The 56,044-nt window shown below is 67.5% G+C and carries 50 protein-coding genes, 1 tRNA gene and 1 pseudogene (2 of these 52 only partly in view); 30 read left to right on the top strand and 22 right to left on the bottom strand.

The features are described 5' to 3' along the window. A protein-coding gene (dgoD, locus tag WT97_RS05510; protein WP_059504527.1) for a galactonate dehydratase crosses the window boundary here: on the bottom strand, positions 1-1,109 show its 5' portion. Its footprint begins 40 nt before the window's first position; the window shows 1,109 of its 1,149 coding nt (coding positions 1-1,109); it begins with the start codon at positions 1,107-1,109; its stop codon lies off the left edge, out of view. Between the two features lie 145 nt (positions 1,110-1,254). On the opposite strand from dgoD, the gene WT97_RS05515 reads away from it, so the two are divergent. Beyond that, on the top strand, positions 1,255-1,938 hold the full coding sequence (locus WT97_RS05515) for a FadR/GntR family transcriptional regulator (RefSeq protein ID WP_034208310.1): 684 nt from the start codon (positions 1,255-1,257) through the stop codon (positions 1,936-1,938). A gap of 28 nt (positions 1,939-1,966) precedes the next feature. Here WT97_RS05515 and WT97_RS05520 read toward each other — a convergent pair whose 3' ends face one another. Continuing rightward, positions 1,967-2,212: a DUF1272 domain-containing protein gene (locus WT97_RS05520; RefSeq protein WP_006483256.1), complete on the bottom strand. Its 246-nt coding sequence runs from the start codon at positions 2,210-2,212 to the stop codon at positions 1,967-1,969. Between the two features lie 148 nt (positions 2,213-2,360). On the opposite strand from WT97_RS05520, the gene WT97_RS05525 reads away from it, so the two are divergent. Further along, positions 2,361-2,708, top strand: a complete 348-nt coding sequence (locus WT97_RS05525) for a GFA family protein (RefSeq protein ID WP_060353103.1) — start codon at positions 2,361-2,363, stop codon at positions 2,706-2,708. A 39-nt stretch (positions 2,709-2,747) separates the two neighbouring features. Here WT97_RS05525 and WT97_RS05530 read toward each other — a convergent pair whose 3' ends face one another. Then, positions 2,748-5,855, bottom strand: a complete 3,108-nt coding sequence (locus WT97_RS05530) for a transglycosylase domain-containing protein (protein ID WP_059794033.1) — start codon at positions 5,853-5,855, stop codon at positions 2,748-2,750. Positions 5,856-6,100: 245 nt separating this feature from the next. Next, positions 6,101-6,988, bottom strand: coding sequence for a LysR family transcriptional regulator (locus tag WT97_RS05535; protein ID WP_059504535.1), 888 nt, complete (start codon positions 6,986-6,988; stop codon positions 6,101-6,103). Between the two features lie 325 nt (positions 6,989-7,313). On the opposite strand from WT97_RS05535, the pseudogene WT97_RS35090 reads away from it, so the two are divergent. Continuing rightward, positions 7,314-7,406, top strand: a pseudogene (locus WT97_RS35090) (PAAR domain-containing protein); the annotation flags it as partial. Positions 7,407-7,493: 87 nt separating this feature from the next. Here the strand turns inward: WT97_RS35090 and WT97_RS05540 are convergent. After that, positions 7,494-7,805 carry a cupin domain-containing protein gene (locus tag WT97_RS05540; RefSeq protein ID WP_060030403.1) on the bottom strand — a complete coding sequence of 104 codons (312 nt, stop codon included), beginning with the start codon at positions 7,803-7,805 and terminating at the stop codon, positions 7,494-7,496. A gap of 59 nt (positions 7,806-7,864) precedes the next feature. Further along, on the bottom strand, positions 7,865-8,548 hold the full coding sequence (locus WT97_RS05545; protein WP_060030384.1) for a DJ-1/PfpI family protein: 684 nt from the start codon (positions 8,546-8,548) through the stop codon (positions 7,865-7,867). Positions 8,549-8,665: 117 nt separating this feature from the next. Here WT97_RS05545 and WT97_RS05550 point away from each other — a divergent pair, with 117 nt between their 5' ends. Then, a complete protein-coding gene (locus WT97_RS05550; protein ID WP_060353104.1) occupies positions 8,666-9,640 on the top strand; it encodes a GlxA family transcriptional regulator in 975 nt (324 codons plus the stop codon). A 175-nt stretch (positions 9,641-9,815) separates the two neighbouring features. Continuing rightward, entirely contained in the window at positions 9,816-10,790 is a 975-nt protein-coding gene (locus WT97_RS05555) for a LysR family transcriptional regulator (RefSeq protein WP_060353105.1), read from the top strand. A 240-nt stretch (positions 10,791-11,030) separates the two neighbouring features. On the opposite strand, the gene WT97_RS05560 is transcribed toward WT97_RS05555, so the two are convergent. Beyond that, entirely contained in the window at positions 11,031-11,291 is a 261-nt protein-coding gene (locus WT97_RS05560; RefSeq protein ID WP_059794042.1) for a hypothetical protein, read from the bottom strand. 609 nt (positions 11,292-11,900) lie between these two features. Between WT97_RS05560 and WT97_RS05565 the strand changes: the two genes are divergently transcribed. Genes WT97_RS05565 through WT97_RS05575 form a run of 3 tightly spaced genes read left to right on the top strand, consistent with a single transcriptional unit; the run spans position 11,901 to position 16,758 of the window. Next, positions 11,901-13,160 carry an HlyD family secretion protein gene (locus tag WT97_RS05565; protein ID WP_060353106.1) on the top strand — a complete coding sequence of 420 codons (1,260 nt, stop codon included), beginning with the start codon at positions 11,901-11,903 and terminating at the stop codon, positions 13,158-13,160. An 11-nt stretch (positions 13,161-13,171) separates the two neighbouring features. Then, a complete protein-coding gene (locus WT97_RS05570) occupies positions 13,172-15,340 on the top strand; it encodes a peptidase domain-containing ABC transporter (RefSeq protein WP_060353107.1) in 2,169 nt (722 codons plus the stop codon). After that, positions 15,337-16,758 (top strand): TolC family protein, encoded by a 1,422-nt coding sequence (locus WT97_RS05575; RefSeq protein WP_060353108.1) that lies wholly within the window; start codon positions 15,337-15,339, stop codon positions 16,756-16,758. Before WT97_RS05570 ends, WT97_RS05575 begins: the two co-directional genes overlap by 4 nt. 473 nt (positions 16,759-17,231) lie before the next feature. On the opposite strand, the gene WT97_RS05580 is transcribed toward WT97_RS05575, so the two are convergent. From WT97_RS05580 to WT97_RS05595, 4 genes are all read right to left on the bottom strand, one after another. Beyond that, positions 17,232-17,308 (bottom strand) — tRNA-Met (locus tag WT97_RS05580). 159 nt (positions 17,309-17,467) lie between these two features. Then, on the bottom strand, positions 17,468-19,126 hold the full coding sequence (locus WT97_RS05585; protein WP_034208301.1) for an MFS transporter: 1,659 nt from the start codon (positions 19,124-19,126) through the stop codon (positions 17,468-17,470). Positions 19,127-19,353: 227 nt separating this feature from the next. Beyond that, positions 19,354-20,901 (bottom strand): sensor histidine kinase, encoded by a 1,548-nt coding sequence (locus WT97_RS05590; protein WP_059504550.1) that lies wholly within the window; start codon positions 20,899-20,901, stop codon positions 19,354-19,356. Positions 20,902-20,918: 17 nt separating this feature from the next. Continuing rightward, complete coding sequence (locus WT97_RS05595) at positions 20,919-21,647, bottom strand: response regulator transcription factor (RefSeq protein ID WP_006497347.1); 729 nt, start codon at positions 21,645-21,647, stop codon at positions 20,919-20,921. A gap of 188 nt (positions 21,648-21,835) precedes the next feature. Here WT97_RS05595 and recA point away from each other — a divergent pair, with 188 nt between their 5' ends. From recA to WT97_RS05645, 9 genes are all read left to right on the top strand, one after another. Further along, the gene (gene recA / locus WT97_RS05600) at positions 21,836-22,906 is read left to right on the top strand and encodes a recombinase RecA (protein WP_059504553.1); all 1,071 of its coding nucleotides are present in this window, start codon (positions 21,836-21,838) and stop codon (positions 22,904-22,906) included. Beyond that, complete coding sequence (recX, locus tag WT97_RS05605) at positions 22,906-23,769, top strand: recombination regulator RecX (RefSeq protein ID WP_060353109.1); 864 nt, start codon at positions 22,906-22,908, stop codon at positions 23,767-23,769. The genes recA and recX overlap by 1 nt, the downstream gene beginning before the upstream one ends. A gap of 145 nt (positions 23,770-23,914) precedes the next feature. After that, positions 23,915-24,523 (top strand): DUF2889 domain-containing protein, encoded by a 609-nt coding sequence (locus WT97_RS05610; RefSeq protein ID WP_059794053.1) that lies wholly within the window; start codon positions 23,915-23,917, stop codon positions 24,521-24,523. A 68-nt stretch (positions 24,524-24,591) separates the two neighbouring features. Further along, the gene (gene sucC, locus WT97_RS05615) at positions 24,592-25,758 is read left to right on the top strand and encodes an ADP-forming succinate--CoA ligase subunit beta (RefSeq protein ID WP_006477915.1); all 1,167 of its coding nucleotides are present in this window, start codon (positions 24,592-24,594) and stop codon (positions 25,756-25,758) included. A gap of 146 nt (positions 25,759-25,904) precedes the next feature. Then, the gene (sucD, locus tag WT97_RS05620) at positions 25,905-26,786 is read left to right on the top strand and encodes a succinate--CoA ligase subunit alpha (protein WP_006477916.1); all 882 of its coding nucleotides are present in this window, start codon (positions 25,905-25,907) and stop codon (positions 26,784-26,786) included. 157 nt (positions 26,787-26,943) lie between these two features. Then, positions 26,944-27,648 carry a TerC family protein gene (locus tag WT97_RS05625; RefSeq protein WP_034208295.1) on the top strand — a complete coding sequence of 235 codons (705 nt, stop codon included), beginning with the start codon at positions 26,944-26,946 and terminating at the stop codon, positions 27,646-27,648. A 102-nt stretch (positions 27,649-27,750) separates the two neighbouring features. After that, positions 27,751-28,347, top strand: coding sequence for a pilin (locus WT97_RS05630; protein WP_059504558.1), 597 nt, complete (start codon positions 27,751-27,753; stop codon positions 28,345-28,347). 156 nt (positions 28,348-28,503) lie between these two features. Then, the gene (locus WT97_RS05635; RefSeq protein WP_060353110.1) at positions 28,504-30,282 is read left to right on the top strand and encodes a Wzy polymerase domain-containing protein; all 1,779 of its coding nucleotides are present in this window, start codon (positions 28,504-28,506) and stop codon (positions 30,280-30,282) included. A gap of 461 nt (positions 30,283-30,743) precedes the next feature. Then, on the top strand, positions 30,744-31,094 hold the full coding sequence (locus tag WT97_RS05645) for a TonB family protein (RefSeq protein ID WP_059504564.1): 351 nt from the start codon (positions 30,744-30,746) through the stop codon (positions 31,092-31,094). Between the two features lie 506 nt (positions 31,095-31,600). Here the strand turns inward: WT97_RS05645 and moaC are convergent. After that, positions 31,601-32,089, bottom strand: coding sequence for a cyclic pyranopterin monophosphate synthase MoaC (gene moaC, locus WT97_RS05650; protein ID WP_060034034.1), 489 nt, complete (start codon positions 32,087-32,089; stop codon positions 31,601-31,603). A 267-nt stretch (positions 32,090-32,356) separates the two neighbouring features. Here moaC and WT97_RS05655 point away from each other — a divergent pair, with 267 nt between their 5' ends. Next, positions 32,357-34,048 (top strand): M48 family metalloprotease, encoded by a 1,692-nt coding sequence (locus tag WT97_RS05655; protein ID WP_060353112.1) that lies wholly within the window; start codon positions 32,357-32,359, stop codon positions 34,046-34,048. A gap of 49 nt (positions 34,049-34,097) precedes the next feature. On the opposite strand, the gene WT97_RS05660 is transcribed toward WT97_RS05655, so the two are convergent. The 6 genes from WT97_RS05660 to WT97_RS05685 form a co-directional block, all read right to left on the bottom strand. After that, positions 34,098-34,685: a DUF2946 family protein gene (locus WT97_RS05660; protein WP_060353113.1), complete on the bottom strand. Its 588-nt coding sequence runs from the start codon at positions 34,683-34,685 to the stop codon at positions 34,098-34,100. Beyond that, positions 34,678-35,715 carry a hydrolase gene (locus WT97_RS05665; RefSeq protein WP_059504572.1) on the bottom strand — a complete coding sequence of 346 codons (1,038 nt, stop codon included), beginning with the start codon at positions 35,713-35,715 and terminating at the stop codon, positions 34,678-34,680. Before WT97_RS05665 ends, WT97_RS05660 begins: the two co-directional genes overlap by 8 nt. 33 nt (positions 35,716-35,748) lie before the next feature. Continuing rightward, positions 35,749-36,195 carry a nuclear transport factor 2 family protein gene (locus WT97_RS05670; protein ID WP_006477934.1) on the bottom strand — a complete coding sequence of 149 codons (447 nt, stop codon included), beginning with the start codon at positions 36,193-36,195 and terminating at the stop codon, positions 35,749-35,751. Between the two features lie 115 nt (positions 36,196-36,310). Further along, complete coding sequence (gene waaF / locus WT97_RS05675; RefSeq protein WP_059794067.1) at positions 36,311-37,348, bottom strand: lipopolysaccharide heptosyltransferase II; 1,038 nt, start codon at positions 37,346-37,348, stop codon at positions 36,311-36,313. A gap of 139 nt (positions 37,349-37,487) precedes the next feature. After that, complete coding sequence (locus tag WT97_RS05680; protein ID WP_006482499.1) at positions 37,488-37,682, bottom strand: zinc-finger domain-containing protein; 195 nt, start codon at positions 37,680-37,682, stop codon at positions 37,488-37,490. Positions 37,683-37,732: 50 nt separating this feature from the next. Continuing rightward, a complete protein-coding gene (locus WT97_RS05685) occupies positions 37,733-38,656 on the bottom strand; it encodes a branched-chain amino acid transaminase (RefSeq protein WP_027785311.1) in 924 nt (307 codons plus the stop codon). Between the two features lie 208 nt (positions 38,657-38,864). On the opposite strand from WT97_RS05685, the gene WT97_RS05690 reads away from it, so the two are divergent. The 3 genes from WT97_RS05690 (at position 38,865) to WT97_RS05700 (ending at position 41,417) form a co-directional block, all read left to right on the top strand. Then, positions 38,865-39,620 carry an AzlC family ABC transporter permease gene (locus WT97_RS05690; RefSeq protein WP_059794071.1) on the top strand — a complete coding sequence of 252 codons (756 nt, stop codon included), beginning with the start codon at positions 38,865-38,867 and terminating at the stop codon, positions 39,618-39,620. Further along, complete coding sequence (locus tag WT97_RS05695; protein ID WP_059504578.1) at positions 39,617-39,940, top strand: AzlD domain-containing protein; 324 nt, start codon at positions 39,617-39,619, stop codon at positions 39,938-39,940. Before WT97_RS05690 ends, WT97_RS05695 begins: the two co-directional genes overlap by 4 nt. A gap of 280 nt (positions 39,941-40,220) precedes the next feature. Next, the gene (locus tag WT97_RS05700) at positions 40,221-41,417 is read left to right on the top strand and encodes a phosphoglycerate kinase (RefSeq protein WP_034208284.1); all 1,197 of its coding nucleotides are present in this window, start codon (positions 40,221-40,223) and stop codon (positions 41,415-41,417) included. Between the two features lie 157 nt (positions 41,418-41,574). Here WT97_RS05700 and WT97_RS34845 read toward each other — a convergent pair whose 3' ends face one another. Continuing rightward, a complete protein-coding gene (locus WT97_RS34845) occupies positions 41,575-41,703 on the bottom strand; it encodes a hypothetical protein (RefSeq protein WP_023476234.1) in 129 nt (42 codons plus the stop codon). On the opposite strand from WT97_RS34845, the gene pyk reads away from it, so the two are divergent. The 6 genes from pyk (at position 41,702) to WT97_RS05730 (ending at position 48,559) form a co-directional block, all read left to right on the top strand. Then, positions 41,702-43,138: a pyruvate kinase gene (gene pyk, locus WT97_RS05705; protein ID WP_060353119.1), complete on the top strand. Its 1,437-nt coding sequence runs from the start codon at positions 41,702-41,704 to the stop codon at positions 43,136-43,138. The genes WT97_RS34845 and pyk overlap by 2 nt on opposite strands. A gap of 318 nt (positions 43,139-43,456) precedes the next feature. After that, positions 43,457-44,521, top strand: coding sequence for a class II fructose-bisphosphate aldolase (fba, locus tag WT97_RS05710; RefSeq protein WP_006481730.1), 1,065 nt, complete (start codon positions 43,457-43,459; stop codon positions 44,519-44,521). Between the two features lie 233 nt (positions 44,522-44,754). After that, complete coding sequence (locus WT97_RS05715; protein ID WP_027785305.1) at positions 44,755-45,645, top strand: phosphoribosylaminoimidazolesuccinocarboxamide synthase; 891 nt, start codon at positions 44,755-44,757, stop codon at positions 45,643-45,645. Between the two features lie 65 nt (positions 45,646-45,710). Next, positions 45,711-46,232: a 5-(carboxyamino)imidazole ribonucleotide mutase gene (gene purE / locus WT97_RS05720; protein WP_060353114.1), complete on the top strand. Its 522-nt coding sequence runs from the start codon at positions 45,711-45,713 to the stop codon at positions 46,230-46,232. 90 nt (positions 46,233-46,322) lie between these two features. Continuing rightward, positions 46,323-47,519, top strand: a complete 1,197-nt coding sequence (locus WT97_RS05725) for a 5-(carboxyamino)imidazole ribonucleotide synthase (protein ID WP_059504582.1) — start codon at positions 46,323-46,325, stop codon at positions 47,517-47,519. An 11-nt stretch (positions 47,520-47,530) separates the two neighbouring features. After that, positions 47,531-48,559, top strand: a complete 1,029-nt coding sequence (locus WT97_RS05730; protein WP_059794076.1) for an L-threonylcarbamoyladenylate synthase — start codon at positions 47,531-47,533, stop codon at positions 48,557-48,559. An 82-nt stretch (positions 48,560-48,641) separates the two neighbouring features. On the opposite strand, the gene WT97_RS05735 is transcribed toward WT97_RS05730, so the two are convergent. The 3 genes from WT97_RS05735 to dacB all read right to left on the bottom strand — a co-directional run bounded on the left by WT97_RS05735 (position 48,642) and on the right by dacB (position 52,707). Continuing rightward, the gene (locus WT97_RS05735; RefSeq protein WP_060353115.1) at positions 48,642-49,787 is read right to left on the bottom strand and encodes an SGNH/GDSL hydrolase family protein; all 1,146 of its coding nucleotides are present in this window, start codon (positions 49,785-49,787) and stop codon (positions 48,642-48,644) included. Positions 49,788-49,883: 96 nt separating this feature from the next. Beyond that, entirely contained in the window at positions 49,884-50,798 is a 915-nt protein-coding gene (locus WT97_RS05740; RefSeq protein ID WP_059504586.1) for a sterol desaturase family protein, read from the bottom strand. 376 nt (positions 50,799-51,174) lie between these two features. Next, the gene (gene dacB, locus WT97_RS05745) at positions 51,175-52,707 is read right to left on the bottom strand and encodes a D-alanyl-D-alanine carboxypeptidase/D-alanyl-D-alanine-endopeptidase (RefSeq protein ID WP_059794079.1); all 1,533 of its coding nucleotides are present in this window, start codon (positions 52,705-52,707) and stop codon (positions 51,175-51,177) included. A 186-nt stretch (positions 52,708-52,893) separates the two neighbouring features. Here dacB and WT97_RS05750 point away from each other — a divergent pair, with 186 nt between their 5' ends. The 3 genes from WT97_RS05750 to WT97_RS05760 form a co-directional block, all read left to right on the top strand. Continuing rightward, positions 52,894-53,556: a response regulator gene (locus tag WT97_RS05750; protein WP_006481728.1), complete on the top strand. Its 663-nt coding sequence runs from the start codon at positions 52,894-52,896 to the stop codon at positions 53,554-53,556. Positions 53,557-53,559: 3 nt separating this feature from the next. Further along, on the top strand, positions 53,560-54,906 hold the full coding sequence (locus tag WT97_RS05755) for an ATP-binding protein (RefSeq protein WP_059504590.1): 1,347 nt from the start codon (positions 53,560-53,562) through the stop codon (positions 54,904-54,906). Between the two features lie 126 nt (positions 54,907-55,032). Continuing rightward, positions 55,033-56,044, top strand: the 5' portion of a protein-coding gene (locus WT97_RS05760; RefSeq protein WP_034208274.1) for a DegQ family serine endoprotease. Its footprint extends 473 nt past the window's final position; 1,012 of the gene's 1,485 nt are visible here — the first part of the coding sequence; it begins with the start codon at positions 55,033-55,035; its stop codon lies beyond the right edge, outside the window.

Below are 56,044 nucleotides of genomic sequence, written 5' to 3' on the forward strand. Positions count from 1 at the left end.
GGGTTGCGCCAGCGATGGCCCGTCTTCGCCATCTCGCGCACCTTTTCCTCGTTCACGTCGATGCCGAGCCCCGGGCCCTGCGGGATCGCGACGAAGCCGTCTTCGTAGCGGAACACTTCGGGATTGCGCAGGTAGTCGAGCAGGTCGTTGCCCTGGTTGTAGTGGATGCCGAGGCTCTGTTCCTGGATGAATGCGTTGTAGCTGACCGCGTCGAGCTGCAGGCACGCGGCGAGCGCGATGGGCCCGAGCGGGCAGTGCAGCGCGAGCGCGACGTCGTAGCTTTCCGCGAGCGTCGCGATCTTGCGGCATTCGGTGATGCCGCCCGCGTGCGATGCGTCCGGCTGGATGATGTCGACGTAGCCGCCCGCGAGGATGTGCTTGAAATCCCAGCGCGAGTACAGCCGTTCGCCGAGCGCGATCGGCGTATTGGTCTGGTTGACGATGTCGCGCAGCGCCTCGGCGTTCTCCGACAGCACCGGCTCCTCGATGAACATCAGCTTGTACGGGTCGAGCTCCTTCGCGAGCACCTTCGCCATCGGCTTGTGCACGCGGCCGTGGAAGTCGACGCCGATTCCCACGTGCGGGCCGACCGCATCGCGCACCGCCGCGACGTTCGCGATCACCTGCTCGACCTTGTCGTAGGTGTCGACGATCTGCAGTTCTTCGGAGCCGTTCATCTTCAAGGCCTTGAAGCCGCGCTCGACGACCGCGCGCGCATTGTTCGCGACGTCGCTCGGCCGGTCGCCGCCGATCCATGAATACACCTTGATGCGGTCGCGCACCTGGCCGCCCAGCAGCGCGTGCACCGGCACGCCGTGATGCTTGCCCTTGATGTCCCACAGCGCCTGGTCGACGCCGGCGATCGCGCTCATCATGATCGGCCCGCCGCGATAGAAGCCCGCGCGGTACATCACTTGCCAGTGATCCTCGATCAAGCGCGGGTCGCGGCCGACGAGGTAGTCGGCCAGTTCGTGCACGGCGGCCTCGACCGTGTGCGCGCGGCCTTCGACGACCGGCTCGCCCCAGCCGACGATGCCCTCGTCGGTTTCGATCTTGAGGAACAGCCAGCGGGGCGGGACGACGAAAGTTTCGAGGCGAGTGATTTTCATGAGGCGAGTCTCCATGATTGACCGGCGCGGCCGTGCGGACGCGGCGCGCGATCCGTGCTTTCGCGGTTATCCTAGCGTAGTCGAATAAAAAATAGTATTAATAGCATTAATGTGCAGATAGTGGGCACCCGCCCGACGGAGAACGATCATTCAACGCGACCTGCATGGACAGACGGCCTTCCGGCTCGCGACGGCGATCCTGCGCGGCGACTATCCGCCCGAATCGCTGCTGCCGAGGGAACCCGACCTAATGGAGATGTACGGCGTGAGCCGCACGGTGATGCGCGAGGCGTTGCGCACGCTGACGTCGAAGGGGTTGGTCGAATCGCGGCCGAAAGTCGGCACGCGCGTGCGGCCGCGCCGTGCGTGGAACCTGCTCGATGCCGATCTGCTCGACTGGTATGCGCGCGTCGCGCCGCCGCTCGCGTTCGCGCTGAAGCTGCAGGAGATGCGCGAGATGATCGAGCCATACGCGGCCGCGCTGGCCGCGCGCACGCATACGCCCGACGCGTTCGACGCGATCGAGGGCGCGGCGCGCGCGATGGCCGCCGCGCGCAACGTCGACGAATGGGTGCGCGCCGACCTGCGCTTTCACCTGAGCGTGCTGGAGGCCGGCGGCAACGAGCTGCTGGTGCCGCTCGGCGCGCTGATCGATCGCACGCTCGAGGCGCAACTGCAACTGAATGCGCGTCGGGCGGACGTGTACAACGCGTCGCTTGCCGAGCATACGGCCGTCAGCGACGCGATCCGCGTGCGCGACGAGGACGGCGCGCGCCGCGCGATGGCGACGCTGCTCGCGGTGACGCGAGCGCGCATCGAAGCGTCGTGACAGGAGCGGGGCGGCCGGTGCCGCGGCGTCAGGCGTTCGCGCAGCCGCCCGGCTTGTGGATGCGCTCCGTCGACGGCGGGTACTTCGCGAGCAGGCTCGCCGGTCGCCGCGGGCGCGCGACCAGGTCGCCGCCGCAGTTCGGGCAGCGGCCCTTCAGCACGTCGTCCGCGCAGGTCGCGCAAAACGTGCACTCGAATGTGCAGATGCGCGCTTCCGCCGAATCGGGCGGCAAGTCCTTGTCGCAGCATTCGCAGCCGGGGCGCAGTTCGAGCATGACGGTCTCCTGGGTCGGTGAGGGATGGGCGCCGCCCGGACATTGCGTGCGGCGCATGCGAGCGCTACTGTACGCGTTTGTATCGGCCCGGCCAACGGCGGCCCGCCCGGGCGCTGGCGACGCCCATGGGCCGCACCGGGAGACGACCATGCTTTATCGCGGAAGCTGTTACTGCGGCGACGTGACGTTCGACGCGGAAGGCGACCTGCAGGGCGTGATGGCGTGCAACTGCTCGATCTGCCAGCGCAAGGGTGCGCTGATGTGGTTCGTGCCGCGCGACCGCATGAAGCTGCTGACACCCGACGAGAATCTGGCGACCTACATGTTCAACAAGCACGTGATCCGGCATCGCTTCTGCAAGCGCTGCGGGATTCATGCGTTCGGCGAAGGCATCCACCCGGACGGCACCGCGATGGCCGCGATCAACGTGCGTTGCCTCGAGGGCGTCGACCTCGACGCGCTGCCCGTCACGCACTACGACGGCCGCTCGCGCTGAGCGGCGCGCTGGCGCGGGCACCGATGCGCCGCAATCGGATCAGGACGGTTGCACGGCGGCCGCGTTCGGCGCAGGCGTTTCCGCCTGCGGTGCGGGCCCGGCGGTGCGCGTGCCGGCGTCGGCCGGGCGTTCGATCAGCGGCGCGAGCGCCGGCGCCATCGACTTCAGCAGCTGCACGGCCATCGCGCTCGTGAAGTCGTAGCGCGCCGCATACGGCTCATGCGCGGTCGCCGTCAGCACCCCGAAGAACCGGTCGCCGATCGCGAACACGAAGGTGCCGCTGCGGTTGACCTTGCGCGACTCGATCAGCCGCGCGCCGCGCGCATAGACGTTGAAGCGCTGGTCGCCCGTCCCCGTCTTGCCGTACACGTCGAGCGTCTTGCCGTCCGGCAGCGTGAGCCCGCCCGCGAGGCGGCGCGCGGTGCCGTGGAGCACGACGTCGCGCAGCAGCGTGTGCGCGACGTTGACGATCTCCGGCGCCAGCATCGGCTGCGGCTGCGCGGCCGCGCGGACGAAGCGGGTTTCGTACGGCGTGCCTTTCGCGAAATCGAGCCGCGTGATCGTCTCGGTCGGCGCCTTCCGGCCGCCGTTCGCGATCAGGCCGATCAGTTTCGCGAGCGCGTCGGGCTGGTCGCCCGATGCGCCGATCGCGGCGGCATAGGACGGCGTCACTTCCGCGAACGGGTAGCCGAGCGCGCGCCACGACTTCGTGATTTCCGCATACGCGCGCAGCTCGACCATGCGACGGATGCGCCGGTCCTGCGTCGCGTGGTAGCGGGTCTTGTACAGCCACGAATACGTGTAGAAGCGCGCATCGCGGCTGTCGCGCTGAACGTCGGCGAGCGCTGCGCCCGGGTGCGCGCGCAGGTAGTTGAGCGTCCACAGGGCGAGCGGATGGACGCTCGCGATATAGCCGCGGTCGTTGAGGTTGAAGCGGTCGATCGCGTACTTCGCATAGAGCGCGGCGAGATCGTCGTCGGACAGCGTCGCGGCCGGCGTGCCTTTCAGTTGCGCGCGCATCTGCGCATCGAACCACGCGAGCGATTCGTTCGGCGCGACGCTGCGCAGCACCGTCGCGATCTTCGGCGGCGACTTGCGTACGTCGCGCAGCATCAGCGCGAGCGCGTCGTCGGGCGCCTTGCCCGCATAGCGCGTGTAGTAGCGCTTCACGTAGACCTGGCTCTCGCCGTCGACGAATTGCTGGAGGTAATGCTGGCGCTGCGCGGGATCGCCCAGCCACGACGACGAAGGGCCGGCCGCCTGCAGCGTTTCGTAGTGGACGATGTCGCGCATCAGCCGCACGAACACGAGGTTCACCGAGTGCTCGAACGCCGCGTGCAGCGTCATGATGCGGCCGTTGTCCGACTTCTCGAAGTTGGAGAACACCTGCGCGCCGCCGCCCGTGTAGAACACGTCCGGGCTCGCCGAATACTTGCGTTCGACGGCTGCATCGAGCATTGCCTGCAGCGAGCGGTCGCGCGTATGCGACAGGTAGTCGAGCGCCCAGCGCGACAGCCCGTCGATCGGATCGGGCTTCACGCGCGCCAGCTCCGCGTTCGACAGGTTCGCATAGCGCGCATGCAGGTCGGAGACGATCTGCAGGTACGTGATCAGCGTGCGCAGCTTCGCGGTCGAGCCGAGGTTGATGCGGCCGCCGCGATTCACGTCGAACGGCTGGTTCACGCTGTCGGTCTGCACGCGCAGCAGGTTCGCGCCGTTGCGGTGTTCGTACAGCGTGAAGCTGTACGTGAGATGCGACGGATCGTCCTTCGGCGCGAGCATCTCGAAACCGTACAGGCCGGCGGCCTGCGCGCCGTCGCGCGTCGACGCCTGCGCGAGCCGCTGCGCGACCGCCTGCTGCACGCCGTTGTCGAGGGTGCTGGTGGCCTGCAGGTCGAGCTGGTCGAGCTGGTACAGATCGCTGATGCCGAGCGCGGACAGCAGCGACGCGCGCGCGGACGTCACGGCCTTGCGCGACACGAACGACTGCACGCGCGCGGCGGCCGGCGGTGCGCTGCGTTCGATCTGCGCGGCGAGCGCGGCGTCGCGCAGCGCGGGCGAGATCACGCCGCCGTTCGACAGCAGCCGCAGGTAGCTGTCGGTCAGCTTCTGCAGCGCCGGATAGCCGCGGTTGAGGAAGTACGACGGCGCGCGCTGCGCGATCAGCAGCGACAACACCTCGCGGAACGTCTTGCCCTGCTGGTCGACGTTGTCGCCGGTCGTTGGCGCGGACAGCACGCGGTTCACGTCGTTGAAGTCGCGGCCGTACCACGCGGCCAGACCGTCGCCGATGCCGGTGATTTCGCCCACGTGCGGCCGCGCGGCGAGCGGCACCGAGTTCAGGTAGCGCACGACGATCGTGCGGCGCGCGAGCATCGTCTGCGGGCCGTTCAGGTAGGCGCGCACCGACGCGGACGCGATCTGCCGCAGCTTCTCGGGCGGCGTCGCGGTGCGGCCCTCGGGCGAATGGCGGAACTTCTCGATCTGCGTCGCGAGCGTGCTGCCGCCCGGGCGTGCCTGGTGGCGGTTGACGACGTGCAGCGCCTGGTCGGCGAGCGCGCGGCCGAAGCGCCCCCAGTCGATCGCGGGGTTGCGGTTCGGTTCGTTTGCATCGAGCAGGTAGCGATCCTCGATGAACAGCAGCGAATCGGCGATCACGCGCGGCACCGTGTCGAAGTCGGCATAGACGCGCTGCGGAAACACGGTCGCGAACAGCGGCGAGCCGGTCGAATCGAACAGCATCAGGCCTGTCTGGTCTTTCTCTTCGTAAGGGAGAAACAGCCCGCGCTGGCCGAGCGACAGCATCCGCTGCGAATCGCGCGCCTGTTCGCTAACGACGAAGCCGCGTGCAAGCAGTCGCTGCTGGAACGCGGGAATCATCGCGTAGCCGAAGCGCCGGTCGTACGGGCCGTCGGCGGGGAAGCGGATGTGGTCGCTCGGCCCCGCTTCGACCGTGTAGCCGACGTCGCGGGTGAGCTCGGACAGGTAGTGCGCCTGCAGCCGGGACGTTTCGATCTCGGTCTGCACGAGCCGCGCGACGATCGCCACCGCGATCAGCAATGCGGCGAGCAAAGACCACTTGACCCACGTCCAGACCGATGCCGGACCGGTCACGCGCGGCAGGATACGATTCAGCGGCCGATTCATGGCGGCGTCTCCCTGAGGGCGCGGTTATCCGGCCGCACCCCATTAAGGATTAGTGTAGTCCTCCGCGGCGGGCTGCCAAGGGCGGTCGACTACCGAGATGCGCCGGCGCAACAGGCGTGCCCATGCCGGCCGGGCGATGGGCCGGCGGCCGTCGAACGCCTGCCGGCGGGCCGCCCCGGCGATGCGAGGGCCGGGCGGGCGGCGGCGGGTCGGTGTGAAAAATGGTGCGCGATTTCGTCGTTCATTCAACTGACGAAATGGTCGATCAGGTGATCGACGAAAAGCCGGGCCTTGCGCGGAAAGTGCCGGCGGCTCGGGTACGCGACATTCATCTCGAGGGCCTCGAGCAGATAGCCTGGCAGCAGCGCGAGCAGCCGGCCATCGTCGAGATCCCGCTCGACGAGGAAGTCGGGCAGCACGGCGATGCCCATGCCCGACAGCGCCCAGTTCCGGATCAGGCCGGCGTTGTTCGACGACGCGGACTTGTTCGGACGCACGGTGATGCGCGTCTGGTCGTGATCGAACGACAGGTATTCGCCCGCGAAATCGGCATGGAATGCGAGGCACGCGTGCGACGCGAGATCGTGCGGATGGCCCGGCGCGCCATGCCGGTCGACATAGAGCGGCGCGGCGCAGACGATCCGTTCGATGCGCGTGAGCGGGCGCTTCACGAGGGTGTTGTTGCTGATGTGCTGGGACAGCAGCAGCCCGATGTCGAAGCCCTCGGACACGAGGTCGACGTGGCGGTCCACGATCGTGACTTCCGGCACGATGGCCGGATGCAACGTCTTGAATGCATCGATCGCGGGCGCGAGCACGTGCATGCCGAACATGACCGGCGCGGCGATTTTCAGCGATCCGATCGGTTCGTGATGCATCGATGCGATCGTATCCTCGACCCGGTCGATTTCGTCGATCACGTGACGTATCTGCGCCAGATAGAGATGGCCTGCGTCGGTCAACGACAGGCTGCGGGTCGTGCGATTCAGCAGGCGTGCGCCGAGCCGGTCCTCGATGCCCATGACGAGCCGGGTGGCCGACGAATTGGAGATGTTCAGTTCCGTGGCCGCGCGCGCAAAACTGCGCAGTTCGGCGACCTTGACAAATAACCGCATCGGCAGGAGTTCGTCCATTTTTTTATCGATAAAGAGAAAGCGGTGATTGAATTCTATCTATCGATTTGGTGATTTGAACGACTCGTTTGGGCGATTGATTATTATGAAATCACCTGTTTATCCGGTGTGCGAGCAGCGTGAGAATAAAGGGTTCCGGCGTGAATCGGCGATCGAATCAACGATTCGATTCGATCGCTATTAAAACTTTTGGATGGTTTTGTATTTAGTAATTGTACGAAAATATAGGCTGATTTTTTATTTAAAGCATCAGGCATTCTCGATGTAACGCGATGTCGAGCCGGACGCGTCCCTGTCGCCACGGCAGATTCGCCCGATCGTGCCGACCGTGACGGGCAAGGTCGTCGCGCTCGAACACGACCTGTGTCGGCGCCGATGCACGCCGCGGCCGAAACTGATCGCGTCGCAGCCCACCTAGACCATTTCGCCGTGAAACCCGCCAAGTGGATGCAGCCGCGCGGACGCGGTCGCCATCCGCGCGGCATCGATGCGCGCGCGCCTGCCGTCAGACGCTGCCTTCGGTCTCGATCACGAGGATGCGCGCGGCGCCGAGCGGATGCGCGACGTGCTCGGTGCCGGCCGTCGCGTGGAAGACGTCGCCCGTTTCGAGCACCGTCGCGTGCTCGACGCCTGCGTCGCGATAGCGCATCTCGACGCGGCCATCGAGCACCGCGAACACCTCCTCGCCGTCGTTCACATGCCAGCGATAGGGCTGGTCGGTCCAGTGCAGCCGCACCGTGATGCCGTTCAGATTCGCGATGTCGAGGGCGCCCCACGCGCGGTCCGCCGTGAATGCGGCGCTCCGGATGATGTTCATCGATGTGTTCTCCTGCACGCGTGTGCGCCGCTTTCCGGTGATTTTTCCGACATCCGCATTCAGCGCGACGTGGCGCGCAGCGCCTGCTCGACGATCTGCTTGCGCTTCGCGAAGCCGGCCGCCGAACGCTCGGTGACGCGCTCCACGACCGCGGCCGGCGCGGTGTCGGGCGAGCCGGCGTCGAACGGCGGCGCGGGCGCGTATTCGAGCTGCAACTGGATCGCCTGCGCTTCTTCGTCGCCGACCAGCTCCGCGGCGATCGTCAGCGCGAAATCGATGCCGGCTGTCACGCCGCCGCCCGTGACCAGGTTGCCGTCGCGCACGACGCGCTCGCGCACGGGGATCGCACCCAGCGGTTCGAGCAGCGCGTGGAACCGCCAGTGCGTCGTCGCGCGCCGCCCGCGCAGCAGCCCGGCCGCGCCGAGCAGCAGCGAACCCGTGCAGACCGACGTCACGTAGCGCGCGGTGGCCGCGCGCCGTTGCACGAACGCGATCGTTTCGGCATCGAGCAGCAGTTCGTTGATGCCGATCCCGCCGGGGATGCAGATCACGTCGAGCGGCGGGCAGTCGTCGAACGTACAGGTCGGCGCGAGCGCGAGGCCGCTGCTCGACGCGACCGCGTCGCGCGACTTCCACACCAGATGGACGGCCGCGTCCGGCAGCGACGCGAGCACGTCGTGCGGGCCGGTGAGGTCGAGTTGCTGGACGCCGGGAAAGACGAGAAGGCCGATATGCAGGGTCATGCGAAGGCTCCGGGAGGGACGGGAACGTGTGCCGTTCGGCACGGGATGGACAGATCGATTCTAGGCGCGTAGTGTTTGGCGAAATTGCCATATCACCCACGTTTTCAGCCAATCGTCATGCCTGCCGCCACCCCGCGTTCGATCCTGATCCTCGCGTTTCCCCGTGCACAACTGCTCGACGTGACGGGGCCGCTGCAGGTGTTCGCGTCGGTCAACGAGCTCGCGCTGGAGCGTGGGCAGCCGGCGCCGTATGCGCCGCGCGTGGTGGCAGTCGAAGCGGGGCCCGTCGAGACGTCGTCGGGCCTCGTCGTGATGGCCGAGTCGCTGCGCGCGGCCGCGAGCCATCCGGATACGCTGATCGTCGCCGGCGGCAAGGGCGTGCATGCGGCGTCGAAGGATACGCGGGTGGTGCGGTGGGTGCGGCAGCAGGCCGGACGCGCGCGGCGCGTGGCCTCGGTCTGCACCGGCGCGTTCCTGCTCGCCGAGGCCGGCCTGCTCGACGGGCGGCGCGCGGTCACGCATTGGGCGCGCTGCGACGAATTCGCGGCGCGCTACCCGAACGTGCGCGTCGAGCCGGACCCGATCTTCATCCGCGAAGGCGCGCTGTGGACGTCGGCCGGCGTGACGGCCGGCATCGATCTCGCGCTCGCGCTGGTCGAGGAGGATCTCGGGCGGGCGACCGCGCTCGACGTCGCGCGCGAACTCGTCGTGTTCCTGAAGCGTCCGGGCGGGCAGGCGCAGTTCAGCACGATGCTGTCGATGCAGCGCACCGCCGATCGGTTCGGCGAGCTGCACGCATGGATGGCCGAGCACCTGACGGCCGACCTGTCGGTGCCCGCGCTCGCCGAACGCGTGAGCATGAGCGAGCGCAGCTTCGTGCGCCACTATCGCGCGGAGACCGGCCGCACGCCTGCGCGCGCGGTCGAGCAGATCCGCGTCGAAGCCGCGCAACGCCTGCTCGGCGAAACGGCGTGGCCCGTCAAGCGGATTGCCGGGCGTTGCGGCTTCGGTTCCGAGGAGACGCTGCGGCGCAGTTTCGTGCGGGTGCTGGGCGTGTCGCCGCAGGCGTATCGCGAGCGGTTCGTGCGGTAACGTACTGCGGATGACCGAGGCCGGCGCGGTGGCGCCCGGAACTGAACGGAAACCGGTCTGTTTCCAATCCGAAGCGTCGAAACTATTCAGGATGCGAGAACAATGGGCGGGGGCTTGTGCCGCGCCCGCCGCGCGCTCTATTCTGTTCCGTTGGCGATTCGAAGGGGGAAGCAGCATGGACCGCATCCAGGCAATGGAAGTTTTTACCCGCGTGGTCGACGCGAACAGCTTCACGCGGGCGGCCGACACGCTTGCGATGCCGCGTGCGTCGGTGACGACCATCATCCAGAATCTCGAGGCGCTGCTCGGCGTGCGCCTGATGCACCGGACGACGCGCCGGCTGTCGCTGACGCCGGAGGGCGCCGCGTACTACGAGCATTGCATGAAGATCATCGCGGAGATCGCCGAGGCCGACGCGAGTTTCCAGGCCGGCAACCGCAAGCCGAGCGGCATGCTGCGCGTCCACATGCCCAGTTCGCTCGGGCGCCGCATCGTGCTGCCGTCGCTGTCGATCTTCCGGCAGCGCTATCCGGACATCACGCTCGAACTGGGCCTGTCCGATCGCTACGTCGATCCGGTCGAGGAAGGCATCGACTGCATGATCCGGGTCGGGCCGCTCGAGGATTCGTCGATGGTCGCGCGGCGCATCGGGATGCTGAAGCGTGTGACGTGCGCGTCGCCCGATTACCTCGCCCGTCACGGCGAGCCGAACGAGATCGCCGATCTCGTCGACCATCATGCGGTGAATTTTCGTTCGAGCCACGGCGCGCGGGCGATTCCGTGGGTGTTCATGATCGACGGCAAACCATTCGAGGTGCGGATGAACAGCAGCGTCACGGTCAACGATTCGGATGCCTACGTGACATGCGGGCTCGAAGGCTTCGGGATGATCCAGCCGACGCTGTTCATGGTGCTGCAGAACCTGCTCGACGGCTCGCTGGTGGAGGTGCTGCCGGACTGCAATCCGAAGCCGAAACCGATCTCGATCGTGTATCCGCACAACCGGCATCTGTCGCAGAAGGTGCGCGTGTTCGCCGACTGGATCGCGGAGGTGTTCGAGTCGACGCCGGCGCTGGAGGGTGGGGAGAATTGGCGGGGGCGGGTGGGGGCGCAGGCGGCGCGGGGGCCGCGCAGTTCGGTGGCGGCGTAGTGGGTGTAAATGGGCGACGCCTTTCCGAGCAGGCGAGGCGGCTTGCGAAAAGGGGCGCGCGCGAGGGAGCGCCGGGCGTGAGGCGCACAGGTAGTACACGCCGGGGCGGGCGCCGGTAAGGCGGAGGGATTTGTGCATGGTCCGGATCGGGGGACGCCGACCGGGACGGAAATCGGGCTAGCCTCGCAGGAAACGAAATCGGACAGCGCGAACGCTGTCCGACCGACTTACACCGTGTAGTTACACACCCGGCGCGAAGAACCCGTCGACTGCGCCGACAACCCCACCCACGGCTCCGCCTGCCAGATAGCCCAAAACAGCGGCCGTCAGCGAGGTTGCCGGGGCGCCGAGGCCGGCGGTTCCATACTCGCCGGCAATCCAGCCGCCCAGCGTGGCGGTGGTCAGCGCGCCCGATTGCGCACCGTTGACCAGCCCCAGGACGGCGCCGACGAGGCCCGCACCCGATACGGCATTCACTTCCTGCATGTTGAGTTCTTGCATGATTAGTATTCCTTTATTGTCGCATGCTTACCAGATGCCCCTTCTGGCAGGGTTATCGGCCCGGACCGTCGCGGTCGCCGGCCAATCTCGCGTGTCGCAGCGCGTTGCGCAATCGAGTGCTATCGCGCTGAGCAATATAAAGAATCCGGATCGCCGGTTGTGACACGAATCGATTCTATATACGGAAAGTTACTGTCGATTGGCGTTATAGAATTTTATATATCTTTCTTTTTTGAATTAAAGTTATAAATTGCTGAATGAGTTGACTGGATTGGTGGGTATGTCGAAAACTTTCAAAATCCGAGCCGCTTGATGGGCGGTTGCTGCAATATGAAACTGGTTTGCGGCATGGAATTCAATGATTTCAAGCATGCTGTCCATGCCGTCTGGCTGGGGGTGGGTTGTGAAAAGATACGGATCTTATGTATCGCGAGTGATTGAATGGGTTATCTATAAAAAGAATTTGGAGTCGGTTGTGAAATCGGTTTCGCATATTGGTCTGGGAATTTTTACTCATTGGATGGCTGGCATTTCAGGTAAATAATGCTCGTTTAAATATTTCAACTTCTCGTTGGCTAACGATTCCCAGTCGGAAAGCTCGATTGCCTTATGACGATAGATAATCTTTTCCGTCCGGAGGCGCGGGCAGCGCAACGCACATCGATGCTCGGCGAAATCGTGCTGGTGCGTCCTGTGTCGTTCACGTTCCTGGCGGCCGCGGCTGTCTGCATGGCGCTTGGCGTCATGCTGCTGTTTGCGTTCGGCAGTTATACGCGCCGAACGACGGTCGACGGCGTGATCGTGCCCGACGCGGGTCTCGTCAAGGTGTATGCACAGCAGCCGGGTATCGTGCTGCGCAAGGCCGTGCTCGAAGGGCAGCACGTGACGCGCGGGATGGTGCTGTATACGGTTTCCACCGACCTGCAGAGTGCCTTCGGAGGCCGGACCCAGGCCGCGCTGATTGACCAGGCGCGGCGGCGCAAGTCGTCGCTGCTGCAGGAGATCGACAAGACGCGGCTGTTGCAGCAGGACGAGCGCGACACGCTGCGGGCCAAGCTCGCGAGCCTGCGTGCCGAACTTTCGCGCATCGACGATCAGCTCGCCGAGCAACGCTCACGCGCATCCATTGCCGCGGACGGCGTCGCGCGCTATCGACGCCTGCTCACGCAGGACTACATCTCGACCGACCAGTTCCAGCAGCGCGAAGCCGATCTGCTCGATCAGCGATCGAAGCTGCTGGGCCTGCAGCGCGACCGAGCGAATGTGTCGCAGGCGCTCGATGAGACCGCAAACGAGCTCAATGGCCTGCCACTCAAGCAGCAGAACCGGCTGTCGCAGATCGATCGCAGCGTGATCGACGTCGAGCAGGCGTTGATCGAGAGCGAGGCGAAGCGCGAAATCGTCGTCACCGCACCGGAGACCGGCGTGGCGACGGCCGTGATCGCCGAGCCGGGGCAGATGATCGACGCCGCGCATCCGGTCGCGAGCATCGTGCCGGACGGGGCGCACTGGCAGGCGAATCTTTTCGTGCCCAGCGCGGCGGTCGGTTTCGCGCACGTCGGCGATGCCGTGCTGGTGCGCTATCAGGCTTATCCGTACCAGAAGTTCGGCCAGTATCGCGCACGCGTGACGTCGATCGCGCGCACAGCGCTGTCGACGGCCGAACTGTCGACGAGCGGCGCGCCCGCGGCCCGCGAAGGCTCGTTCTACCGTATCACCGCCGCGCTGGCATCCGAGCACGTGACGGCCTACGGAAAGCCGCAGCCGTTGCAGGCCGGCATGGCGCTGAAGGCCGACATCCTGCAGGAGCGCCGCCGCCTGTACGAATGGGTGCTCGAACCGCTGTACAGCCTCACCGGAAAATTCTGAACGTATCGATCATGTCCTTCCTCGACCGTCTCTCGTTCGGCGTTGGCGGCAAGCTGCCGATGATCCTGCAGACCGAAGCGACCGAATGCGGGCTCGCCTGTCTCGCAATGATCGCCGGTTACCACGGCCATCACGTGGACCTTGCGACGCTGCGCGGCCGCTTTCCGGTGTCACTCAAAGGCACCGGCCTCGCCCGTGTCATCGAGATTGCACATCGGCTCGATTTCGGCACGCGCGCACTCAAGCTCGACCTCGACCAGCTGGGCCAGTTGCGGATGCCTTGCATCCTGCACTGGAATTTCAATCACTTCGTCGTGTTGATGGAGGTGAGCGGCAGGGGCGCGGTGATTCACGATCCAGCACAGGGTATCCGTAAGGTACCGCTCGACGTGCTGTCGCGCGCGTTCACCGGCGTCGCGCTGGAGCTGTGGCCGACGAGCGGTTTCGAGACGCGCGACGCGGCACCCGCGGTCAAGCTGCGCGCGCTGCTTGGCCCCGTGTCCGGGCTGTCTCGCTCGCTCGGCCAGGTGCTGGTGCTCGCGCTCGCGCTCGAAGTGTTCGCGCTGGTGCAGCCCTTCTTCCTGCAGTGGGTGATCGACGAGGTGATCGTCGGCGCCGACCGCGATCTCCTTACCGTCCTCGCACTCGGTTTCGGCCTGTTGCTGCTGATGCAGCAGGCGACGAGCGCGATTCGTGCGTGGGCGCTGATGTATTTCGGCACGATGCTGAACGTGCAGTGGCGCGCGAACGTGTTTACGCATCTGCTGAGCCTGCCCGTGCGCTACTTCGAACGGCGGCACCTCGGCGACGTCGTGTCGCGCTTCGGCTCGATCGACACGATCCAGCAGACGCTGACCACGTCGTTTCTCACCGCGGTGATCGACGGCCTGATGACGATCGTCACGCTCGCGATGATGTTCGTGTACAGCCGCGTGCTCGGCTGTGTCGCACTCGCGGCGATGATCCTGTACGCGCTGCTGCGCTGGCTCTGGTACCGGCCGCTGCGCCGCGCGACCGAGGAGCAGATCGTGCGAGCCGCGAAGCAGCAGAGCCACTTCCTCGAGACCGTGCGCGGCGTGAAGACGATCAAGCTGTTCGGCCGGCAGCACGAGCGCCGTGCGAGCTGGCTGTCGCTGTTGGTCGAGCAGGTCAATGCGGGGTTGCACGCGCAGAAGCTGCAGTTGCTCTACCAGCAGCTCAACGGGCTGCTGTTCGGCATCGAGGGGCTGCTGATCATCTGGCTCGGCGCCAGGATGGTAATGGAAGGTCAGTTCACGGTTGGCGTACTGATGGCGTTCAACGCATACAAAGGGCAGTTCGATGGCCGCGTCGGCAGCCTGATCGACAAGTACTTCGAGGTCAAGATGCTGCAACTGCAGGGCGAGCGACTCGCCGACATCGTGTTCGCGAAGCCGGAACCCGATGCGAGCATGCGCCATGTGCCGGGCGAAGCGGACGATCTCGCGGCGAGCATCGAGTTCGACGCGATCGCCTTTCGCTATGCGGACGACGAGCCGACGGTGCTCGACGGCGTTTCGTTCGCGATCGCACCCGGCGAATCGGTCGCGGTCGCCGGGCCGTCCGGCTGCGGCAAGACGACGCTCGTCAACGTGTTGCTCGGCGTGCTGCAGCCGACCGCAGGCTGCGTGCGGATCGGCGGCGTCGACGTCGGCCTGCTCGGGCTCGAGCGGCTGCGCGCGCTAGTCGGTACCGTTCTGCAGGACGACGTGCTGTTCGCGGGATCGATCGCCGAGAACATCGGCTTCTTCGATCCGGATGCCGACCCGCAGTGGATCGTCGAGTGCGCTCGGCTCGCGGCCGTGCATGCGGACATAGTCGCGATGCCGATGGGCTACAACACGCTGGTCGGCGACATGGGCACCGTGCTGTCCGGCGGCCAGAAGCAGCGCGTGCTACTCGCGCGTGCGCTCTACAAACGGCCAAAGATCCTCGTGCTCGACGAGGCGACGAGCCATCTCGACCTGCACCGCGAACAGCAGGTCAACGCGGCTATCGGCGCGCTGCAGATGACGCGCGTGATCATCGCGCACCGACCGGAGACGATCGCGTCCGCCGGGCGCGTCGTCATGCTGAACGGCGGACGGATCGTGCTCGACCGGCCGACGGTGCCGCTCGCGTCGAACCCGTCCCCGACCGCCGCGGAGGAGGCCGGCCGATGAAACGCCTGCTTTTGCTGGCCGCGATTGCGTGGGCAGCCGTCGCCGACGCGCAGATGCTCGATGTGTTTCGCACACGCGAGAACGTATCGGCCGGGCCCGCGACGCCGCTGCTGGTTGACGCGTCGTGCAGCCCGATACCGGACGACCGTCCACTCGAGCTCGACGATGCGATCCTGCAGGCGATCTGTACGCATCCGCAGGCACGTCAGGCATGGGCGAACGCGCGTGCGCAGGCGGCCGCCGTCGGCATCGCCGAAGCGGCGTACCTGCCGACGCTGAACGGGACGGCCGGTGTCCAGCGCGATACGCTGTCGACGACCTACGACTACAGCGCGCTCGGTCTCGGTTCGCAGAGCCAGTCGCAGAAATCGACCAGCAAGTACGGCACGCTCAACCTGAGCTGGGTATTGCTCGATTTCGGCAAGCGAGGCGCTGCGCTGCGGCGGGCGCGCGCATTGCTCGCGGCGGCCAACGACGCGCAAAGCGACGCATTGCAGACGGTATTTTTCAATGCCGCACAAGCGTACTACGCGGTGCAGAGCGCGCGAGCATCCGTCGATGCGGCGAAGCAGGCGGAACGCATCGCGAGCGACAGCCTTGCGGCGGCCACGGCGAAACACGACGGCGGCGCCGGCACGCTGAGCGACCAGTTGCAGGCGCAGACACTGTATCGCCGAGCGGTGCTCGATCGTGTCGGCGCCGAAGGTGATGCACAGGTGGCGGCAGGCGCGCTCGCAGTCGCGATGGGACGCAATGCGAACACGCCGTTTCGGATCGCCGCGACGAAGTCCATTCAGAAGGTGGCGGACGTCGAAGACGTCGATCGCCTGATCGCGGAAGCAATGGATCGCAATCCGAAGCTTCTGGAAGCTCGCGCGCGACTGGACTCGGCGCGCGCGAACGTCGACGCCGCCCGCGCGCAGGGCCGGCCGACGGTGTCGCTGACCGGCAGTCTGACGCAAAACAATCCGTCGTACCAACAGCAACCCGAATCGTTTCCGATTTCGCGTAGCCACGGCAGCTCGATCGGCATCCAGGTGACGATTCCGTTGTTCGAGGGCTTTGCGTCCGGCTATCGTGTCGCTCGGGCCGAGGCTCAGGCCGACGGGCAGGAGGCGGAGCTGCGCAATGCCGAGCTGCAGGTGTCGCTCGACGTGTGGAAGAGCTATCAGGAATTGCGAGCCGATACCACGAATCTGACCACGTCCGGTGCGCTGCTGGACGACGCGCAGCGCTCGCTCGACGTGGCGAGCGGGCGTTACAAGGAAGGCGTCGGCAGCTTCACCGAGTTGCTGAATGCGCAGACGGCGCTTGTCGATGCGCGCAAGCAGCGTGTGCTTGCCGTGGCGAAATGGCGAACGGCGCGCCTCAGGCTCGCGGCCGGCCTGGGAAAGTTGGGGATGTCGACCGAGCAATAGGACAAATCCTGTTCCAGCTAGAGTCAGGCGAGGCAGGCCTTATACGATCCGCGAGGCGCAATGCATTCCGGAGCGGGCGATCGAGGGGCAGCGGAGCGCGTGGTCGTCGGGGTGATCGATGGGTTGGCAGGCACGGCTATAAGACCAGGCAGAAGAAATCGAAGACCTATGCCGCCACCTCCGCCAAGGTCGTTACGGGCGCCGTTGCGGTCGGTCCAGAGCGAACGGCATCGCAAGATTGGGCGTGCGAAGCGAGAGCTGCCGCGTTGTGGGCGCTAGAAAAAGGAACCGTTGTTGCGAACTTCGATAGGCCGGCTGCAGCAGGCCAGTCAGATTCCGGATAACCCGTGTGCGGAGCCGCGAGGTTAGGATTGGCGATGCTGGTGTTGCCGTCGCATGCTGTTTGCGGAGCGCGGGTGGGTTTTGCGGAGCAAAGAAAAAGGGCCCAGCTTGCGCTGGGCCCTTTCTGCATTTGGTGGCGAATCAGGGATTCGAACCCCGGACCTGCGGATTATGATTCCGTCGCTCTAACCGACTGAGCTAATTCGCCGAAGACTTGAATTATGTCGATCGGCCGGCCGGCTGTCAATACCTTTTTCCGTCTTTCCCGAAAAAAGTTGCCGGCCACCCGTGCCGGCCTTCATCGCGGGCGGGAGGCGTCCACCGGAAGGAGCCCCTCCGCCGGCCGTCTCCCGCTTCGCGCCCGACATCAATCCTGCGCGTAGATGTCCGAGTCCTTCGTCTCCTTGACGAACAACAGGCCGATCACGAAGGTAGCCAGCGCGATCACGATCGGATACCAGAGTCCCGAATAGATGTTGCCCTTCGCCGCGACGATCGCGAACGCGGTCGCGGGCAGGAAGCCGCCGAACCAGCCGTTGCCGATGTGATAGGGCAGCGACATCGACGTGTAGCGGATCCGCGTCGGGAACATCTCGACCAGCATCGCGGCGATCGGGCCGTAGACCATCGTCACGTAGATCACGAGGATCGTCAGGATCACGATCGTCATCGGCCAGTTCAGTTGCGCCGGGTCGGCCTTCGCCGGGTAGCCGGCCCCCTTCAGCGTCGCCGCGAGCGTCTTGTCGAACGCCGCGCCCTGCGCCTTCGCGTCGGCCGCCTTGCCGTCGTAGGTCTGGATCACCGTGTCGCCGACCTTGATCTCGGCCGGCGTTCCGGCCGGCGCCGCGACGTTCTCGTAGTTCAGGCCGGCCTTCGCGAGCGCGCTCTTCGCGATGTCGCACGAGCTGGTGAACTTCGACGTGCCGACCGGGTTGAACTGGAACGAACAGGTGGCCGGATCGGCGACGACCGTGATCGGCGCCTTCTGCGTCGCGAGTTCGAGCTGCGGATTCGCGTAGTGCGTGAGCGCCTTGAACAGCGGGAAGTAGGTCAGCGCCGCGATCAGGCAGCCCGCGAGGATGATCGGCTTGCGGCCGATCTTGTCCGACAGCGAACCGAAGAACAGGAAGAACGGCGTGCCGATCAGGAGCGCGATCGCGATCAGGATGTTCGCGCTGGCGCCGTCGACCTTCAGCGTCTGCGTGAGGAAGAACAGCGCGTAGAACTGGCCCGTGTACCACACGACGGCCTGGCCGGCCGTCAGGCCGACGAGCGCGAGGATCACGATCTTCAGGTTCTTCCACTGGCCGAACGCTTCGGTCAGCGGCGCCTTCGACGTCTTGCCTTCCGCCTTGATGCGCAGGAACACCGGCGATTCGTTCAGTTGCAGCCGAATCCACACCGACACCGCGAGCAGCAGGATCGACGCGACGAACGGCACGCGCCAGCCCCAGTTGCCGAACGCCTCCTCGCCGACGAACGTGCGCACGCCGAGGATCACGAGCAGCGACAGGAACAGGCCGAGCGTGGCCGTCGTCTGGATCCATGCGGTGTAGAAGCCGCGCCGGTTGGCCGGCGCGTGCTCGGCGACGTAGGTCGCCGCGCCGCCGTACTCGCCGCCGAGCGCGAGGCCCTGCAGCAGCCGCATCGCGATGAAGATCACGGGGGCGGCGATGCCGATCGACGCGTAGCCGGGCAGGAAGCCGACCACGAACGTCGAGACGCCCATGATCACGATCGTCACGAGGAACGTGTGCTTGCGGCCGACGAGGTCGCCGAGCCGGCCGAACACGATCGCGCCGAACGGTCGCACCGCGAAGCCGGCGGCGAAGCCGAGCAGCGTGAAGATGAACGCGGCGGTCGGATTGACGCCGGAGAAGAAGCTCTTGCTGATGTAGGCCGCGAGCGAGCCGGCCAGGTAAAAGTCGTACCACTCGAACACGGTGCCGAGCGACGACGCGAAGATCACCTTCTTCTCTTCGCCCGTCATCGGCGAGTGCGAAATTTGCCCGCCTAACGTTGCCATGAATCGTCTCCAAGTCCCTTGATATAGATGTGCGGCCGCCTTGGGAGGAGCGGGCCTGTCGACGATTATTGGCACGGAAACTTACGGCGCACTGACTCGCGCGTACAAAACGACTGCGCGTTAACCCGTGTCGAATCGGCCGCTTCGCGGGCCGATCGTGGTGCGAACGGCCGGTAAATCGCCGGTTTCGACGTGTTTGCGCCGAGCCGCGGCGGCGCGCGTCAGGGTTAATCCGGGGCGGGGGCGGCGAGCGGCAGGCTGATGCGCACGAGCGTGCCGGCGAGGCGCGGCGCGTGCTGGTAGACGTGATCGTCGAGCGTCAGCGTGCCGCCGTGCTGCGTGGCGATCTCGCGCACGATCGCGAGCCCGAGGCCGCTGCCGTCGCCTTCGCGGCCGAGGATCCGGTAGAAGCGCTCGACGACGCGCTCGCGCTCGCCGGCCGGGATGCCGGGGCCGGTATCTTCGACTTCGAGATGCACGAGCCGCGCGGCGGGCTCGGCCCGCACGCGCACGGTGATGCGGCCGCCTTCCGGCGTATAGCGGATCGCGTTGTCGACCAGGTTGCCGAGCATCTCGCGCAGCATCACCGGGTTGCCGTCGACATCGAGCGGCGCGTCGTCGTCCGGGCCTTCGTACCCGAGATCCATGCGTTTCGCGAGCGCGGCCTGTACCCAGTCGCGCACCGTGCGCCGCGCGAGCGCGGCGATCTCGACCGGCTCGAACGTGAGCCCGCTCGCGCGGTTCTCGGCACGCGCGAGCGCCAGCAGTTGCGTGACGAGCCGCGCGGCCTGCTCGGAGCTCGTCGCGATCTGCTCGAGCGAGCGCTGCACGTCGGGCGGCACCGGGTGGCGTAGCGCGAACTCGGCCTGCGTGCGCAGGCCCGCGAGCGGCGTCTTCATCTGGTGCGCGGCGTCGGCGATGAAGCGTTTCTGCAGCGCCATGTTCTGTTCGAGGCGCGCGAGCAGGTCGTTGAACGACGTGACGAGCGGTTCGATCTCGGGCGGCGCGCGCTGCGCCTCGACGGGCGACAGGTCGTCGGGCCGCCGCGCGCGAATGTGCGCCTGCAGCGCGTTGAGCGGCGCGAGCCCGCGCGACAGCCCGAACCAGACGAGCAGGATCGCGAGCGGCAGGATCACGAATTGCGGCAGGATCACGCCCTTGATGATGTCGTTTGCGAGCGCGTTGCGCTTGTCGAGCGTCTCGCCGACCTGCACGAGCACGGGCTGCGCACCGCTCGCCTGCGGCAGCGCGACCGTCGTATACGCGACGCGCACGTCGTTACCGCGCAGCAGGTCGTCGCGGAACACGACGACGCCCGGCGGCGGGCGGTCCTCGTCGCGCGGCAGCGGCATGTCGGCCTCGCCCGCGACCAGCTCGCCGCGCGTGCCGAGCACCTGGAAGTAGACGCTGTCGATGTTGTCCGCGCGCAGGAAGTCGCGCGTTTGCTCCGGCAGCGTCAGCTCGGCGACGCCGTTGACCGGATGGATCTGCCGCGCAAGCACGTACGCGTTGGTCTCGAGCGCGCGGTCGAACGGGCTGTTCGCGATCGTCTTCGCGACGAGATAGGTGACGGCGATGCTCATCGGCCACAGCAGCAGCAGCGGCGCGAGCATCCAGTCGAGGATTTCGCCGAACAGCGAGCGCGGGCGCGGCGTTTCGGGCGATTCGGTTTCGTCGGGCGGCGCGAACGGGTTCTCGTAGCGCGCGTCGCGCGCCTCGTCGGCAGCCGACGACGGCGAGCCGGTCGGGTGGCGGGAATGGGCCGGCGTGGCCATCGCGGCGCCGCGCGGTGTCAGCGCAGCGGCGTGCCGGCCGCCGCGGGCTGGGGCGCCGCCGTGTCGGCCGGCGTCGCGGGCGCGACCTTCTCGAGGCAATAGCCGAGGCCGCGCACGGTCGAGATCCGCACGCCGCTCGGTTCGATCTTCTTGCGCAGCCGGTGCACGTAGACTTCGATCGCGTTGTTGCTGACTTCCTCGCCCCATTCGCACAGGTGATCGACGAGCTGTTCCTTCGACACGAGGCGGCCGATCCGCTGCAGCAGCACCTCGAGCAGGCCGAGTTCGCGCGCGGAGAGATCGAGCACGTGATCGTTCGCGTACGCGATGCGGCCGACCTGGTCGAACGCGAGCGAGCCATGGCGCACGACGGTCGGGCCGCCGCCGGCGCCGCGCCGGGTCAGCGCGCGCACGCGAGCCTCGAGCTCGTTGAGCGCGAACGGCTTGGCCATGTAGTCGTCGGCGCCGAGGTCGAGCCCCTTCACGCGTTCGTCGACGCTGTCGGCGGCGGTCAGGATCAGCACGGGCAGATTGGAATTGCGCGCGCGCAGGCGCTTGAGCACGTCGAGCCCGGACATTTTCGGCAGCCCGAGATCGAGGATCAGCAGGTCGAAAGTCTGCATCGACAGTGCGGTGTCGGCGTCGACGCCGCTCTTCACGTGATCGACGGCATAGCCCGATTGGCGGAGTGACCGGGTGAGGCCGTCCGCGAGTATGCTGTCGTCTTCGGCGATGAGGATTCGCATGTTGCTGACCGATGGCCGGCGGGCGTGCATGCCGGCGCGGCTGTCTCCGAAATTATCCGTGTACAACGCAGCCTGCATTGCGGGCTTGCATAAAACACTGTTTTTTTATACAGTGTCTGCATTCGTGGGCAGCGCTTGAAGCGGGCGCGCCTCTGACAGACGCTGCTCATCATAGCAAAGGACGATTCATGGAAGATAGCAAGAAGGGCTCCGGGATGACCGCCGAGAAGAGCAAGGCGCTGGCGGCCGCACTCGCACAGATCGAGAAGCAGTTCGGCAAAGGGTCGATCATGCGGATGGGCGACGGCGAAGCGGCCGAGGACATCCAGGTCGTCTCCACGGGCTCGCTGGGTCTCGATATCGCGCTCGGCGTCGGCGGCCTGCCGCGCGGCCGGGTGGTCGAGATTTACGGTCCGGAATCGTCCGGTAAAACCACGCTCACGCTGCAGGTCATCGCCGAGCTGCAGAAGCTGGGCGGCACGGCCGCCTTCATCGACGCCGAGCACGCGCTCGATGTCCAGTACGCGTCCAAGCTCGGCGTCAATGTGCCGGAACTGCTGATCTCGCAGCCGGATACCGGCGAGCAGGCGCTGGAAATCACCGACGCGCTGGTGCGCTCGGGTTCGATCGACATGATCGTCATCGACTCGGTCGCGGCGCTCGTGCCGAAGGCCGAAATCGAAGGCGAGATGGGCGATTCGCTGCCGGGTCTGCAGGCGCGCCTGATGTCGCAGGCGCTGCGCAAGCTCACCGGCACGATCAAGCGCACGAACTGCCTCGTGATCTTCATCAACCAGATCCGGATGAAGATCGGCGTGATGTTCGGCAACCCCGAAACCACGACGGGCGGCAACGCGCTCAAGTTTTATGCGTCGGTGCGCCTCGACATCCGCCGGATCGGCTCGATCAAGAAGAACGACGAGGTAATCGGCAACGAAACCCGCGTGAAGGTCGTCAAGAACAAGGTGTCGCCGCCGTTCCGCGAGGCGATCTTCGACATCCTGTATGGCGAGGGCATTTCACGTCAGGGCGAGATCATCGATCTCGGCGTGCAGGCGAAGATCGTCGACAAGGCCGGCGCCTGGTACAGCTACAACGGCGAGAAGATCGGCCAGGGCAAGGACAACGCGCGTGAATTCCTGCGCGAAAATCCGGAAATCGCGCGCGAGATCGAGAACCGCATCCGCGAATCGCTCGGTGTCGTCAGCATGCCCGATGGCGTAGGCAACGAAGCCGAGGCGTTGGACGAAGAAGAGTAATGGTTGCGCGCCGAGGTCAGACTGGCGAGCCGGAGGAGCGCGACACGCCCGAAAGGGCGGGACGCTCCGGCCGGCGAACCAGATCCTCGGGCGCCGACCGGCGCGACGCAGGCGGCAACGCCGCGAACCGCACCGCGACGAGGGCATCCGACGATGCCCTCGTTTCGTTTGAGATTGCCGTACCGGACGATCCGTTCGACGACGACGAGTCGTTCGATGCACACGATCGCTCGCGCCGTCGCGTGTCCGGTGTCCGTTTCCCGGGCGATCGCACAGCCGATTCGCCCGCGGCAGAAGATGTCTATACGCGCAGCAGCCAGCATCCGCGCCGTACACGCCGTGCAGCCGGTGCGTCGTCGGGCGCTGCTTCAAGCGACGCGCCGGGCGCCGGCGAGCGCAAGTCGTCGAAGCCGCCGCGCTCGTTGAAGGGGCGCGCGCTCGGCTATCTGTCGAGGCGCGAATACAGCCGCGCGGAGCTCGCGCGCAAGCTCGCCCCCTACGTCGGCGAGGACGAAGCCGTCGAGCCGGTGCTCGATGCGCTGGAAAAGGAAGGCTGGCTGTCCGACGCGCGCTTCGCCGAGAGCCTCGTACATCGTCGCGCGTCGCGCGTCGGCGTCGCGCGCATCGTCAGCGAGCTGAAGCGACATGCGGTCGGCGACGGTCTCGTCGAAGAGGTGCATGCCCAATTGCGCGAGACCGAATTGACGCGCGCGCAGGCCGTCTGGCGCAAGAAATTCGGTGCACTGCCGCAAACGCCCGCGGAGCGCGCGAAGCAGGCGCGTTTCCTTGCCGCGCGCGGCTTCTCGAGTGCGACCATCGTGAAGTTGCTGAAAGTCGGCGACGATTTCCCGATCGACGACTGACGCGCCCGGTCGCGCGCGTGGCGCGCGATTTTGCTGCATTGCAACCGCTTCCGGCAGGCGGGAATACCCGCCGTCGCGACAAACTGTCTCAAATACCCGATATGCTAAAATCCACGGGTTTTCCTCTTCGGCCTCAACCTCCAGCATGCCGCTATCCGAGCCCGTGCCCCGTCAGTTGCGACATCGACGCGCAATCCGAGCGGAAGCCTACGAGCGCGGCGACGGCTTGTGGGACATCGAAGCCTGCCTGACCGACCACAAGCCGCGCGATGTCGCGCTTGCGTCGGGCATCCGGCCCCAGGGCCTGCCGATCCACGAACTCTGGCTGCGCGTGACCATCGATCGTGACCTCAATGTCGTCGACGCCGAAGCGTCTTCGGAATGGGTGCCCTATCCCGGTCACTGTCAATCCGCCCCCCCTGCCTATCGGGCCCTCATCGGGCTCAATCTCTTCCGCAATTTCCGCCGCAACGCGAACCGGCTACTCGCCGGCGTCGCAGGCTGTTCCCATCTCACCGAACTGTGCGCCGTGCTGCCGACGGCCGCGATCCAGGCGTTCGCCGGTGACGTGTGGAACGTGCGCGAGGAGGGCGGCGAAGGGCCGGCCCATGACGGCGTGCACGCCGAACCGCCGTTCCAGCTCGGCCGCTGCCGAGCGCTGCGATTCGACGGCGAGGTCGTGCGGCAGTACTACCCGCGCTGGTATGGCCCGATTCAGCCGGATCTGCCCGGTGAAGGCAGCACGAAGGAATGAACGGAAATCATTCGAAGAAGCGTCTCAAGCGACATTTCATCCAACTCTCAGACTGAAGGGAATCACGCATGAAGATTCACGAGTACCAGGGTAAGGAAATCCTGCGGAAATTCGGCGTCGCGGTACCGCGCGGCAAGCCGGCGTTCTCGGTTGACGAGGCCGTCAAGGTGGCGGAAGAGCTCGGCGGCCCGGTTTGGGTCGTGAAGGCTCAGATTCACGCGGGTGGCCGCGGCAAGGGCGGCGGCGTGAAGGTGGCGAAGTCGATCGAACAGGTGCGCGAATACGCGAACCAGATCCTCGGCATGCAGCTCGTCACGCATCAGACGGGCCCGGAAGGCCAGAAGGTCAACCGCCTGATGATCGAGGAAGGCGCCGACATCAAGCAGGAACTGTACGTCAGCCTCGTCGTCGACCGCATCTCGCAAAAGATCGTGCTGATGGGTTCGAGCGAAGGCGGCATGGACATCGAGGAAGTCGCCGAAAAGCATCCGGAACTGATCCACAAGGTCATCGTCGAGCCGTCGACGGGCCTGCTGGACGCCCAGGCCGACGATCTCGCCGCGAAGATCGGCGTGCCGGCCGCTTCGATCCCGCAAGCGCGCGCGATCCTGCAAGGCCTGTACAAGGCATTCTGGGAAACCGACGCATCGCTGGCTGAAATCAACCCGCTGAACGTCTCCGGCGACGGCAAGGTCACCGCACTCGACGCCAAGTTCAACTTCGACTCGAACGCGCTGTTCCGCCACCCGGAAATCGTCGCGTACCGCGATCTGGACGAAGAAGATCCGGCTGAAATCGAAGCGTCGAAGTTCGACCTCGCGTACATCTCGCTCGACGGCAACATCGGCTGCCTCGTGAACGGCGCAGGCCTCGCGATGGCGACGATGGACACCATCAAGCTGTTCGGCGGCGAGCCGGCGAACTTCCTGGACGTCGGCGGTGGCGCGACCACCGAGAAGGTCACCGAAGCGTTCAAGCTGATGCTGAAGAACCCGGACCTGAAGGCGATCCTCGTGAACATCTTCGGCGGCATCATGCGCTGCGACGTGATCGCGGAAGGCGTGATCGCCGGTTCGAAGGCCGTGAACCTGAACGTGCCGCTCGTCGTGCGCATGAAGGGCACGAACGAAGACCTCGGCAAGAAGATGCTGGCCGATTCGGGCCTGCCGATCATCTCGGCCGACAGCATGGAAGAGGCTGCGCAGAAGGTCGTCGCGGCTGCCGCAGGCAAGTAAAGAAGCGCCCCCAGACCTGGCGCTATGCGCCAGGCCCCCGGGGGGTCAAGAAAACTTGGGGCGGCCCGGCGTTTTCTTGGCGCGCTAATGAACACGTATGGCGGCGCGGTTTGCACGCGACGCCGATCGAACAGAGGTCAAAATACATGTCGATTCTGATCAACAAGGACACGAAGGTCATCACGCAGGGCATTACCGGCAAAACCGGTCAGTTCCATACGCGCGCCTGCCGTGAATACGCAAACGGCCGCGAAGCATTCGTCGCGGGCGTGAACCCGAAGAAGGCCGGCGAAGATTTCGAAGGCATTCCGATCTACGCGAGCGTCAAGGAAGCGAAGGCGGAAACCGGCGCGACCGTGTCGGTCATCTACGTTCCGCCGGCAGGCGCAGCCGCTGCGATCTGGGAAGCGGTCGAGGCCGATCTGGATCTCGCGATCTGCATCACGGAAGGCATTCCCGTGCGTGACATGATCGAAGTGAAGGACCGCATGCGTCGCGAAGGCCGCAAGACGCTGCTGCTCGGGCCGAACTGCCCGGGCACGATCACGCCGGACGAACTGAAGATCGGCATCATGCCGGGTCACATCCACCGCAAGGGCCGCATCGGCGTCGTGTCGCGTTCGGGCACGCTGACGTATGAAGCGGTCGCCCAACTGACGGCACTCGGCCTTGGCCAGTCGTCGGCAGTCGGTATCGGCGGCGACCCGATCAACGGTCTGAAGCACATCGACGTGATGAAGATGTTCAACGACGATCCGGATACGGATGCGGTCGTGATGATCGGCGAAATCGGCGGTCCGGACGAAGCCAACGCCGCCGAATGGATCAAGGACAACATGAAGAAGCCGGTCGTCGGCTTCATCGCCGGCGTCACGGCGCCTCCGGGCAAGCGCATGGGCCACGCCGGCGCGCTGATCTCGGGCGGTGCGGATACGGCCGAAGCGAAGCTGGAAATCATGGAAGCGTGCGGCATCACCGTCACGCGCAACCCGTCGGAAATGGGCCGTCTGCTGAAGAAGGCGCTGTAATTGTTTCCACTGGGCTCGTCCTGTAAAAAACGCCGGCTTTGCCGGCGTTTTTTGTTATGCTCGCGCAATGAATTCGTAAGCACCGGGCATGCGTCCTGCATGTGCCGGCGATGAACCGGGTCGCCCGCGAGGCGGCCGCCGTCCTTTCCTCACCGCCATGCTCGAATTCCTGACCTCGCTGCACTGGGGCGCCATTCTCCAGATCGTCATCATCGATATCCTGCTCGGCGGCGACAACGCGGTCGTGATCGCGCTTGCGTGCCGCAACCTGCCGGCGAACCAGCGGCTGCGCGGGGTCGTCTGGGGCACCGCGGGGGCGATCCTGCTGCGTGTCGCGCTGATCACGTTCGCGGTCGCGCTGCTCGACGTGCCGTTCCTGAAGCTCGGCGGCGGGCTGCTGCTGCTGTGGATCGGCATCAAGCTGATGGCGCCGGCCGCCGACGCGCACGACGACATCAAGCCGGCCGACCGGCTGTGGGACGCCGTCAAGACGATCGTGATCGCCGATGCGGTCATGAGCCTCGACAACGTGATCGCGATCGCCGGAGCCGCCGAGCAGGCCGATCCGTCGCACCGGATCGCGCTCGTGATATTCGGGCTCGTCGTCAGCGTGCCGATCATCGTATGGGGCAGCACGCTGGTGCTGAAGCTGCTCGATCGTTTCCCGGTCGTGGTGGCGTTCGGCGCCGGGCTGCTCGGCTGGATCGCGGGCGGGCTGATCGTGAACGACCCGGTCGGCGACCGCTGGCCGGTGCTCGATACGCCGTCGGTGGTATACGGCGCGAGCATTGCCGGCGCGCTATTCGTCGTCGCGATCGGTTACGCGCTCCGGAAACGCCGCAGCGTGCCGCACGCGCATTGACGACTGACTGGCCATCCGGCCGACTGCCGGCCTCGCGGCCCGCTGGCTACGATCGAGACGCCTGCCTGTATCGGCAGGCGTTTTTCGTTTCCGGAGCCTGTCATGTTCGAAGCCTTTTCCGTTTCCCTGTTCCGTCGCGTTGCCGCCGATCTCCGGCGCGCGAGTCGGCCGTCGCCGCGCTGGCGGCCGGCCGGCTTCACGCTGATCGAACTGATGATCGTGCTGGCGATCGTCGGCGTCGTCGCGGCCTATGCGATTCCCGCGTACCAGGATTACCTCGCGCGGTCGCGCGTCGGCGAGGGGCTGGCGCTCGCGTCGTCCGCGCGGCTCGCGGTCGCCGACAATGCCGCGAGCGGCGCGAGCCTCGACGGCGGCTATAGCCCGCCTGCCGCGACCCGCAACGTCGAATCCGTCACGATCGACGGCGCGACCGGCCAGATCACGGTCGCGTTCACCGCGCGCGTCGCCGCGGCCGGCGCGAATACGCTGGTGCTCGTGCCGTCTGCGCCGGACAAGGCCGATGCGCCCACCGCGCGCGTGCCGCTCAAAAAGGGGGCGATACAGGCGGGCGCGATTGCATGGGAATGCTTCGCCGCCGGCAAGGACGCGTCGTCGCTGCCGGCGCCGGGAGCGGGGCCGTTGCCTGGCGCCGCCGCGACGCTGCCCGCGAAATATGCACCGGCGGAGTGCCGCGCGTAAGGCTGGCGCAGAAGGAGGGCGGCCGCGCGTGCGGCCCGCCGTCCGCCGATTCGGCCGGCGCGGGCTGCGGCGCCGCGCCGGCTCGCGCAGCGACAGCCCCGCACAGAGCAGGGAAAGTTTTGTATAGTGCGCCGGTTGCTGACATCCGGTTCGCTCATGCCTTCTACTTTTTCCCGTTCGTTGTCGCTCGTTGCGCTGGCTGTCGCCCTGATCGTGCCGTACGCGATCACGAATCACACGTATCCGATCCCGACCTTCTATTCCGAGTTTTCCGCGCTGGTGCTGTATCTGCTGGTGGGCATATCCGTCGTGCTGCTTGCGCGCACCGGCCGGCCGGCCCAGCCGTTTGCCGCGCCGGCTGCGTTCGCCGCGCCGCTCGGCTTCGCGGCGGTGTTGATCGCGCAGGTCGCGCTGATCCCGCTCAAGGTGCCGTCGATGAACTGGCTGGCGGTCGGTTATCTCGCGGCCGCGCTGGTTGCAATGCAGGCCGGCTACGCGCTTGCGCGCGACGGCATGGCGGAAACCGTGTCGCGGATGATGGCCGGTGCGCTGCTCGTCGGCGGCGTGTTCGCGGTCGGTACCCAGATCGTGCAGTTGTTCCACCTCGAGTCGGCCGTTTCGCCGTTCGTCGTGGTGTACAACATCGCGGTCGACCGCCGCCCGTACGGCAACATGGCGCAGGCGAATCACCTGGCCAGCTACATCGCCTTTGCGCTCGCGGGCGCGCTGTATCTGGTGCAGACTCGCCGGCTCGCGGTGTGGGCGTGGCTCGCGCTGTCGCTCGTGCTGTCGGTCGGTCTCGCGCTGACGGTGTCGCGCGGGCCGTGGCTGCAGGTCGCAGTGATGGTCGTCGCAGGCTTCTGGATGGCGTGGGTCGAATCGCGCCGCACGTCGGGCAATGCGCGTGCGTGGCTGATACCGGTCGTGCTCGCCGTCGCGCTCGTCGCGGTGAACGTCGCGGTGCGCTGGGCCAACGTGCACTACCACCTGAATCTCGCGGAGTCGGCAGCCGACCGGATGCGCGATGCCGGGCAGATCGCGCCGCGCCTCGCGTTGTGGAAGTACGGGCTCGCGATGTTCCGCGAGCATCCGCTGCTCGGGGTCGGTTGGGGCGAATTCCCGTCGCACCAGTTTGCGCTCGTGCGCACGCTCGGCGGCGTCGAGATCGCGAACAATTCGCACGACATCTTCATCGACCTGCTCGCGAAGTCCGGTCTCGTCGGGCTCGGCGTGCTCGCCGTCGCGCTCGTCACGTGGTTCGTGCGCGCGGTGCGGGCGCCGCAGTCGAGCATGCGCGTGTTCGGTTTCGCGCTGATCGGCATCCTGCTGATGCATGCGCTCGTCGAATATCCGCAGCAATACATGTTCTTCCTGCTGCCGGCGATGTTCGTGATCGGGCTGCTCGAGGTGAAGCCGCTACGCATCCTGCCGGGGCGGGCGGCATTCGGGCTGTTCGCGGTGCTGTCGTTCGGCGGCGTGCTGGCGGCGGTGCCGGTGCTGCGCGACTACCAGCACGCGGAAGTGCTCTATTACGGCAGCAGCCCGGCAGCACAGTACCGCGATGCGCCGTCGCTGTTGTTCGGCGCGTGGGGCGATTACGGTGCGGCGACGCTGCTCCCGATTTCGCCGGACGATTTGCCGGCCAAGCTCGCCGCGCACGAGCGCGCGATCGCGCTGCTCCCGGGCGAGACGGTGCTGCGCCGTTACGCGGTACTGCAGGCGCTGGCCGGCCGCGAAGCCGACGCTCTCGATACCGTCGCGCGGCTGCATGTGTTCGCGAAGGAATTGAAGGACTGGCCGCAGCAACTGGCCTCGTTGTACAAGCTGTGCGACCAGGAGCCGGCGCTGAAAGCGTTCAGGGCGGCTGTCGTCGCGAAGTACGGGGAAGCGCCGGCCGACGAGGGCGACGAATCGGACGACGACGATTCGGATTGACGCACGTCGTGCATGTCGCACACGCCGGAACGGGAAATGCCGGCGTCCGTTGCGTCGCGCCGAAGGCGGCTGACGTCGGCGCAACACGACGCGGCGCGTAGCGTGCCGCTCCGGTCGGCCATCGATTACGTCGCGGATCGCACGGATTCCGGTCGAATGGGCGGCGATTCGCGTCAACCATTGTCAAATCGCCGCCGCTGGCCGGGCGGCGCGTGCACAATGCGCGAAAGCGCCGGCGTGCGCGCCGGCGCGGGGCGTAGCCGGCGCGAACACGGAAAACTTCCCGGCTATTCGGGCATTTCGCCGGGCAGGATCGCGGTCGAGCGTCGCTCGGCCGTGCGGCCGTAACGGGGCGCCGGTCCGATGGCCGCGGCGCAGTGCGACACACGCGATGCGGGCGGGGAAGGCTTCCGTCGCGCGGCGCGTGTGCCTAGAACAGTGCTGAAGAACGATATTCGACCATGGCCATTCGCTCGACCTACCTGATCCTGCCCGCCGTCGCGATGCTGTTTTCCGGCTGCGCGATGCTGTCGTCGTCGCAGGAAAGCAAGCTGACCTGCCACATTCCGCGTGCCGTCTATCCGGATACCGCGAAGCCGCTCACGCGTCCGGCGACCGTGCTGGTGCGTGCGTTGATGACGACGTCCGGCGAAGCGCAGAACGTCACCGTGACGACGAGCAGCCGCAATGCGGCGGCCGATCGCGCGGCCGTCGAAGCGATGACGCACGCCACGTGCGTGCAGACTGGCGCGACGGCGAATCCTTTCTTGCTGACCCAACCGTTCGTGTTCGAACCGCAGCGCGGGCAGTGACGCGGGAGCGGCGGCCGGCGCCGTTGCCGCGTCACCTTCGACCGTCCGTCGAGGGCCGATCGCCGACGATGGGCTTCGACTATCGCTGACCGGTACGTTCTGAAGCCGACGGCGCCACGCTTCGCGATCGAGGATTGACGAAACGGCCTTCCGATACGTGACCGCCGGGCGAAAGCCATTTCCTCGAGCCTGCGGACAAGGCGGAGACTTCAGCCGATCTATTGCCCGCCGATCCGGTCGATCGATGTTTCGGTCGGTGTCGAGCCAATTGCGACGACGGCTATCCGGGCCTTGTCGCTGCATATATCAAAGACAATGAAATGCGGCGGCCTTCCGCACGTCAGGCAAGAAAGAATCCGCATATCGCGGCCGCGACCCTGGAAGCAATCGCCGCTTGCTACGAGGAACGCTTTCGGCGGTTTATGGATGTTCCGAAATACCGAGTCGTCGATGTCAGGCGCCAGGGCCGGGTCGGCGCATGTCGAACGACGGGAAGAGCCTATGAATCAGTCGCTTACGTCTTCCGCCTTCCAGTCCCCCGACTTCCCGCCGCGCTTCTCGCGCACGCTCACGTCCGTGATCACCATCCCGCGATCCACCGCCTTGCACATGTCGTAGACGGTCAGCAGCCCGACCTGGACGGCCGTCAGCGCTTCCATTTCGACGCCGGTCCGGCCGAACGTCTCGACCTGCGCGATGCAGTGGACACCCGGCAGCGCGTCGTCGAGTTCGAAGTCGACGGCCACGCGCGTCAGCGCGAGCGGGTGGCACAGCGGAATGAGATCGGCCGTGCGCTTCGCGCCCTGGATCGCCGCGATACGCGCGACGCCGAGCACGTCGCCCTTCTTGGCCTTGCCGTCGCGAATCAGCGCGAACGTGGCCGGCAGCATCCGGATCGTGCCGCGCGCGATCGCGATGCGTTGCGTTTCCTGCTTGCCGCCGACGTCGACCATGTGGGCGTGGCCGGCAGCGTCGAAATGGGTGAGTCCTGACATGGCTTCCTCTAGTGGAACGGCGTGCGCGCGCACGTGCCTCGATCCTGCTTCGCGATCGGCTGGCCGCCGGATTCCATACCGGCGCGACGAACCGATCCAACCTCTCAACGGGCGCCTATCATAGCAGCGGCGTTCGCGTTGCCGCAGGCGCAGATGACGCACGCGCGGCACGGGACAGTCGTCGCGGCGCCGGTACAATGACCCGAATATTCAGACCAAACGCCGCTGCGCGCCGGGTGCGCGGGACGGCGTCGTTTTCATCCTGCCATGCGTGTCAAACAGTTGCTTGCCGTATCGCTGTCGGCGGCGCTCGTGCTGCCGCCGGGCGGCCATGCGCAGAGCGCATCCGCGCCACCGCTCGAGCCGGCCGGCGGCGCGACGTCGATTTCCACCGTGCCGTCCGGCATCGCGACCGGCGTGTTCGGCACGTACGGCGGCGCGGAGAGCCGGTTTTCGGGCGCGGGCGGTGCGTCGGCGCCGGTCGCGAGCCTGCGCGCGCCGCTGCGTGCGCTGGATCTGCCCGATCTCGGCGACGGCTCCGGCGGTTCGCTGACGCCGCGAGCCGAGCGCCGGCTCGGCGAGCGCGTGATGCGCGAAGTGCGGCGCGATCCCGACTATCTCGACGACTGGCTCGTGCGCGACTACCTGAATGCGATGGCGGCGCGGCTCGCGGCCGCGGCGGCGGCGCGCTACATCGGCGGCTACATGCCGGACTTCGATCTGTTCCCGGTGCGCGATCCGCAGATCAACGCGTTCTCGATGCCGGGCGGCTTCATCGGGATCAACAGCGGGCTGGTGGTGACGACGCAGACGGAGTCGGAGCTCGCATCGGTGGTCGGCCACGAGATGGGCCACGTGCTGCAGCGGCACATCGCACGGATGATCGGCGCGAGCGAGAAGACCGGCTACACGGCGCTCGCGACGATGCTGCTCGGCGTGCTGGCCGGCGTGCTCGCGCGCAGCGGCGATCTCGGCAGCGCGATCGCGATGGGCGGGCAGGCGTATGCGGTCGACAACCAGTTGCGCTTCTCGCGGTCGGCCGAGCGCGAGGCCGACCGCGTCGGCTTCCAGTTGCTTGCCGGGGCCGGCTACGACCCGTACGGGATGCCGGGCTTCTTCGAGCGGCTCGATCGCGCATCGATGGGCGATGCGGGCGTGCCGGCCTATGCGCGCACGCACCCGTTGACCGGCGAGCGGATTGCCGACATGGAGGACCGTGCGCGTCGCGCACCGTACCGGCAGCCTCGCCAGTCGGCCGAATATGGGTTCGTGCGCGCGCGGCTGCGCGTCCTGCAGAACCGGGCGCCGACCGACATCTCGGCCGAGGCGCGCCGGATGCAGCTCGAGATCGACGATCGCACGGCGCCGAACGTCGCGGCGAACTGGTACGGCATCGCGCTCGCGAACACGCTGCTCGGCCAGTACGACGCGGCGGACAAGGCGCTCGCGTCGGCGCGCAGCGCGTTCGATGCGCGCGAGCGGCGCGACGACGATCCGGCAAGCAGTTCGCCGAGCCTCGACGTGCTGGCCGCCGACATCGCCCGCCGCGCGGGCCGAACCGACGACGCGGTACGGCTCTCGGCGCTCGCGCAGCGGCGCTGGCCGGCGTCGCACGCGGCGGTCGTCGCGCACCTGCAGGCGCTGATCGCCGCCCGCCGCTTCGCCGAAGCGCAGACGCTCGCACGGGCGCAGGCCAAGGCCGACCCGGAACAGCCGGACTGGTGGGATTACCTCGCGAAGTCGAGCGACGGCAAGGGCGACGTGCTCGCGCGGCGCCGGGCGCTGGCGGAGAAACTGGCGCTCGACGGCGCGTGGCCGTCGGCGATCCGGCAACTGAAGGAAGCGCGCGACGCGAAGGACGTGTCGTTCTACGAGCAGTCGATCATCGGCGCGCGGCTGCTGGAATTCGAGGCGCGCTACAAGGAAGAGCGCGACGACGAGAAGAACGGGCGCGGATAGCGGCCCGTCGGGCGGGCAGGCGTGACATGCGGGCTATGGCGATCGCGCGTCAGCGGCCGTCGTCCGACGCATCGCGCGCCCGCTGCGCGGGACTCGCGACGAACCCGAACGTCGCAGGCACGTCGGCGCAAGCGAGCTGGCCGAGCGTCAGCGTGCGCCCGTCGCGCCAGTGCAGCACGGGCGGTGTCGCGTCGAAGTCCGCATGATCGGCAAACAAGCCGAGGTCGTGATCGTGCAGCGCCGCGATGCGCGCGGGGGGGCCGGCATCGCGAAACAGCACGCCGCCGCCGTCGTCGAGCCAGACTGCGTCCGGTTCGAACGGGGCGCCCGTCTGGTCGGTGAGCGCAAGCTGCCCGTCGCGTTCGGCGAGCCGCACGACCCACGGCGTATACGCGAGTTCGACGTACACGCGCTGCGGCCCGTTCTGGAAGAACCACTGGCCGTGCTCGTCGCATGCGTAGTTGCGGCCGATGAACGCGTTCAGCGCCGCATGCTGGATCGGCGAGCCGAGCTCGCCGGCCGCCTGCGCCGCGTCGTCGCGCAGCCGCCAGGCGCCGCGCCGGTCGAGCAGCAGCCAGCCGGTGCAATCCGGCACGTTCGGCCATTTGGCGAGCGCCTGCCTGACGATGTCATCCATGGTCGACGAATTTCGAGCAATAGCCGAACACCCGCGCCGACAGCCAGTCGAGGCGGCCGGGGAACGGCCCGGTCATGAAGCCCGCGTGACCGCCGTGCGCGGGCTGGTCGAGCTCGACGGCCGGCGAAACGTCGGCGGGCCCCGGCAGCGCCGATTCGGGCAGGAACGGGTCGTTGCGGGCGTTGAGGATCAGCGTCGGCACGTCGATCGCGGGCAGCAGCGGCCGGGTGGTCGCCTTCGTCCAGTAGTCGTCTGCGTTCGCGAAACCGTGCAGCGGCGCGGTCACGACCTCGTCGAAGTCGCGCATCGTCACGGCCTGCAGCATCGCTTCGCGGTCGAACAGCCCCGGATACTGGTCGAGCTTGGCGAGCGCCTTGCGCTTGAGCGTCTTCAGGAAGCTGCGCGTATAGACCATCGCGAACCCCTGCGACAGCGCGCGGCCACCGGCGTGCACGTCGATCGGCGTCGAGATCGCGGCGGCGGCGTGCACGATCGACGTGTCGCTGCGGTGCTCGCCGAGCCAGCGCAGCAGCACGTTGCCACCCAGCGACACGCCGGCCGCGACCAGCGGCCCGCGATGCTGCGTGGCGAGCCGGCGCAGGATCCAGTCGACCTCGGCGCTGTCGGCGAGATGGTAGAAGCGCGGCTGGCGGTTGATCTCGCCGCTGCAACTGCGGAAGTGCGGCACGACCGCGTGCCACCCCTTCGCGCGCGCGGCCGCCATCATCGCGAGCGCGTAGTGCGAGCCGGAGCTGCCTTCGAGGCCGTGGAACAGCACGAACAGCGGTGCGTCGGGCGCCGGCGCCGCGCTGTCGAGATGCGCGACCCAGTCGAGATCGATGAAGTCGTGGTCGGGGGTTTCCCATCGCTCTCGTCGGTAAGCGACAACCGGACGCCGCGCGAACAGCGCGGGCACGATGGTTTGCACATGGCTGTTGGGCAGCCAGCGCGGTGCGCGATAGCGCAATGAATCGTCGTCGGGGGCCGGGGCCCCGGTCAGCGGCGAGGTGGGCGGAGAAGCCGTACTCATGATCGCCCCGCTAATGCGTTGCTTCGTTCTTCGTCAGTGCAGCGGACCCTGCCCGTGACGGATCTTCGCGGCGAATTGTCCGGCCGCTTGTTCAGGAATCGGGCTCGCGTGGATGTGCGCGATACGCCACTCGCCGCGTTCGTGAATCATCACGTACGTCGCGAAAACCATGTCGGGTTCGGCCGTCAGGTCGGCCTGCTGATGCGCTTCGGCGATCGTATAGACGACCGTGCCGAGGCTGTCGTACACGCGGATGTCGAGCGGCTCGATCGTGACCGGGCGCGTCGCGAGCCGGTTGGCGAGCCCGCCGCGGATCTGGTCGAGGCCGTGCAGATGCTCGCCGTCCGCCCATACGCAGCTGGCGAAATCCTCGTCGATCCACAACGCCAGCAGCGCGTCGAGATTGGCATCCGCGACGGCCTGGTAGTAGGCGTTCAGCGTATCGGCAGCGGCTTCGAAAAGGCGGGCAAAACGTGGCATCGGGGTTGTCTCTCGCGCGCATCGCGCGCCGTATTCAGCATGGCGGCCCGGATCGAGCCGCCGCGCACCGGTGAATCGGATTGCCCGGCGCGCCGTGCGACGCCGCCGGTCAGGGTCAGCGCTGCCCGACGAGCATGCCGCGCAAATCGCCGAATACCTGCTCGGGACCGAGTTCGCGCAGGCACTTCAGGTGGCCGAGCGGGCACTCGCGTTCGAAGCAGGGACTGCATTCGAGATGCAGCCATTGTACCTTCGCCAGGTCCGACAGCGGAGGGGTGTGGCGCGGATCGGTCGATCCGTACAACGCGACGAGCGGCCGGCGCAGCGCGGCGGCGACGTGCATCAGCCCCGAATCGTTGGTGACGACGGCATTCGCGCGCGCGATCAGCGCGCACGCCTCGGACAACGACGTCTGCCCGCACAGGTTGCGCACGTTCGGCGCGTGGTCGGCGATCGCCTGCGCGGCCGCGGCATCCTTCTGCGAGCCGAGCGCGACGATCTGCGTATACGGGAACGACTGGTGGACGATGGTCGCGAGCGACGCGAAATGCTCGGGCGGCCAGCGCTTGGCCGGGCCGTATTCGGCGCCGGGGCAGAACACGACGAGCGGCTTGCGCGTATCGAGATTGAAGCGTGCGGACACGCGCGCCGTCTCGTTCAGGTCGGCGTCCAGGCGCGGCGCGGGCAGCGTCTTCATCGACTCGGGCAGCTTCGCCCCCGGCGCGTAGGCGAGCGCCGCGTAGTGGGTCGTCATCGGCGGGCGCTCGCCCGACTTGGCCGGATTCGCGTGCCGCACGTTCAGCAGCCCGTAGCGGTGCTCGCCCGTATAGCCGATCCGCAGCGGGATGTTCGCGAGCCACGGGATCACCGCGGACTTTAGCGAATTCGGCAGCACGTACGCCGCGTCGTAGCCGACGTCGCGCAGGTCGCTCGCGAGCTGCCAGCGGCGCAGCAGCTGCAGCTTGCCGTGCGCGAGATCGGTCGCGTAGACATCGTGGATCTCGGGCATCCGCTCGAGCACGGGCGCGACCCACGAGGGTGCGACGGCATCGATCGCGATGCGGGGATGGAGCTTTTTCAGCAGCGCAAAAAGCGGCTGCGCCATCAATGCGTCACCGATCCAGTTCGGTGCGATAACCAGCGCTCGACGCATCAGGTCGACTTCCGATGTCGTAATGAAGCACGGCGCACGGGCGCCGCGTTCGGGTTGCCAGAATGGGGAAGGGCGGCGCGCCGGAGCTCCGGCTGCGCCGCCTTGCGGATCGAAGGCCCTCGGGCCCGGCCGTCGGGGCTCAGTGGCCCTTGACGACCTCGCCGTCGCGCAGCTTGTAGCGCGTGCCGCAGTACGGGCAGCGCGCCTCGCCGTGCGACACGTCGATGAACACGCGCGGATGCGCATTCCAGCGCGTCATGGCCGGGTTCGGGCAGTAGGCGGGAAGATCCTTGGCCGTCAGCTCGACCAGCGGCATTTCCTTGATTTCACTCATGAGACTTTCTCTTATCACTCTTGTGTGGGGCAGTCGGTCGCGCGGCGCGCTCAGACCTTCGTCAGCCAGTGCGCGTACTTCGCGTTCTTGCCCGACACGATATCGAAAAACGCCGACTGGAGCTTTTCCGTGACGGGGCCGCGCGCGCCGCTACCGATCGTGCGGTTGTCGAGCTCGCGGATCGGCGTGACTTCGGCGGCCGTGCCGGTGAAGAACGCTTCGTCGGCCGTGTAGACCTCGTCGCGCGTGATGCGCTTCTCGATCACGTCGATGCCGGCGTCCTTCGCGAGCGTGATGACCGTGTCGCGCGTGATGCCGTCGAGGCACGACGACAGGTCGGGCGTATACAGCTTGCCGTTGTTCACGAGGAAGAAGTTTTCACCGGAGCCTTCGGACACGTAGCCGTCGACGTCGAGCAGCAGCGCTTCGTCGTAGCCGTCGGCCGTCGCTTCCTGGTTCGCGAGAATCGAGTTCACGTACCAGCCCGACGCCTTCGCGCGCACCATCGACACGTTCACGTGGTGGCGCGTGAACGACGACGTCTTCACGCGGATGCCCTTCGCGAGGCCTTCTTCGCCGAGGTACGCGCCCCACGGCCACGCGGCGATCGCGACGTGGATCGTGTTGCCCTTCGCGGCCACGCCGAGCTTTTCCGAGCCGACCCAGATGATCGGGCGCAGGTAGCACGACTCGAGCCGGTTCTCGCGCACGACCGCGAGTTGCGCGGCTTCGAGCGTTTCGCGGTCGAACGGCACGTCCATCTGGAAGATCTTCGCCGAATTCAGCAGACGTTTGGTGTGCTCGCGCAGGCGGAAGATCGCGGTGCTGCCGTCGGCCGCCTTGTACGCGCGTACGCCCTCGAAGACGCCCATGCCGTAGTGCAGCGTGTGGGTCAGGACGTGGATCTTGGCGTCGCGCCAGTCGATCAGCTTGCCGTCCATCCAGATCTTGCCGTCGCGGTCGGCCATTGACATAGGATTCTCCTGGAAGCGGTGGGGTGCTGCGGGTTGTATGCAGCGTTGAGCCGGAAAGACGCTTATTTTAGCGTCATTTGGCGGCGATCCGGTCGGTCGGCACAGGGTCGGGGCTATAATCGGCCGGTACCGATTCCAATAACGACGGGCCTTGCCGGCGGGAGACGCCGGCGCCCGGACGAACCGCCCGCTGCGGCCCGCCTTTCCCATGCTCGCTCGATTGTCCGCCACCGACCGCTTCGCGCTGATCCAGGGCGCGCGCGACTATTCCCCGACACTGATGGCAATCCTGTCCTGGGGGCTCGTCACCGGCATCGCGATGAGCAAGTCGGTGATGACGCTCGGGCAGGCGAGCGCGATGTCGCTGTTCGTCTACGCGGGCTCGTCGCAGCTCGCGGTGCTGCCGCTCCTCGCGGCGAAGCTGCCGATCTGGACCGTGCTGCTCACGGCCGCGATGGTCAACCTGCGCTTCGTGATCTTCAGCGCCGGGCTGGCCCCCCATTTTTCCTACCTGCCGCTGTGGCGGCGCCTCGCGATCGGCTATTTCAACGGCGACGTGATCTACCTGCTGTTCCAGAAACAGGGCTTCGCGTACGGCCGCGTGCCGGGCAAGGAGGCGTATTTCTGGGGGATGGCGCTCGCGAGCTGGGCGTCGTGGCAGGTGTCGTCGCTCGCCGGCATCCTGCTCGCGAGCATCTTTCCCGCAAGCTGGGGGCTGGAGCTGGCCGGCACGCTCGCGCTGATTCCGATCATGGTGTCGGCGGTCGCGAACCGCTCGACGCTCGCGGCCGTCGCGGTCGCCGGGATCGTGTCGCTGATCGCGTTCGACCTGCCGTACCGGCTCGCGCTGCCGCTGGCGGTGTTCGCCGCGCTCGCGGCCGGCTGCGCGGCCGATTTCTTCGTCGAGCGCGCCGACTGGCGGCGCATCCGGACCGAAACCGTGCACGAAAAGGACATTGAATGAACGCGACCGAGATCTGGATCGTCATCGTCGGGATGACGATCGTCACGGCCGTCACGCGCGCGCTGTTCCTGATCGGCGGCGAGCGCACCGTGCTGCCCGAACGCGCGCAGCGCGCGCTGCGCTACGCGCCGGCCGCCGCGCTGGTCGCCGTCGTGCTGCCCGACGTGCTCGAAACGCCGGCCGGGCTGTCGTTCGGGCTGTCCAATCATCCGCTCTACGCGGCGCTCGCCGGCCTCGGCTGGTTTTTGTGGCGGCGCAGCATGCTCGGCACGATCGTCGTCGGCATGCTCGTGTTCACCGCGCTGCGCCTGATCTTCTGATGATTCGCCGCCCCGGCCGGCCGCATGCCGACTGGAGCGCCTTGGGCGTTGTTGCGATGCAGCATCGTGCCGCCGGCCGCACGCGATCCCAAATAGGCGGAATTCGCCGCCGCACGGGTCAGTCTGCCGGATGGATCGGCTAGAATGCCCGTTCGAGATTTTTTACCCGTGCGCGTCATGCGAACCGCCAGCCACGGCCGCATCCGGCGCCCTTTCGCGGCAGCCCGCGCACGTCCAGCGTGAACCCCCTTTCCCCATCCACTACTTCAATCTGTTCAACATGAGCCAAGTCAAGCGTCTCACCGACCTGATCGCCGCCGGCCAGCTCGCCGGCAAGCGGGTGTTCATCCGTGCCGACCTGAACGTCCCGCAGGACGATCACGGCAACATCACCGAGGACACGCGCGTGCGCGCGTCCGTGCCGGCCATCCGGGCCGCGCTCGACGCCGGCGCGGCCGTGATGGTCACGTCGCACCTCGGCCGTCCGACCGAAGGCGAATTCAAGCCGGAAGACTCGCTCGCGCCGGTCGCGAAGCGTCTGGGCGAACTGCTCGGCCGCGACGTGCCGCTCGTGTCGAACTGGGTCGAGAACGGCGTGAACGTTGCGCCGGGCCAGGTCGTGCTGCTCGAGAACTGCCGCGTGAACAAGGGCGAGAAGAAGAATTCCGACGAGCTCGCGCAAAAGATGGCGAAGCTCTGCGACGTGTACGTGAACGACGCGTTCGGCACCGCGCACCGCGCGGAAGCGACCACGCACGGGATCGCGAAGTACGCGCCCGTCGCGTGCGCGGGCCCGCTGCTGGCGGCCGAACTCGATGCGCTCGGCAAGGCGCTCGGCAACCCGGCGCGCCCGCTGGTCGCGATCGTCGCCGGTTCCAAGGTGTCGACCAAGCTGACGATCCTGAAGTCGCTGGCCGGCAAGGTCGACCAGTTGATCGTCGGCGGTGGCATCGCGAACACGTTCATGCTCGCGGCCGGTCTGTCGATCGGCAAGTCGCTCGCGGAAGCCGATCTCGTCGCCGAGGCGAAGGCGATCATCGACGAAGCGCGCGAGCGCGGCGCGTCGGTGCCGATCCCCACCGACGTCGTCACCGCCAAGGAATTCTCGCCGACGGCCGCGGCCACGGTGAAGCAGGTCGCCGACATCGAAGCGGACGACATGATCCTCGACATCGGCCCCGATACGGCCAAGGCGCTCGCCAGCCAGCTCGAGAAGGCCGGCACGATCGTGTGGAACGGCCCGGTCGGCGTGTTCGAGTTCGACCAGTTCGGCAACGGCACGAAGACACTCGCCGAAGCGATCGCGAAATCGTCCGCGTTCTCGATCGCGGGCGGCGGCGACACGCTCGCGGCCATCGCGAAGTACGGCATCCACGACCAGGTCAGCTATATCTCGACGGGCGGCGGCGCCTTCCTCGAGTTCCTCGAGGGGAAGAAGCTGCCGGCGGTGGAAGTGCTCGAAACGCGGGCGGCCTGAGCGTGGCGACGCGCGCAGGGGCGACGAAGGCCGCGCGCTCCGCGAAAGCGGAGCAGCCGGCCGGCGCGGGCAAGCGCAAACGCGCGCCCGCGCGGGCGAACACCGCCCCGCGCGCACCGGCGGCCGCCGGCGACGCGGCCGTGCAGCACCACGAGATTCAGAACAAAGCGATGCCGGGCGCAAGCACCGGCACGCTCCCCGGAGCGGCCGCCGCTGGGCCTGCCGCTTCCGGCTCTCGCAGCGTTTCACCCAGCGCATCCACCTTGATCCAGATGAGGAGTTTCATGCAGCGCGCCACCAAGATAGTCGCCACGATCGGCCCGGCCTCCAGTTCGCCGGAGACTCTGCTGCAGATGATGCAGGCGGGCCTCGACGTCGTGCGGCTCAATTTTTCGCACGGCACGGCCGACGATCACCGCCAGCGCGCCGAAATGGTGCGCGAGGCCGCCCGCAAGGTCGGCCGCGAGATCGCGATCATGGCCGACCTCCAGGGCCCGAAGATCCGCGTCGGCAAGTTCGAGAACGGCAAGACCATGCTCGTGCCGGGGCAGCCGTTCATCCTCGATGCGGGCTGCGAACTCGGCAACGACGAGCGCGTCGGCCTCGACTACAAGGAGCTGCCGCGCGACCTGAAGCCGGGCGACCTGCTGCTGCTGAACGACGGCCTGATCGTGCTGACCGTCGAGCGCGTGCTCGGCGACGAGATCCACACGACCGTCAAGGTGGGCGGCGAGCTGTCGAACAACAAGGGGATCAACCGCCAGGGCGGCGGCCTGTCGGCTCCGGCGCTGACCGCGAAGGACATGGAGGACATCCGCACCGCGATGTCGCTCGGCGCGGATCTCGTCGCGGTGTCGTTCCCGAAGAACGCGACCGACATGGAAATGGCGCGCCAGCTCGCGAACATCGCGGGCGCGCCATACGGCATCAAGCCGAAGATGATCGCGAAGATCGAGCGCGCGGAAGCGATTCCGGCGCTGCAGAGCATCCTCGACGCATCCGACGGCATCATGGTCGCGCGCGGCGACCTCGCGGTGGAAGTGGGCAACGCGGCCGTGCCGGCTTTGCAGAAGCGGATGATCCGGATGGCGCGCGAGTCGAACAAGCTCGTGATCACCGCGACGCAGATGATGGAATCGATGATCTACGCACCGGTGCCGACCCGCGCGGAAGTGTCGGACGTCGCGAACGCGGTGCTCGACGGTACCGACGCGGTGATGCTGTCGGCGGAGACGGCCGCCGGCAAGTACCCGGTCGTCACGATCGAGACGATGGCGGCCGTGTGCGTCGAGGCGGAAAAGTCGGAGCACGTCGAGCTGGACAAGGATTTCCTCGACCGCACGTTCACGCGGATCGACCAGTCGATCGCGATGGGCGCGCTGTTCACCGCGTATCACCTCGGCGCGAAGGCGATCGTCGCGCTGACCGAATCGGGTGCGACCGCGCTGTGGATGTCGCGTCACTACACGCACGTGCCGATCTTCGCGCTGACGCCGCGCGTCGGCAGCGAGCGCACGATGGCGCTGTACCGCAACGTGACGCCGCTGCACGTCGACTTCAACAGCGATCGCGATTCGGCGCTGCAGGCGGCGCTCGAGATCGTCGTCAAGCAGGGTTACGTGCAGCATGGCGACATGGTCGTGCTGACCGTCGGCGAGCCGATGGGGCAGGCGGGCGGCACCAACACGCTGAAGATCGTGCGGGTCGGCGAGCACTATTGAGCGTCGGCCGGGCCGCATCGAGCCGGCCCGCGGCCTGCGGCCCGGATCGGCCGGAATCGATCCGGCACCGTTTTTTGTGCGAAAGCCGCGCGGGGTCCGAAGCCCCGCGCGGCTTTTTTTCTCCTTTTTGGCCGGATTGTGCCGTGCGAACGTAACAAATTGCGAGCGGGCGCTACCGGGCGGTCGGAATCGGAGGCGCTTCGCGATAAAATGCGGCTATTCGACGCTCAGCCGCGCCGTGCCGCCCCGGGTCTGGACCGGGAGCGAGCGCCGCGCCGGCGTCAGGGCGCACCGGTTTTCATTCCAAGGAGTTCCACAATGCCTCTCGTATCAATGCGTCAATTGCTGGACCACGCGGCAGAGCACGGTTACGGCCTGCCGGCCTTCAACGTGAACAACCTGGAGCAGGTCCAGGCGATCATGGCGGCGGCGGATCAGGTCGGCGCGCCCGTGATCATGCAGGCATCGGCCGGCGCGCGTAAGTACGCGGGCGAGCCATTCCTGCGCCACCTGATCGAAGCGGCGGTCGAATCGTATCCGCACATTCCGGTCGTGATGCACCAGGATCACGGCCAGTCGCCGGCGGTCTGCACGGCCGCGATCCGCAGCGGCTTCACGAGCGTGATGATGGACGGTTCGCTCGAAGCCGACGGCAAGACGGTCGCGTCGTACGAGTACAACGTCGACGTGTCGCGCAAGGTCGTCGAGATGGCGCACTCGATCGGCGTGACGGTCGAAGCCGAACTCGGCGTGCTGGGCTCGCTCGAGACGATGAAGGGCGACAAGGAAGACGGCCACGGCGCGGAAGGTACGATGACCCGCGAGCAGCTGCTGACCGATCCGGAGCAAGCCGCCGACTTCGTGAAGCTCACGCAGTGCGATGCGCTCGCGATCGCGATCGGCACGTCGCATGGTGCGTACAAGTTTTCGAAGAAGCCGACGGGCGACATCCTGTCGATCCAGCGCATCAAGGAAATCCACGCGCGCATTCCGAACACGCACCTCGTGATGCACGGTTCGTCGTCGGTGCCGCAGGAGCTGCTGGCCGAGATCCGCGAATTCGGCGGCGACATGAAGGAAACCTACGGCGTGCCGGTCGAGGAAATCCAGGAAGGCATCAAGCACGGCGTGCGCAAGATCAACATCGACACCGACCTGCGTCTCGCGATCACCGGCGCGATCCGCCGCTACCTGTTCGAGAATCCGGGCAAGTTCGATCCGCGCGACTACCTGAAGCCCGCGCGCGAAGCCGCGAAGAAGGTCTGCGTCGACCGTTACCTCGCGTTCGGCTGCGAAGGCCAGGCCGGCAAGATCAAGCCGGTGTCGCTCGACAAGATCGCCGAGCAGTACAAGTCGGGTGCGCTCGCCCAGGTCGTGCGCTGAGACTGTAGTACGATTGCCCCGCCCGGTTCTGCCGCCGGGCATGGGCGGGCCGCCAGGCCGGCCGGATCCGGTCCGGCCCCGGCAGCCGTTCCGTCCGGCCGAACGAGGGCCGGCCGGCAGCCGTCCGGGCGCTGTGCCCGCCGGTTCGCCGACGTATTGCAAGACCGCCGTTCCCGCCTGCCGCGGGGAACGGCGTTTCCCTTTTTGTTTGGCTCCTTATCTGCGAAAAGACGATGTCTACCCTTTACGAATCCACGCTCCGCTCGCTGCCGCTCCTCGGTCGCGGCAAGGTTCGCGATAACTACGCGGTCGGCAACGACAAGCTCCTGATCGTCACGACCGATCGCCTGTCGGCCTTCGACGTGGTGATGGGCGAGCCGATTCCGAACAAGGGCCGCGTGCTGAACCAGATGGCGAACTTCTGGTTCGACAAGCTCGCGCACATCGTGCCGAATCACCTGACGGGCGACGCGCCGGAAGCGGTCGTCGCGGCCGACGAGGTCGAGCAGGTGAAGGGCCGCGGCGTGGTCGTCAAGCGTCTCGAGCCGATCATGATCGAAGCGGTCGTGCGCGGCTACCTGGCCGGCAGCGGCTGGAAGGAGTACCAGGCGTCGGGCGCCGTGTGCGGCGTGCAGTTGCCGGAAGGTCTGCAGAACGCGCAGAAGCTGCCCGAGCCGATCTTCACGCCGGCCGCGAAGGCCGAGATGGGCGAGCACGACGAGAACATCACGTTCGAGGAAACCGAGCGCCGCATCGGCACCGAACTGGCCGCGACGATCCGCGACATCTCGATTCGCCTGTACAAGGAAGCGGCCGACTACGCGGCGACGCGCGGCATCATCATCGCCGACACGAAGTTCGAATTCGGCCTCGACAACCACGGCAAGCTGTACCTGATGGACGAAGTGCTGACCGCCGATTCGTCGCGCTTCTGGCCGGCCGACCAGTACGAAGTCGGCACGAACCCGCCGTCGTTCGACAAGCAGTTCGTGCGCGACTGGCTCGAGGCGCAGCCGTGGGGCAAGACGGCGCCGGCGCCGGCGCTGCCGGCCGATGTCGTCGAGAAGACGGCCGCGAAGTACCAGGAAGCGCTCGAGCGCATCACGGGCCAGTCGCTCGCCTGACGGAGCTTTGCATAGGACCGGAGTAAGTGCTGAAGCACTCACTCCGGTCGACAGGAACACACGAAATGAGTGAAAAGCAAACTGCCCACACGCACAGCGCGCCGCTCGTCGGCGTGCTGATGGGTTCGAGTTCCGACTGGGACGTGATGAAGAACGCGGTCGCGATCCTGCAGGAATTCGGCGTGCCGTACGAAGCGAAGGTCGTGTCCGCGCACCGGATGCCCGACGAGATGTTCGACTATGCGGAGAAAGCGCGCGAGCGCGGGCTGCGTGCGATCATCGCGGGCGCCGGCGGCGCCGCGCACCTGCCCGGCATGCTGGCCGCGAAGACCACGGTGCCCGTGCTCGGCGTGCCGGTCGCGAGCAAGTACCTGAAGGGCGTCGATTCGCTGCACTCGATCGTGCAGATGCCGAAGGGCGTGCCCGTCGCGACGTTCGCGATCGGCGAGGCCGGCGCCGCGAATGCCGCGCTGTTCGCGGTGTCGATCCTGTCCGGCAACTCGGTCGACTACGCGAACCGGCTCGCGGCGTTCCGCGTGCGCCAGAACGAAGCCGCGCACGCGATGGTGCTGCCGCCGCTGGAATGACGGCATGGCGCGCGGCCGCACGACGCGGCCGGCGCCGGATTTTCCTACTGCGGCGGGCATTTCCGCGTTCCGCCGCGACCGACCACTGACATGACCGCAACTCCTGATTCCGTTTCCCCGATCCTGCCCGGCGCGTGGCTGGGCATGGTCGGCGGCGGCCAGCTCGGCCGCATGTTCTGCTTTGCCGCCCAGTCGATGGGCTATCGCGTCGCCGTGCTCGATCCCGATCCGGCGAGCCCCGCCGGCGCGGTCGCCGATCGCCATTTGCGCGCGGCGTACGACGACGAAGCCGCACTCGCCGAACTGGCGGACCTGTGCGAGGCCGTATCGACGGAATTCGAGAACGTGCCGGCCGCGAGCCTCGATTTCCTCGCGCGCACGACGTTCGTCGCACCGGCCGGCCGCTGCGTCGCGGTCGCGCAGGACCGGATCGCGGAGAAGCGTTTCATCGAGGCGTCGGGCGTGCCGGTCGCGCCGCACGTCGTGATCGAATCGGCGGCGGCGCTCGCCGCGCTCGACGACGCCGCGCTCGACGCGGTGCTGCCGGGCATCCTGAAGACGGCCCGCCTCGGGTACGACGGCAAGGGCCAGGTGCGCGTCGCCACCGCGCAGGAAGCACGCGACGCACATGCCGCGCTCGGCGGCGTGCCGTGCGTGCTGGAGAAGCGCCTGCCGCTGAAATACGAGGTGTCGGCGCTGATCGCGCGCGGCGCGGACGGCCGCTCGGCCGCGTTCCCGCTCGCGCAGAACGTGCATCACGACGGCATCCTCGCGCTGACGGTCGTGCCGGCGCCGGCGGCCGATGCCGCGCGCGTCGAAGAGGCGCAGCAGGCGGCCGTGCGGATCGCTGATACGCTCGGCTACGTCGGCGTGCTGTGCGTCGAGTTCTTCGTGCTGGAGGACGGCTCGTTCGTCGCGAACGAAATGGCGCCGCGCCCGCACAACTCCGGCCACTACACGGTCGATGCGTGCGCAACGAGCCAGTTCGAGCAGCAGGTGCGCGCGATGACGCGCATGCCGCTCGGCAACCCGCGCCAGCATTCGCCGGCCGCGATGCTGAACATCCTCGGCGACGTGTGGTTCCCCGACGGTCCGGCAGCCGGTGCCGTCACGCCGCCGTGGGACACGGTCGCCGCGATGCCGGCCGCGCACCTGCACCTGTACGGCAAGGAAGAAGCGCGCGTCGGCCGCAAGATGGGCCACGTGAATTTCACGGCCGAGACGCGCGACGAAGCCGTAGCCGCCGCCAACGCGTGCGCGCAACTGCTGCGCGTGCCGCTCGACTGAGGCGCGGGCCGATGTCCATCGATCTTCCGAAGCACGTGACGCCCGCGCAGATCGACGCGGCCGCCGCGTTGCTCGACGCGGGCCAGCTCGTCGCATTTCCGACCGAAACCGTCTACGGGCTCGGCGGCGACGCGGCGAATCCCGAGGCCGTCGCGCGCATCTATGCGGCGAAAGGGCGGCCCGCGAACCATCCGGTGATCGTGCATCTGCCGCCCGGCGGCGATCCGGGCTACTGGGCCGACGATCTGCCGGCCGACGCGCACGCGCTGATCGATGCGTTCTGGCCGGGCCCGCTGACGCTGATCCTGAAGCGTCATGCGCGCATTCCGGATGCCGTGAGCGGCGGGCAGGATTCGGTCGGGCTGCGCTGTCCGTCGCATCCGGTCGCGCAGGCGCTGCTGGCCGCGTTCAGCGCGCGGCGCGGCGGCCACGGCGGCGTGGCGGCGCCGTCCGCGAACCGGTTCGGCCACGTGAGCCCGACGACCGCGCAACACGTGCGCGACGAATTCGGCGATACCGTGCACGTGCTCGACGGCGGCGCATCAGAAGTTGGCATCGAATCGACGATCCTCGACCTGTCGCGCGGCTTCCCGGCGCTGCTGCGCCCGGGCCACGTGACGCCGCAGCAGATCGCCGACGTCCTCGGTCGCGCGCCGAAGCTGCCGGACGGCAGCGACGCGACCGCGCCGCGCGCGTCGGGCACGCTGAAAGCGCATTACGCACCGCGCACGCCGCTCGCGCTGCTGCCGTTCGACGCGCTCGAGCCGCTGCTCGCGGCCGCGCAAACCGACGGCGAGCGCGTCGCGCTCGTCGCACGTGCGTCGCGGGCAGGACACTGGGCGCAGGCCGACGGCGTGCATTTCATCGCGGCGCCGGAAGATCCGCAGGCCTATGCACGCGACCTGTACGGCATGCTGCGGGCGCTCGATCGCGCGCAGGTCGCGCGCATCCTCGTCGAGAAGCTGCCCGAGACCATCGAATGGATCGCGGTCAACGATCGCCTCGGCCGCGCGGCGGCGGCATTCGAAGCGCGCGACTGACGCGCGCAGGCGCCTGCCGAATGAAAAAACGCCCGACCGGCGAACCGGTCGGGCGTTTTCGTTTGGGCGCGTGGCCGGCGGCTTACTTGCCGACGCCGGATTTCGCGATCTGCTGCTGGACGTATTGCGCGAACAGCGCGTGCAGGTGCGTCGTCGGGTGGACCGTGTCGGCGAACATGTAGGTCTGGTCCGCGTTCGCGACCGTGTAGGTCTGTGGCGAGCAGAACAGCGACGAGCCGAACGCGGTCGCATTCGCAACGCCGTACTGCGTGGCGGCCTGGACCATCGCCTTCAGGTTGCAGGCGGTGTCGGTATTCGACACGCTGAAGCCGTTCGCCTGGTAGTTGGCCGCGATGCCGTCCTGCCACGTGAACGAATCGACCACCACGTACTTCGTCGGGTCGACCTTCAGCGCGGCCAGCGTGCCGACGAGCGTCTTGTTGAACAGCCCCGACAGTTGCGTGAACGCGGCCTGCGTGCTCGCGCCGCCTTGCAGCGCGAGCGGCGTGCCGCCGATGTCCGGCACGTTCGCGACGAACACGTGCGTCGCGCCCGCCGCGACGATCTGCTGGACGATCCCGCCGAGCTGCTGCGCGGCCAGGCCGATCGCCTGCGCCGCCGCGAGTTGGGCGGCCGGCGTGTTGCCTTGCGCCTGCGCGACCTGGGCCTGGTAGAAGATGTCGTTCGCGCCGCCGTTGATCAGCACGATCTGGCCGGCGTTGAAGCTGCCGTGCTGCGTCAGGTATTGCTTGACCTGGTCGGCGATCGGCGTCGTCGTCGCCTGGGCGTAGTCGGGGTTCGGCACGCTGGCGTCCGCATGGCCGATGCCCGGCTGCAGTGTCACGCGGGAGCCGCCTTGCGCGTAGCCGAGGCCGCCCGTCGCCTGCAGCGGGATGCCGAAGCCGCCCTGGTTCGCGGGTTGCAGCGTGTCGCCGTAGTACTGCGCGACGTCCTGCGTCCAGACCTGGCCCGGGTTGGTCGTGAAGCGGCCGCCGCCGAAGCCGAGCTTGATCTGCGAGTAGGTGCCGACGTCGGACAGGCTGTCGCCGAACGACACGATCTGCATCTTCACGCCCGACGGCGGCGTGTTCGACGCGCTGCTGCCGTTGTTGTCGTCGCCGCCGCCGCATGCGGCGAGCAACGCGAGCGCGGCGCCGGCGATCGCGACTTGCGCGGTGCGCAGGATGCGCCGGCGCGTGCGGGAAGGGGCGTGTTGTTGTGTCTGCATCGTTCGATCTCCTCGTAGATATGGCCCTGATGTGTTTCTCATCTGCCGCGTGCCTGCTCGGTTCCGGGCTGCGCGGCGGCCGTTGGCTGAAACGGTTTATCGGTCGCGCGCAGCCGCCTGCGGCACGGTGCGCGGATCCGGGTTCGCGGCCTCGGCGATCTGCGCATGATAAGCGCTCGCCCATTCGGGCGGGCCGAAAATCGCGCGCAGCTTGTTGCGCCATCCGCCGACGCGCCACGCGTCGGACGCCATCGCCGCCCACTCGTGGAACGTCGCGACGAGCGGGTTGTTCGAGCCGAGCCGCTCGACGATTCCGTAGCGCGGCGGATCGTCAGGCGTTTCCTCGACATAGCTGCCGAACAGGCGATCCCAGATCACGAGGACGCCTGCGTAATTGCGGTCGATGTAGCGCGCGTTGCGTGCATGGTGTGCGCGGTGGATCGACGGCGTGTTCAGCACGTATTCGAGCCAGCCGAGCTTGCCGATCGCCTGCGTGTGCACGAAGAACTGGAACGCGAGGTTGATCAGCACGATGCCGACGATCTGTTGCGGCGGAAAGCCGGCAAACGCGAGCGGCAGCCAGAACAGCCACATGCCCGCGATCGGGTACATCAGGCTCTGGCGGAACGCGGTCGAGAAATTCATCCGTTCGGACGAGTGGTGCACGACGTGCGCGGCCCACAGCCAGCGCACGCGATGGCTCGCGCGATGAAACACGTAGTAGAGGAAGTCCTGCGCGACGAACAGCACCGCGAACGACAGCCAGCCGTCGTGCCACGTGTAGACGCGATAGTGCCGGTAGCAGTACGCATAAACGGGAATCACGAACAGCCATGCGATCTTGTCGGCGCCCTGGTGCATCAGCGCGAGCGCCGCGTTGCACAGCGTGTCGCGCCATGCATAGATACGGTCCTGCGCGCGGGTGCGGGCGAAGTGCCAGGCCTCCCACGCGATGCAGAGCAGGAAGACGGGCGCCAGCGCGAGCAGAAGCAATTCGACGTCGAATCGCATGGGCGTGTCTCCTTCGTTCCCCTGCAAGCCATGAGGCCGGGCGTGTGGCCCGTTGTAGATATCGGTCAGGCCAACAGCCTACGCAATCGCCACGCGCTAGGCGAGGGGGCAGCGTAGAGGGTTCCCTCAGAGGATAGGGTTTCTACGGAACCCGTACTGCACGGGGCCGGGCGGTGCGGCCCCGTTTTGCAGGCGCAGCGTGCGCACGGGGCGTCGCGCGACGGTGGCGCGGGCGTTTCAAACTGCGCGGCGAGATTTTCGCGGGCGACGCGGTGCGGGGGCGCGCGTGCCGCGCTGTCGCGACGGCCCGCTGCGCTGCGCGCTGCACGTTGCACGCCGCACGTTGCACGCCGCACGTTGCACGCCGCACGGATCGTCAGTGCGCGCCCGCGTAGATCCACTCGAGCAGCGTGTCGTGCGCGGCGCGTGCGCCTTCCGCGTGATCGTTGTTGATGAAGCTGACGACGACGTAGCTCTGGCCGTCCGCACCGGCGACGTAGCCGGCGATCGCGCGCACGTCGCGCAGCGTGCCGGTCTTGATGTGCGCGTTGCCGAGCACGCCCGCGTTGGTGAGGCGGTTCTTCATCGTGCCGTCGATGCCCGCGATCGGCAGCGAATCGACGAACGCCTGCGCGACGGGGCTCGCGTTCGCGGCCTGCAGCAGTGCGGCGAGCGACAGCGCGCTCACGTGCTCTTCGCGCGACAGCCCGGAGCCGTTCTCGAGCACGAGGTCGGGCATCGCGATGCCGTTTTTCTGCAGGAACGCCTGGATCGCGCGGCTCGACTGCTCGGGCGTCGCGGGCGGCTTGCCGCTGACCGCGCCGATCGTCAGGAACAGGTTGCGCGCCATCACGTTGTTGCTGAACTTGTTGATGTCGTAGACGATGCTGCCGAGCACCGGGCTGTGATGCACGGCGAGCGGCCGCGCGGTGGCGGGCACCTTGCCCTCGCTGACGGGCCCCGCGATCGTGCCGCCGTCCTGTTGCCACAGCGCGAGGAAGCCGCGTGCGAAGAACGTCGTGTGATCGAGGATCGCGAGGTTGGTCGTATGCGCGCCGCAGCGCAGCGGGTAGTCGCCGGCGAACGACGCGGTCATGATCCCGCCGCCGGCCGTCAGCGTCGGGCGCGCAGCCGCGGCGGCCGCGCTGCACGAACCCGAGCCTTCGACGAGCTGGTTGTCGATCGACAGGTTCGCGAGCGGCGGCAGCACGTCGACGGCGACCTTGCCGTCATCGCCCGGCGTGACCGTGAACGACACGGCCTTGAATGCATACAGCAACGGATCGGGGCCGACGTTGTACGGCGCGCTGACATCGTCGTCGAACGACGGCAGGTCGCGCGTCGACGCAGCGAAATAGCTCTTGTCGAGCACGAGACCGCCGGCCACGCGCTTGACGCCGGCCTTGCGCAGCTTGTCGACGAGGTCGATCAGTTCTTCGGGCACGAGCTTCGGATCGCCGGTGCCCTTGATGTACAGGTTGCCTTGCAGCGTGCCGTCGGGGTCGACCGTGCCGTCCGTGTACGCGGTCGTGCGCCAGCGGTAGTCGGGGCCGAGGATCGACAGGCCCGAGAAGGTCGTCACGAGCTTCATCGTCGAGGCCGGCAGCATCGGCCGGCTCGCATTCCATGCGATCAGCGGTTGCGGATCGCCGACGCGCTCGACGACGACGCTCATCGCCGACGCCGGCACCTTCGCACGCTGCAGCGCGACGAGCACGGATGCCGGCAGGCCGGCCGCGCGCGCGGCCGGCGACACGACGGCGGTCTTGCGCGCTTCCTTGTGGGACTTCTTGCGGGCCTGCGCGGACGGCGCGAACGCGAGGGCCGTGCACGTGGCGACGACGGCGGCCGCCCGCAGACAGACGCGGGCGCGGGGGACGAACCGGGCGGAAAGATCGGAAATCGGCATGGGCGAATACGGGAAAAGCGGGGGGCTCGGGCAGGACGCGCGGGGGCGCCGAAGCGCACATTGTAGAGACAAGTCGGGGCAGGCCCCTTGCAATCCGCCTTACTGTTGCATTGCACGGTGCCGCGCACGCGATGCGCGGCGCTACAATGGTCGCCGTGTTTGACTCGCCCATGGATGCCTGTCCCGATGCGGATTCTGCTTGTCGAAGATGATCGAATGATTGCCGAGGGCGTGCGCAAGGCGCTGCGCTCGGACGGCTTTGCAGTCGACTGGGTGCAGGACGGCGACGCCGCGCTCACGGCGCTCGGCGGCGAGACGTACGATCTGCTGCTGCTCGATCTCGGCCTGCCGAAGCGCGACGGCATCGACGTGCTGCGCACGCTGCGTGGGCGCGGGCTGGCGCTGCCGGTGCTGATCGTCACCGCGCGCGACGCGGTCGCCGATCGCGTGAAGGGGCTCGACGCCGGCGCCGACGACTACCTCGTCAAGCCATTCGATCTCGACGAGCTGGGCGCGCGGATGCGCGCGCTGATCCGCCGTCAGGCCGGGCGCAGCGAGTCGCTGATCCGCCACGGCGCGCTCACGCTCGATCCCGCGTCGCACCAGGTGACGCTCGACGGCGCGCCCGTCGCGCTGTCCGCGCGCGAGTTCGCGCTGCTCGAGGCGCTGCTCGCACGGCCGGGCGCGGTGCTGTCGAAGAGCCAGCTCGAGGAGAAGATGTACGGCTGGGGCGAGGAGATCGGCAGCAACACGGTCGAGGTCTATATCCACGCGCTGCGCAAGAAGCTCGGCTCGGACCTGATCCGCAACGTGCGCGGGCTCGGCTACATGGTCGTCAAGGAAAGCTGACGCGTGCGGTCGATTCGTCATCAATTGCTGATCTGGCTGCTCGCGATCGTCGTCGCGGGCGTGGGCATGGCGGGCTGGCTCATCTACCGGCAGGCGCTCGCCGAAGCGAACGAACTGTTCGACTACCAGTTGCAGGAAATCGCCGCGGCGCTGCCGTCGGAGCCGTTCTCGCAGGTGTTCGGCTCGCGCACCAACGGCGACGAAGGCATCGTGATCCAGATCTGGAATCGCAACGGCGTGCTGATGTACTTCTCGCATCCGCGCGCGCCGATCGCGCCGCGCGCCGAGCTCGGCTTCTCGACCGAGCGCACCGATCGCGGCGAATGGCGCGTGTACGGCGCGATCGTCGGCGACAACGTCGTGCAGCTCGCGCAGCCGCTGTCGGTGCGCAACCGGCTGGCGGCGAACGTCGCGCTGCGCACGCTGTGGCCGCTGATCGTGCTGCTGCCGTTCCTCGGCGCGGCCGTGTGGGGGATCGTCGGGCGCGGGCTCGCGCCGCTCGCGCGCGTGACGCGCGCGGTCGAGGCGCGCCGGCCGGAAGCGCTCGATGCGCTGCCCGACGCGCGCCTGCCGCTCGAGGTGCAGCCGCTCGTGCGGGCGCTGAACGGGCTGCTCGCGCGGCTGTCGGCGGCGCTCGACACGCAGAAGGCGTTCGTCGCCGACGCCGCGCACGAATTGCGCACGCCGCTCGCCGCCGTGCAGATCCAGGCGCAGCTCGTCGCCCGTGCGAAGGACGAGGCGTCGCGCCGCGAGGCGATCGCGGATCTCCAGGACGGCGTGTCGCGCGCGACGCGTCTCACCGAGCAACTGCTCGCGCTCGCGCGCGCCGAGCCGGACGGCGCGACGATGCGCGAACCGGTCGACCTGCAGGCGCTGCTCGCCGAATGCGTGGCCGCGCATGCGCCGCTCGCGCAGCGGCACGACATCGATCTCGGCTTCGAGGAAACGTGCGCGGCGAGCGTCGTCGCGGACGTCGGCGCGCTGCGCGTGATGTTCGGCAACCTGCTCGACAACGCGGTGAAGTACACGCCGGACGGCGGCCGCATCGACGTGTCGCTGACGCGCGACGCGGCGGGCCGCGCATGCGTGCAGATCGCCGACAGCGGGCCGGGCATTCCGGCGGCAGAGCGCGAGCGCGTGTTCGACCGCTTCTATCGCGACAGCACGGCGCGCGCGCGCACCGACGTGTCGGGCAGCGGGCTCGGGCTCGCGATCGTCAAGCGCGTGGCGGCGCAGCAGGGCGCGACGGTGTCGCTCGGCGATGCGGCCGCGGGCGGCCTGCTCGTCAGCGTCGTGTTCCGCGATGCCGAGATGCCGGCCCCGGCGCCGCAGTCTTCCGAATCCGTCTGAAGGGGGCTCCCGGCGAGGGTGGCGCGGGTTCGCCGCCGGCAGCCGCTTAAGCCCCGCTTAAGGCTGATTAAGCCTCCTTTAAGTCAGGGTCGTTACGCTGCGTCCTAACAAAGAGGAGGTCCTACGATGAACACCCGATTCCTTGCGCGCGGCACCGTCGCGGTCGCCGTGGCGGCGGCCCTGTCGGCCGGCTATTTCGCCGGCACCCGCCGCGCCGATCCGCAGATCATCACGCCCGCGCAGGCGGCCGCATTGATGCCGGCCGAAGCCGCGGCCAAGACCGGCATTCCCGATTTCTCCGGGCTCGTCGAGACCTACGGCCCGGCGGTCGTGAACATCAGCGCGAAGCATGTCGTGAAGCAGGTGTCGCGACGCGCGCCGCAACCGCAACTGCCGATCGATCCGAGCGACCCGTTCTACCAGTTCTTCAAGCACTTCTACGGCCAGGTGCCGGGCATGGGCGGCGACGCGCAGCCGGACGACCAGCCGAGCGCGAGTCTCGGGTCGGGCTTCATCGTCAGTTCCGACGGATACATCCTCACCAATGCACACGTGATCGACGGCGCGAACGTCGTCACGGTCAAGCTGACCGACAAGCGCGAATACAAGGCGAAGGTCGTCGGCTCCGACAAGCAGTCCGACGTCGCCGTGCTGAAGATCGACGCGAGCGGCCTGCCGACCGTGAAGATCGGCGACCCGGCGCAGAGCAAGGTCGGCCAGTGGGTCGTCGCGATCGGCTCGCCGTACGGCTTCGACAACACGGTCACGTCGGGCATCATCAGCGCGAAGTCGCGCGCGCTGCCGGACGAGAACTACACGCCGTTCATCCAGACCGACGTGCCGGTGAACCCCGGCAACTCCGGCGGCCCGCTGTTCAACCTGCAGGGCGAGGTGATCGGCATCAACTCGATGATCTACTCGCAGACGGGCGGCTTCCAGGGCCTGTCGTTCGCGATCCCGATCAACGAGGCGATCAAGGTGAAGGACGAGCTCGTGAAGACGGGCCACGTGAGCCGCGGCCGCCTCGGTGTCGCCGTGCAGGGGCTGAACCAGACGCTCGCGAGCTCGTTCGGACTGCAGAAGCCGGACGGCGCGCTCGTCAGCTCGGTCGACGCCAACGGGCCGGCCGCGAAGGCCG

The organism is Burkholderia sp. MSMB1459WGS, assembly GCF_001534535.1.
Taxonomy (GTDB): domain Bacteria; phylum Pseudomonadota; class Gammaproteobacteria; order Burkholderiales; family Burkholderiaceae; genus Burkholderia.

What these genes read in the sequence shown, in the direction of transcription:
- WT97_RS05520 (WP_006483256.1), bottom strand. Translation starts at nt 2,212, where the DNA reads ATGCTCGAACTGCGCCCCGGCTGCGAATGCTGCGACAAGGACTTGCCG.
- WT97_RS05525 (WP_060353103.1), top strand. Translation starts at nt 2,361, where the DNA reads ATGCTTTATCGCGGAAGCTGTTACTGCGGCGACGTGACGTTCGACGCG.
- WT97_RS05530 (WP_059794033.1), bottom strand. Translation starts at nt 5,855, where the DNA reads ATGAATCGGCCGCTGAATCGTATCCTGCCGCGCGTGACCGGTCCGGCA.
- WT97_RS05535 (WP_059504535.1), bottom strand. Translation starts at nt 6,988, where the DNA reads ATGGACGAACTCCTGCCGATGCGGTTATTTGTCAAGGTCGCCGAACTG.
- WT97_RS05540 (WP_060030403.1), bottom strand. Translation starts at nt 7,805, where the DNA reads ATGAACATCATCCGGAGCGCCGCATTCACGGCGGACCGCGCGTGGGGC.
- WT97_RS05545 (WP_060030384.1), bottom strand. Translation starts at nt 8,548, where the DNA reads ATGACCCTGCATATCGGCCTTCTCGTCTTTCCCGGCGTCCAGCAACTC.
- WT97_RS05550 (WP_060353104.1), top strand. Translation starts at nt 8,666, where the DNA reads ATGCCTGCCGCCACCCCGCGTTCGATCCTGATCCTCGCGTTTCCCCGT.
- WT97_RS05555 (WP_060353105.1), top strand. Translation starts at nt 9,816, where the DNA reads ATGGACCGCATCCAGGCAATGGAAGTTTTTACCCGCGTGGTCGACGCG.
- WT97_RS05560 (WP_059794042.1), bottom strand. Translation starts at nt 11,291, where the DNA reads ATGCAAGAACTCAACATGCAGGAAGTGAATGCCGTATCGGGTGCGGGC.
- WT97_RS05565 (WP_060353106.1), top strand. Translation starts at nt 11,901, where the DNA reads ATGACGATAGATAATCTTTTCCGTCCGGAGGCGCGGGCAGCGCAACGC.
- WT97_RS05570 (WP_060353107.1), top strand. Translation starts at nt 13,172, where the DNA reads ATGTCCTTCCTCGACCGTCTCTCGTTCGGCGTTGGCGGCAAGCTGCCG.
- WT97_RS05575 (WP_060353108.1), top strand. Translation starts at nt 15,337, where the DNA reads ATGAAACGCCTGCTTTTGCTGGCCGCGATTGCGTGGGCAGCCGTCGCC.
- WT97_RS05585 (WP_034208301.1), bottom strand. Translation starts at nt 19,126, where the DNA reads ATGGCAACGTTAGGCGGGCAAATTTCGCACTCGCCGATGACGGGCGAA.
- WT97_RS05590 (WP_059504550.1), bottom strand. Translation starts at nt 20,901, where the DNA reads ATGGCCACGCCGGCCCATTCCCGCCACCCGACCGGCTCGCCGTCGTCG.
- WT97_RS05595 (WP_006497347.1), bottom strand. Translation starts at nt 21,647, where the DNA reads ATGCGAATCCTCATCGCCGAAGACGACAGCATACTCGCGGACGGCCTC.
- recA (WP_059504553.1), top strand. Translation starts at nt 21,836, where the DNA reads ATGGAAGATAGCAAGAAGGGCTCCGGGATGACCGCCGAGAAGAGCAAG.
- recX (WP_060353109.1), top strand. Translation starts at nt 22,906, where the DNA reads ATGGTTGCGCGCCGAGGTCAGACTGGCGAGCCGGAGGAGCGCGACACG.
- WT97_RS05610 (WP_059794053.1), top strand. Translation starts at nt 23,915, where the DNA reads ATGCCGCTATCCGAGCCCGTGCCCCGTCAGTTGCGACATCGACGCGCA.
- sucC (WP_006477915.1), top strand. Translation starts at nt 24,592, where the DNA reads ATGAAGATTCACGAGTACCAGGGTAAGGAAATCCTGCGGAAATTCGGC.
- sucD (WP_006477916.1), top strand. Translation starts at nt 25,905, where the DNA reads ATGTCGATTCTGATCAACAAGGACACGAAGGTCATCACGCAGGGCATT.
- WT97_RS05625 (WP_034208295.1), top strand. Translation starts at nt 26,944, where the DNA reads ATGCTCGAATTCCTGACCTCGCTGCACTGGGGCGCCATTCTCCAGATC.
- WT97_RS05630 (WP_059504558.1), top strand. Translation starts at nt 27,751, where the DNA reads ATGTTCGAAGCCTTTTCCGTTTCCCTGTTCCGTCGCGTTGCCGCCGAT.
- WT97_RS05635 (WP_060353110.1), top strand. Translation starts at nt 28,504, where the DNA reads ATGCCTTCTACTTTTTCCCGTTCGTTGTCGCTCGTTGCGCTGGCTGTC.
- WT97_RS05645 (WP_059504564.1), top strand. Translation starts at nt 30,744, where the DNA reads ATGGCCATTCGCTCGACCTACCTGATCCTGCCCGCCGTCGCGATGCTG.
- moaC (WP_060034034.1), bottom strand. Translation starts at nt 32,089, where the DNA reads ATGTCAGGACTCACCCATTTCGACGCTGCCGGCCACGCCCACATGGTC.
- WT97_RS05655 (WP_060353112.1), top strand. Translation starts at nt 32,357, where the DNA reads ATGCGTGTCAAACAGTTGCTTGCCGTATCGCTGTCGGCGGCGCTCGTG.
- WT97_RS05660 (WP_060353113.1), bottom strand. Translation starts at nt 34,685, where the DNA reads ATGGATGACATCGTCAGGCAGGCGCTCGCCAAATGGCCGAACGTGCCG.
- WT97_RS05665 (WP_059504572.1), bottom strand. Translation starts at nt 35,715, where the DNA reads ATGAGTACGGCTTCTCCGCCCACCTCGCCGCTGACCGGGGCCCCGGCC.
- WT97_RS05670 (WP_006477934.1), bottom strand. Translation starts at nt 36,195, where the DNA reads ATGCCACGTTTTGCCCGCCTTTTCGAAGCCGCTGCCGATACGCTGAAC.
- waaF (WP_059794067.1), bottom strand. Translation starts at nt 37,348, where the DNA reads ATGCGTCGAGCGCTGGTTATCGCACCGAACTGGATCGGTGACGCATTG.
- WT97_RS05680 (WP_006482499.1), bottom strand. Translation starts at nt 37,682, where the DNA reads ATGAGTGAAATCAAGGAAATGCCGCTGGTCGAGCTGACGGCCAAGGAT.
- WT97_RS05685 (WP_027785311.1), bottom strand. Translation starts at nt 38,656, where the DNA reads ATGTCAATGGCCGACCGCGACGGCAAGATCTGGATGGACGGCAAGCTG.
- WT97_RS05690 (WP_059794071.1), top strand. Translation starts at nt 38,865, where the DNA reads ATGCTCGCTCGATTGTCCGCCACCGACCGCTTCGCGCTGATCCAGGGC.
- WT97_RS05695 (WP_059504578.1), top strand. Translation starts at nt 39,617, where the DNA reads ATGAACGCGACCGAGATCTGGATCGTCATCGTCGGGATGACGATCGTC.
- WT97_RS05700 (WP_034208284.1), top strand. Translation starts at nt 40,221, where the DNA reads ATGAGCCAAGTCAAGCGTCTCACCGACCTGATCGCCGCCGGCCAGCTC.
- pyk (WP_060353119.1), top strand. Translation starts at nt 41,702, where the DNA reads ATGCAGCGCGCCACCAAGATAGTCGCCACGATCGGCCCGGCCTCCAGT.
- WT97_RS34845 (WP_023476234.1), bottom strand. Translation starts at nt 41,703, where the DNA reads ATGAAACTCCTCATCTGGATCAAGGTGGATGCGCTGGGTGAAACGCTG.
- fba (WP_006481730.1), top strand. Translation starts at nt 43,457, where the DNA reads ATGCCTCTCGTATCAATGCGTCAATTGCTGGACCACGCGGCAGAGCAC.
- WT97_RS05715 (WP_027785305.1), top strand. Translation starts at nt 44,755, where the DNA reads ATGTCTACCCTTTACGAATCCACGCTCCGCTCGCTGCCGCTCCTCGGT.
- purE (WP_060353114.1), top strand. Translation starts at nt 45,711, where the DNA reads ATGAGTGAAAAGCAAACTGCCCACACGCACAGCGCGCCGCTCGTCGGC.
- WT97_RS05725 (WP_059504582.1), top strand. Translation starts at nt 46,323, where the DNA reads ATGACCGCAACTCCTGATTCCGTTTCCCCGATCCTGCCCGGCGCGTGG.
- WT97_RS05730 (WP_059794076.1), top strand. Translation starts at nt 47,531, where the DNA reads ATGTCCATCGATCTTCCGAAGCACGTGACGCCCGCGCAGATCGACGCG.
- WT97_RS05735 (WP_060353115.1), bottom strand. Translation starts at nt 49,787, where the DNA reads ATGCAGACACAACAACACGCCCCTTCCCGCACGCGCCGGCGCATCCTG.
- WT97_RS05740 (WP_059504586.1), bottom strand. Translation starts at nt 50,798, where the DNA reads ATGCGATTCGACGTCGAATTGCTTCTGCTCGCGCTGGCGCCCGTCTTC.
- dacB (WP_059794079.1), bottom strand. Translation starts at nt 52,707, where the DNA reads ATGCCGATTTCCGATCTTTCCGCCCGGTTCGTCCCCCGCGCCCGCGTC.
- WT97_RS05750 (WP_006481728.1), top strand. Translation starts at nt 52,894, where the DNA reads ATGCGGATTCTGCTTGTCGAAGATGATCGAATGATTGCCGAGGGCGTG.